We start from the raw sequence: 57256 nt of genomic DNA, 5'->3' as shown, positions 1-57256 counted from the left end.
GAATGGGGCCGGGTGGAAGAGATCACCGGCACCTACGTGGTGGTCCGCATCTGGGACGACCGCCGGCTGGTGGTCCCGCTGCAATACTTCATCGAGACGCCCTTCCAGAACTGGACGCGCTCGTCTTCCAGCCTGATCGGGTCAGTGTTCATATGGGTTGACTATTCCCTACCCCTGGCACCCATCCGCACCGAATTGGAACGCGCCTGTGCCGAGGTGCCCCATTTGTGGGATGGCCGTGTCTGCGTACTGCAGGTGACCGATGCGTCTCACGATTCCATCCAGCTGCGCGTACTGGTGAGTTCGGGTGATTCCTCCAAGAACTGGGACCTGCGCTGCTTCGTGCGCGAGCGGCTGATCACCTACATCAATCGCGAATTCCCCCTCTGCCTGCCCAAGCTGCGGACCGAACTGGGACGCCGCGACGTCCACCCCGCGCCACTATCCGACGAAAGGCAAGAGCCGGTCGTTCGTCAGCCAGAAGTCTGATTTTTCGGCCAATTGTCGCGATCAGGTGACCATCAAGCGGTTCACCTGGCGGTTATTCACAGGTGCCGGCCCGAACCGCGACGGCTTTTGGGCATGCATCTGGCAATACGAAGCAAGACCGCAACATTCGAGCGGGAAACTTGTGACGTTGTCCGTGAGTCAGTGCGAGAGCAATCTGGAAATCCGCGAAGCAGTTCTCGCCCAGATCCAGACATCTCAAGAAGAGGTGACCGGCAAAAAGGCTGTAGCAGCTCGGCTGTAGGCGTTTTTGAACCAGGAGCATCGAGCTTCAGGAAAGAAGCAATCAGGTAAACCTCAGTCTCGAACTTGCTGCATTGGGAGCGCACCATGGCAAATGCCGTCGTGGGGAAATTTGGGGCTCTGGAGCCCGTTGAAACTGCCACTCGCACCACCAGATCCAGCTCTCTCCGCAAGCGCACGGACGAGCCTCAGCTGACGCTGAGCTCCGTCGTCGAAAGTCGTAAACGCATTCTTTTCGTGACTCCGGAAATTTCCGACTTCGTCAAGGCCGGTGGCCTGGGCGAGGTATCAGGCGCCCTGCCGCGCGCCCTCGCCGCCTCCCACGACGTCCGGGTATTGATCCCCGGCTATCGTCAGGTGATGGCCGCGATCAAGGATCGCGTGCAGATGGTCGGCCGCATCGCCGCCCGCGCCGCCATGCCGGCCTGCGAGATCGGTCGCGTCAATCTGGAAGACGGCCTGGTCGTCTATGTGCTGATCTGCCCCGAACTCTATGAGCGCCCGGGCAACCCCTATGGCGACCTGAACGGTGCCGACTGGGCCGACAACCACATCCGCTTCGGTCGCCTGGCCAGCGCTGCCGCCGACTTCGCCCTGGGCGACGCCTCCATTCGCTGGGTGCCGGACCTGCTGCACCTCAACGACTGGCAGACCGGCCTCGCCGCTGGCTACCTGCGCTGGAAGGGTGCCAGCACCCCGTGCCTGACCACCATCCACAACCTGGCGTACCAGGGCCTGTTCCCGGCTTCGGTCATGGCCGACCTGGACATTCCCGCCCACGCCTTCCAGATGGAGGGCCTGGAGTTCTGGGGCAAGGTGTCCTTTCTCAAGGCCGGTCTGGTCTATGCCGACCACATCACCACGGTCAGCCACACCTACGCCCAGGAAATCACCACCGCGGAATTCGGTTGCGGCCTCGAAGGCCTGCTGCAGGTCAAGGCTCGCGATGGCAAGCTGACCGGCCTGCTCAACGGCATCGACGATGGCTGGAGCGCCTGCAGCGACCCGCACCTGTGCCAGCAATTCACCGAATCGGACTGGGACGGCAAGGCGGTCAACGCCGCGCGCATTCGCGAGGAATTCGGCCTGGAGCCCTCCAACGGCCCGTTGTTCGCCGTGGTCTCCCGACTGGTCCAGCAGAAAGGCATCGACCTGACCATCGAGGCGGCCGATCACATCGTCGCCCGCGGTGGCCAGCTGATGATCATCGGTTGCGGCGAGCCGCACATCGAGCGCCAGGTACGGGCCCTGGCCCTGCGCCATCCCGGTCGGGTCAGTGCCCACATCGGCTTCTGCGAGACCGAGGCACGGCGCATGTACGCCGGGAGCGACTTTTTGCTGATGCCCTCGCGCTTCGAGCCGTGCGGCCTGAGCCAGATGTACGCCCAGCGCTTCGCCTCCCTGCCGATCGCCACCCGCACCGGTGGCCTGGCCGACAGCATCGAGGACGGCACCACCGGCTTCCTGTTCGCCCCGCTGTCGCTGGAAAACTACATCAGCGCCATCGACCGCGCCTTGGGTGTGTTCGAACGTCAGGACCTCTTGCTGGCCATGCGTCACCGCGCCATGCAGGGCCCGTTCTTCTGGTCCGAATGCGCCAAGCCCTATGCCTCGCTGTACCTCGATCTGCTCCAGACCACCGCTCACCAGGAGCATCAGGTCGGCGCCTGAGGCGCAACCTGACTACCAAGCGCTTTTCCCTCGCCAAAAGGCCGACGAAAAGCGCTTTCCCCGCCCAACTTTGAGCAACTCTCACCGGTCATAACAGCAACTGCGGCCAACTGGGCCGCAGCGTCTTTTCTGCCGTCCGGTTTCGGGAGTTCTCTATCCATGACTGATATTTCGCGCGACGCAGCCGCGGTGACCGGGGGCTATGCCTGGCAGACCCGTGCCGGTGCCACCCTGGTGAGCAAGGAACGCACCCTCTTCCACTTCTGGGCGCCCAGCGCCGACGCCGTGTCGGTGGTCCTGGAGGGTGGCATGACCCTTCCCATGGAAGCCGAGCAAGACGGCTGGTTCGCGGTGGAGGCCCAATGCGGTGCCGGCACCCGCTATCGCTACCAGATCAAGGACCTGCTGGTCCCCGACCCGGCCTCCCGCGCCCAGGCCGGCGATGTGCACGAGCCCAGCATCGTCATCGACCCGACCACCTACCACTGGCAGACCGTCGAGTGGCAGGGCCGTCCCTGGCACGAGAGCGTCATCTATGAATTGCACGTCGGCACCCTGGGTGGCTTCGCGGGCGTCGAGAAGCTGGTGCCGCGCCTGGCGGCACTGGGCGTCACCGCCATCGAGCTGATGCCGCTGTCGGAATTTCCCGGCGACCGCAACTGGGGCTACGACGGCGTCCTGCCCTACGCGGTGGAAGCCTCCTATGGCACCCCGGACGATCTCAAGTCGCTGATCGACACCGCCCACGGCCATGGCGTGATGGTCTACCTGGACGTGGTCTACAACCACTTCGGACCGGACGGCAACTACCTGCACGCCTATGCCGAGCGCTTCTTCCGCGAAGACATCCATACGCCCTGGGGCGCGGCCATAGATTTCCGCCAGGACGCGGTACGCCGCTACTTCATCGACAACGCCCTGATGTGGCTGATGGAATATCGCTTCGACGGCCTCAGATTCGATGCCGTCCACGCCATCAACGACAAGGGCTTCCTCGAAGAGATGGCCGAGGAGATCCGCAGCACCGTCGAGCCGGGTCGCCACATCCACCTGATGCTGGAGAACGAAGACAACACGGCCACGCTGCTGGGTGGCAAGCACTACAACGCGCAGTGGGCGGACGATTGGCACAACGTCATCCACCCCATGCTGACCGACGAGAACGAAGGCTACTACCAGGACTTCACCGAGGACGCCACGGCCAAGCTGGTGCGCTGTCTGGGCGAGGGCTTCATCTACCAGGGCGAGCAGACCCGCCATGGCAAGGCCCGTGGTGAACCCAGCAAGGACCTGCCGGCCTCGGCGTTCGTCATCTTCCTGCAGAACCACGATCAGGTCGGCAACCGCGCCTTCGGTGAACGCCTGGCCCGTCTGGCGCCCGAGCCGGCGCTAAAGGCCGCCACTGCCCTGCTGCTGCTCAGCCCGATGATTCCGCTGCTGTTCATCGGCGAGGAATGGGGCAGCCGCCAACCCTTCCTGTTCTTCACCAGCCACAACGACGAGCTGGCCGAGCTGGTCCGCGACGGCCGTCGCAACGAATTCAAGGACTTCGATTTCTTCACCAGCGAAGAGCATCGCCAGCAGATCCCCGACCCGAACGCCGCCAAGACCTTCGAAGATTCCAAGCCCAATTTCGGCGAGGCCGATCAGCCCGATCACGCCGCCTGGCTGGGGCTGTATCGCGAGCTGCTGGAAATCCGCCGCCGCGAACTCTTCCCGCGTCTGGAAGGTGCTCGCCCCCTGGGCGCCGAAGCCCTGGCCGAGCGCGCCGTACGGGCGCGCTGGAGTCTCGCCGACGGCAGCCGCCTGACCATCGAACTCAACCTGAGCGACAAGGCCGTACCGGTGGACGAGGCTCCCCAGGGCGAGCTGTTGCACAGCAGTGACGCCAGCGCAACGCCGACCCGCGAGGACGGCACCCTGGCCGCTCACTCGGCACTGGTCTGGCTGGAGAAAAAGGCATGAGTGGAGATCGTCTGGAACAACTGGCGGAGGCCGCGGGCATCGCCATCGAATGGACCGCCTACGACGGCAAGCGCCAACGGGTGAGCCCCGAGGCGCTGCGCAATCTGCTCAAGGCCATCGAGTTGCCGGCGGACAGTGACGACGAGATCGACACCAGCTTGCGCAAGCTGGCCGAGGTGGGCGACAAGCACCATCTGCCGCCGCTCATCACGGCGGTGGTCGGCAAGCCGGTCGGGGCGCCGGACCAGTTCAAGCGTGGCGTCCGCTACGAGGTGCAGCTGGAAGATGGCGAGCGTCTGGACGGTCAGGTCGACGACCGCGGACAGCTGGCGCCGATCAGCGCCGCCGGTTATCACCAGGCCGAGGTCGATGGCAAAGCCCTGACCCTGGCCGTCGCGCCGGAACGCTGCTTCACCATCGCCGACGCCACCGGCAACGAGCAGGCCCGTCTCTGGGGGCTGGCCGTGCAGCTCTACAGCCTAAGGCGCGAAGGGGGCAGCGGCGCCGGCGATCTGCAGGGCCTGGTGCACTTCGCCAAGGCCGCAGGCAGCAAGGGCGCCGACGCCCTGGCCATCAGCCCGCTGCACGCCATGTTCAGCGCCGACGGCAGTCGCTACAGCCCCTACTCGCCGTCGAGCCGGGTGTTCTTCAACGTGCTCTATGCCGCGCCGGAGCTGGTCCTGGGTGCCGAGCCCGTACGCCAGGCCATGCAGCGCGCCGGCCTGCAGGCGGAAGCCGAGCGCCTGGAGCGGCTGGAACTGATCGACTGGCCGGCCCTAGCCAGGCTGCGGCTGCGCTTGCTGCGTACCCTGCACCTGGACTTCCGCACCGCTGGCGGTGAGCTGCGCGAGCGCTTCGAAGCCTTCCGCCGCGACGGTGGCGACGCCCTGGAAAACCATTGCCGCTTCGAAGCCCTGCATGCCTCCTTCACCCAGGGCGATGCCTCGCCCAGCTGGCAGCATTGGCCCCAGCAGTATCGCGATCCCAAGAATCCGGCCGTGGCCGAGTTCGCCGAACGCCATGCCCAGGACGTGGAGTTCTATGCCTTCACCCAGTGGCTGGCCAGCGAAGGACTGTCCGCGGCCCAGGCGCAGTGCCGCGAAGCAGGCATGAAGATCGGCCTGATCGCCGACATCGCCGTAGGCGCCGACGGTGGCGGCAGCCAGGCCTGGAGTCGCCAGGAAGAGCTGCTGGCCTCGGTCACCGTGGGTTGTCCGCCGGATCTGCTCAACCAGAAGGGCCAGGGCTGGGGCATTTCCGCCTTCTCCCCCACGGGCATGGTCAAGCATGGCTTTCGCGCCTTCATCGAGATGCTCAGGGCCAACTTCGCCCATGCCGGCGGCGTGCGCATCGACCATGTGATGGGGCTGCAGCGCCTCTGGCTGGTGCCCGAGGGTGCCTCGCCGGCCGACGGCGCCTATCTCTCCTATCCCATCGACGACCTGCTGCGGCTGGTGGCGCTGGAATCCTGGCGCTATCGCTGCGTGGTCATGGGTGAAGACCTGGGCACCGTACCCGAGGGCTTTCGCGAGCGGCTGGCCGAGCGCGCCATCATGGGCATGCAGGTGCTGTTGTTCGAGCGCGATGGCGAAGCCTTCAAGCCGGCCGCGCAGTGGTCGGACACGGCCATGGGCATGCCCACCACCCACGACCTGCCGACCCTCACCGGCTGGTGGCAGGGTCGCGACGCCGATTGGCAGGAAGAACTCGGACTGCTGCCCGACGGCACCGCGCGCCAGGACCGTCTCGACGAGCGTGCCAAGGATCGTCAGCAGCTGGCCAAGGTGCTGGAACTGGACGACACCCGGGAAAGCAATGTCGAGTCCGCCGTCGATGCCGCCATCGACTTCATTGGCCGCACCCCGGCGCCGCTGATCATCCTGCCGGTAGAAGATGCCCTGGGTCAGCTGGAACAGGCCAACCTGCCCGGCACCACCAACGAACACCCCAACTGGCTGCGCCGCTGGGACGACCCCGCCGAGCGCCTGCTGGATGCCGCTACCCCTGAACGACGCCTACGCGTGCTGAGCACTGCTCGTAACAATCCGGAGAACACTCGATGAGTCGCTTGCGCGCTACCGTACGCCTGCAGTTCCACAAGGACTTCACCTTCGACGACGCCCTGCCCCTGGTGGAGTACTACGCCAAGCTGGGCATCAGTCATTTCTATGCCTCACCCATCACCACCGCACGCGCCGGTTCCGTGCACGGCTATGATGTGGTCGATCCGACCCGGGTCAACCCGGAGCTGGGCGGCGAAGAGGCGCTGCGGCGCCTGGTCACCCGCCTGCGCGAACACGGCATGGGCCTGATCGCCGACTTCGTGCCCAACCACACCAACGTGGGCGGCTCGGAGAACGCCTGGTGGCTGGACATCCTCGAATGGGGTCGCCAGAGCCGCTACGCGGGCTTCTACGACATCAACTGGTACGGGCCCGACCCGGATCTGCAGGGCCAGGTGCTGCTGCCCTTCCTCGGTGACGCCTATGGCAACGTGCTGCAGGCCGGCGAACTCAAGCTGGTGTTCGACGGCGAGCAAGGTGCCTTCCGCGTCGAGTACTACGCCCACCACTTTCCGATCAATCCGGGTACCTACGGCCAGATCCTGCGCGAGAGCGACCTGCCCCAGCTGAGTCTGTTCGCCGATGCCTTCTCGGCACGGGCCAAGGACCTGGAAGAAGCCCGTGGCGCCCAGCGCCAACTGGCCGATGCCGCCAAGGACCCCGCCGTCGCCGCCGCCATCGACGAGGCGGTCGCCGCCTTCGACGGTAGCCAGCAGGCCAACCAGGAGCGGCTGCACGCCCTGCTGGAGAGTCAGCACTATCGCCTGGCCAGCTGGCGCACCGCCTCGGACGACATCAACTGGCGGCGCTTCTTCGACATCACCGAACTGGGCGGCCTGCGCATGGAGCGCCACGAGGTGTTCGAGGAAACCCATTCGCTGATCTTCCGCCTGATCAGCGAAGGTCTGCTCGACGGCCTGCGCCTGGATCACATCGACGGCCTGGCCAATCCGCGCGCCTATTGCCGCAAGCTGCGCCGTCGCGTCGACGACCTCTGCGCCAGCCGCAGCGGCGGCGCGCCGGAGGACGGCTTCCCCATCTACATCGAGAAGATCCTCGCCGAAGGCGAGCAGCTGCGGGAAGGCTGGGGCATCGACGGCACCACCGGCTACGAATTCATGAACGAGGTGTCGGCGGTGCAACATGCCGCCAGTGGCGAAGCCCCGCTGCGCCAGTTCTGGGCCGAGCGGACCGGTCGCACCGAGGACTTCCTCGAAGAGGTGCGGGAAGCGCGGCGCCTGGTGCTCACCACCGCGCTGAACAGCGAATTCGAATCGGCCGTGCATACCCTGCACCTGCTGGCGCAGCAGGACTGGCGCACCCGCGACACCAGCCAGGGCGCCATCCGCCGGGTGTTGCTGGAGCTGATCGTGCAGTTCAAGGTCTATCGCACCTACGCCGGCGCGGCGGGCTTCGTCGGCAACGACGCCCAGTGGTTCGATACCGCACTGGAAGCTGCCCGCCCCCACGTCAGCGAGGCGGAGCAACCGCTGCTGGAACAGCTGCGCGCCTGGCTGGGTGGCGACGCCCCGCGTCACAAGCCCGTGGGCAGCGTGGCCCGCCGCGAGCAGCGTCGTGCCATCACCAAGTTCCAGCAACTCACCTCGCCGATCGCCGCCAAGGCGGTGGAAGACACGGCCTGCTATCGCTCCGCGCCGCTGCTGTCGCGCAATGACGTGGGCTTCGATCCGCAGCATTTCGCCCAGCCGGTCAGTGCCTTCCACCAGGCCAGCGGTTGGCGCGCCGAGCACTTCCCGCGCAACATGCTGACCACCGCGACCCACGACCACAAGCGCGGCGAAGACACCCGCGCGCGCCTGGCCGTCGTGTCGGAACGCCCGGACGCCTATATCGCCCAGGCCACCCGCTGGATGGAACAGGCCGCACCGTTGCGCGGCCAGTGGAACGACGCCCCGGCGCCGACGCCGGGCGATGAACTGATGCTTTACCAGACCCTGCTTGCCAGCTGGCCGCTGCAGCTCCAGGCCGACGACCAGAAGGGTCTGGAGGCCTATCTGGAGCGGCTGCTGCAGTGGCAGGAAAAGGCCCTGCGCGAGGAGAAGCTGGAGTCCGATTGGTGGGCGCCGAATGGCGACTACGAGGCGGCCTGCAAGGCCTTCCTGGAAGGTCTGCTCACCAACGATAAGTACCGCGCCCTGCGCGGCGAGATCGTCACCGCGGTCCGCGAACTCGCTCCGGCCGGTGCGCTGAACGGCCTGGTGCAGATGCTACTGCGCAATACCGCGCCCGGCGTGCCCGACCTCTACCAGGGCGGTGAATTCTGGGACTTCAGCCTGGTGGAGCCCGACAACCGCCGTGCCGTGGACTATGCCCCGCGGCAGCAGGCGCTGACCAAGAACGCTTCCGTCGAGGCTGCCCTGGATGCCTGGCAGAACGGCGAGATCAAGCAACAGGTCTTGGCTGCCGTGCTCCAACTGCGCAAGCAGCAGCCGCAGCTGTTCACCGAAGGTCGCTACCTGCCCCTGACCGTAGTGGGCGCCCATGCCGATCAGGTGCTGGCGTTCGCCCGTACCTGGGAGCAACAGGCGGTGATCGTCATCGTGCCGGTGCATGCCTCCGACCTCATGCAGAACGATGGAAATCTCCGCTTTTCCGCAGAGGCCTGGCAGGACACCCGGATAAAACTTCCGGAAACCTTGTCCATGTACCGTTTTGGGGAAACTTTTGCCCCGGCATCTGTCCATGACCAGAAGAAAGAGCTTTCTGTCGGCGAGGTTCTGGCACGTTTTCCGCTTGGATTGCTCAGCACACAAGACATCACTCAAGGAGCCGCACCGCAATGACCCAAAAAGACGAACGCATCCAGCAGCTCGCCTATCAGATCTGGGAGTCCGAAGGACGGCCGGCCCACGAACATGATCGCCACTGGGAGATGGCGACTCGACTGTACGAAGCCGAACAGGAAGGCGTGGCCAAGAAGACCGCGGCCAAGAAGCCTCGCGCGACCAAGGCTGCGGCAGCGAGCGCGGACAAGCCCGTCGCCAGCAAGCCCCGCACCACCGGCAAGACCAAGAGTGGCAGCGAGAAGGCCGCTACCGAAGCCGCAGCGGCCGGTGAGTCGGTAACCGAGAAGGTGGAATCGGCGGCCAAGAAGGTTGCCTCCAAGGTCAAGCAGGCGGTCAAGCCCAGTGCAGGCAAGACCGGCGCGAGCAAGACCACCGCCAGCAAGGCCAAGGCCGATGCCAACGTCGACGCAACCGGCGTAGGCGTGGCGCCGGCCACGCCGAAGAAGCCGCGCGCGTCCCGCGCCAAGGCGGCCACGACCAAGCCCGCCGCCACCGAGTGATGTGATGTTTCGGCCTGGCCGTCCGGCCAGGCCTTCCCCCCGCCGCTTCGCTGCGGTGTCTGCGTTATCGCTGTTTTCCTGATTTTTTCCTGAAAAAACAACGCTTTGTCGGTTCGCCATCAGGGCTCGGAACTGCGCTGCGTCGGGCCTTTCATATGCAGGTAGCCGGATCTGTATCGATTCAGCCACCGGCAGGTATTGAGAGCCGAGTCAGAGCTACTTCCTTCCTAGCTATCCCGAGAGCGTCGAAATGACTTCAACCGAGTCCAACAAGCCGTTAACCGAAGCGACCACTTTCATCAGCAAGTCCAAGTCTCGTGTTCGTGAAGGGCTGCCCTACCCCCTGGGCGCCACCTGGGACGGCTCCGGCGTGAACTTCGCCATCTTTTCCGCCAACGCCACCAAGGTGGAACTCTGTCTCTTCGACGACGAAGGCAAGGAAGAAATCGAGCGTATCGAACTGCCGGAATTCACCAACGAGATCTGGCACGGCTATCTGCCTGACGCCCGTCCCGGCACCCTCTACGGCTATCGCGTGCATGGCCCGTACGAGCCGCAGAATGGCCATCGTTTCAACCACAACAAGCTGCTGATCGATCCCTATGCCAAGCAGATCGTGGGCGAGCTGGAGTGGAACGACGCCCTTTTCGGCTACACCATCGGCCACCCCGATGGCGACCTGTCCTTCGACGAGCGTGACAGCGCGCCCTTCATGCCGCGCTGCCGCGTCATCGACCCCGCCTTCACCTGGGGCAACACCACCCACCCGCGCGTGCCGCGTGATCGCACCGTGTTCTACGAGACCCACGTCCGTGGCTACACCATGCAGCACCCGGCCGTCCCGGAAAGCGCCCGCGGCACCTTTTCCGGTCTGCAGGAGAGCGAGGTCATCGACTACATCAAGTCGCTCGGCATCACCTCCGTCGAACTGATGCCGATCCACTACTTCCTCGATGACAACCACCTGCTGGAAAAGGGCCTGAGAAACTTCTGGGGTTACAACACCCTGGCCTTCTTCGCCCCGCACTCGCGCTACATGGCCAGCCAGTCCATCGGCGAATTCAAGGTGATGGTCGCGCGCATGCACAACGCCGGGCTCGAGGTCATCCTCGACGTGGTCTACAACCACACCGCCGAAGGCAACGAGATGGGCCCGACCCTCTCGCTCAAGGGCATCGACAACGCCAACTACTACCGCCTGATGCCCGATGATGCCCGCTACTACATCAACGACACCGGCACCGGCAACACCCTGAACATGAGCCACCCCTGCGTGCTGCAGATGGTGACCGACTCGCTGCGCTACTGGGCCACCGAGATGGGCGTGGACGGCTTCCGCTTCGACCTGGCCACCATCCTGGGTCGCGAGCCGGACGGCTTCGACGAGGGCGGCGGCTTCCTGCACGCCTGCCGTCAGGACCCGATCCTGGCCGAGACCAAGCTCATCGCCGAACCCTGGGACTGCGGCCCTGGCGGCTATCAGGTGGGCAACTTCCCGCCCGGCTGGATGGAGTGGAACGACACCTTCCGCGACACCGCCCGTGCCTTCTGGAAGGGTGACGAGGACAAGATCGGCGACTTCGCGAAGATCTTCCTGGGCTCCGGCGACAAGTTCAATCGTCGCGGTCGCAAGCCCTATTCGTCCGTGAACTTCGTGACCGCTCACGATGGCTTCACCCTGGCCGATACCGTGTCGTACAACGACAAGCACAACGAGGCCAACGGCGAAGACAACAACGACGGTCACTCCCACAACCTGTCGTGGAACTGTGGCGCCGAAGGCGAGACGGACGATCCGGAAATCATCGAGCTGCGCTATCGCCAGATGCGCAACCTGCTGGCCACCCTCTTCCTCTCCCAGGGCACGCCGATGCTGCTGGCCGGCGACGAATTCGCCCGGACCCAGGGCGGCAACAACAACGCCTACTGCCAGGACAGCGAGATCGGTTGGGTCAACTGGGAGATCAGCGAGAAGAGCGCCGAACTGCAGGAATACGTGCGCAACCTGATCGACCTGCGTCGTCGCTATCCGCTGCTGCGTCGTAGCCGCTTCTTCACCGGCGCCTACAACGAGGAACTGGGCGTCAAGGACGTCACCTGGCTGCAGCCCGGTGGCACCGAGATGGGCGACGAGCAATGGCAGGACGGCAGCAACAAGTGCATGGGCATCCTGCTCGATGGCCGGGCCCAGCCGACCGGCATTCGACGCAAGGGCGCGGATACCTCGCTGCTGATTCTGGTCAATGCTCATTATGACGTGGTGGATTTCACCCTGCCGGAAGTCCCCATGGGCGAGCATTGGTCCCTGCAGCTGGATACCAATCAGCCTGATCTGGATGCCGGCGACGTCTTCAATTTCGGAGACACCTATCAGGTCACCGGACGCTCGGTATTGCTGTTCGAGCTGACCCAGACTAAGCGGAGGAAGCGCCAGGCATGACGGACGCGCAACAGGGTTTTTCGTTCAAGGTCCTGACCATCAACACGCACAAGGGCTTCACGTCCTTCAACCGCAAGTTCATCTTGCCGGAATTGCGCGAGGCGGTGCGGACGGTGTCAGCGGACATTGTCTTCTTGCAGGAGGTGTTGGGTACCCACGAAAAGCACCCGTTGCGCTTCGAGAACTGGCCGGCGGCGCCGCAGTACGAGTTCCTGGCCGATTCCATGTGGACCGATTTCGCCTACGGGCGAAATGCGGTCTACCCGGATGGCCATCACGGTAATGCGGTGCTGTCGAAGTTTCCCATCGTCAGTTACGACAACTTCGACATTTCCATCGCCGGACCGGAAAAGCGCGGGATGCTGCATTGCGTCCTGCGTGTTCCGGATCAGGGTGTGGATCTGCACGTGATCTGCGTGCACCTGGGATTGCGGGAAAAGCACCGCCAGATGCAGATGAAGCTGATCTGCGAACACATCAATTCCCTGCCCAGCGACGCTCCCGTCGTGGTGGCGGGGGATTTCAACGACTGGCGCCAGAAGGCCAACGACATCCTTGGCCAGGGCGCGGGCCTCGAAGAGGTGTTCATGAAGACCGCGGGGCGCCTGCCCAAGACCTTCCCGGCGAAGCGTCCCCTGCTCTGCCTGGATCGCATCTATACCCGTAACGTCAGTGTCGGGCGCCCACAGGTGCTGGGCAATCAGCCGTGGTCGCACCTTTCCGACCACGCTCCCCTGGCTGCGGACTTCCACCTATGAACTTCGAATGGCGGGACGGAAACCGCATCGCCTTGCTGGAAAACGGCGAGGACTTCTTTCCGCGGGTGTTCGAGGCGATCCGCGAAGCCGAGCGCGAGGTCATCATCGAGACCTTCATCCTCTTTTACGACAAGGTCGGCAAGGCCTTGCAGGAGGAATTGGTCGCGGCGGCCAAGCGCGGCGTCCAGGTGGACATCACCGTGGATGCCTATGGTTCGCCGGACCTGCCGCAGGCCTTCATCGACGAGATGGTCCATGCCGGGGTGCGCTTTCGCTACTACGATCCGCGCCCCCTGGTTATGGGCATGAGGACCAACCTCTTTCGCCGCCTGCATCGCAAGATCGTGGTGGTGGACGCCCGCCTGGGTTTCATCGGCGGCATCAACTATTCCGCCGAGCACCTGGGCGACTTCGGGGCCGAGGCCAAGCAGGATTATGCCGTCGAGGTCGAAGGCCCCATCGTCGATGACATCCATCGCTTCGCCCGCGACGCCATCAACTCCCCGGAAGAGACCCACCGCTGGTGGGGCAAGCGCTCGCAGAAACCGGCCGACAATCGCAATCCCGGCAATGCCCAGGCGCTGCTGGTGTTCCGCGACAACGACGAGCACCGCGCCGATATCGAAAAGCACTACCTGGAGATGCTGCGCAACGCTAAGCGCGAGGTGGTGATCGCCAACGCCTATTTCTTCCCCGGCTATCGGCTGCTCAGGGAGATGCGCAATGCGGCGCAGCGCGGCGTCCGCGTGGTGCTGATCGTCCAGGGCGAACCGGACATGGCCATCGTCAAGGTCGGCGCCCAGATGCTCTACAACTACCTGGTCAAGGCCGGGGTGGAGATCTACGAATATTGCCTGAGACCCCTGCACGGCAAGGTGGCGACCATGGACGAGCATTGGTCCACCGTGGGTTCGAGCAACCTCGACCCCCTGAGTCTCTCGCTCAATCTCGAATGCAACCTGATCTTCCACGACCATGCCTTCAACCGTGAATTGCGCGGTCGCCTGGAAACCCTGATCCAGAACCACTGCGAGCACGTCGACAGCAGCAAGGTGCCCAAGCGCACCTACTGGCACCTGGCCAAGACGATGCTGGTCTTTCACTTCCTGCGCCACTTTCCCGCCTGGGTCGGCTGGCTGCCCGGTCATACCCCCAAGATCGAACTGGTGAGTCCGCCGGTGCAGCCCGAGCTCGAAACCCAGGACCGGGTCGATTCCTCGATCTCAAGGTATCCGCAACGATGAGCAGCCACAGCGACACCCTGGACCACGCCGACGACGAGGCGGACCAGCAGGCCGCCGACAAGCCACAGAACAAGCACTGGGTGCTGGCCAAGAAGATCCTGACCTGGGTGTTCCTGATCGCGGTGGTGGTGCTGCTGGTGATCTATGCCCGCAAGGTCGACTGGGGCGAAGTCTGGAAGGTCTTTACCGGCTACAAGTGGACCACCCTGGCCATGGCCGGCGGCCTGGTGGTGCTGTCCTATATCATGTATGGCTGCTACGACCTGATCGGGCGCGCCTATTGCGGCCACAAGCTGGTCAAGCGCCAGGTGTTTCTGGTGTCCTTCATCTGCTACGCCTTCACCCTGACCCTGAGCACCTGGGTCGGCGGCATCGGCATGAGGTATCGCCTCTATTCGCGGCTGGGCCTCTCCAGCGGCACCATCACCCGGATCTTTTCCCTGAGCATCGCCACCAACTGGCTGGGATATGTCCTGCTCGCCGGCGGCATCTTCGTCAGCGGCGTGGTGGACATGCCGCCCAACTGGTTCGTCGGCGACACCACCTTGCGCCTGATCGGCTTTGGTCTACTGGCCTTCATCGTTTTCTACTTGGGCGTCTGCGCCTTCGCCAAGCAGCGCGAATGGACGGTGCGCAAGCAGCGCCTTGCCCTGCCCTCGCTGCGCATGGCCTGCCTGCAGCTGCTGGTGTCCTCGATCAACTGGATGGCCATGGCCGCCATTGTCTATCTCTTCCTCGGCCGTCAGGTGGACTATCTGCATGTACTCGGCGTCCTGCTGCTGTCCAGCATCGCCATGGTCATCGTGCATATCCCGGCCGGGGTCGGGGTGCTGGAGACGGTGTTCATCGCCCTGCTGGCCAACGACGGCCTCTCCCAGGGCAAGATCATCGCCGCCCTGCTCGGCTACCGGACGCTGTACTTCATCGTCCCGCTGCTGATCGCCGCCGTGCTCTACTTCGCCCTGGAGAGCCGCGCCAAGAAGCTCAAGGTCAGCAACGACCGCCGCGAAGAGCGCAAGCAGCAGGAAAAGCACGCCACCTAGGACGTGCCCTATCTGTTATTGGGCTGGTGCATGGAAATCAGCCGGTAGAACAGCACACGCCCGCCCTCGGTGGCGGGCCCTTCCCCATCGCGCAAGCGGGCGCCCGCCTTGAAATACAGGTGATGACTGCTCCAGGCGCTGTCCAGTTGCAGACCCAGGTCTCCGTTGCGCGAACCAGCGCCATGGGCACGTACGGTGAGCACCCCGGTACGCGCCAGCTTGATGTCATAGCTGAAGCGACTGTTGAGCGGTAGATGCTCCAGCAGGATGACGTCCTTGGGACTGTCGGTGGGGCTTTCCCGCAACCGGGCGATGAGTTGGCCCTGCTCGACCTGTCCCTTGGCAGTGGCCGCGCTTTCCACGCGGTAGACCAGTTGCAACAGTGCCTGGGACGCTTCAGGCGCGGCGGTCTGGTCCTCGATCTGGCTGATGATGACCTCGGGGCGTGAGGGCACCTGCTGCACCGCCGCTTCGGCCTGCAGCAGGGCATCGGCCTCGCGATACTTCCAGGCATAGGCGCTGCCGTCCGGACGCGTTTCGCGCAACTCGGTGGCGGGATAGCTGTTGAAGGGTTGCGGGGTTCCGGTCACGGGGACCCAGAACAGCAGCGACCCTCCCTCACCACGCATGAGATAGGGGCTGCGAAAGGCGCTGCTGTTGAGTTCGGCGGTCTGTACCTGGGCCACGGGCATGGGTACGGGGACCGTCAGATTCCATTCGGCGAGATCGATCATGGTGCTCTCGGTTGCCAGATGCCTGACAAGCATCGCCCAGAACGGGGATGCCTGTCAGCGCAGCGCGTCCCTTGCGGGACGCTCCCGGATCAGCCCTGCGGCTTGAACACCAGCACACCGAGGGGTGGCAACTGCAGATTCAGCGAGGCCGGCTGACCATGGGCGCCGATCTCCTCGGCGTTCACCCCACCGCCGTTGCCCAGGTTGGAACCACCGTAGCGCTCGGCGTCGCTGTTGAAGATCTCCTGCCAATGGCCCAGCGAGGGCACGCCCACCCGGTAGTCATGCCGCGGTACCGGCGTGAAGTTGGCGATCACCAGCAAGGGCCGCTGCTGGGCATCCTTGCGCAACCAGGCGAAGACGCTGTTGCCATTGTCGTCGCCGACCACCCAGTCGAAACCCTCGGGCAGGTGGTCGCGCTCGTGCAGTGCCGGCTCATGGCGATAGAGCTGGTTGAGATCGGCCAGCAATTGCTGCACACCGCGGTGGGTGCCGTGCTCCAGGAGGAACCAGTCCAGCTCGCGGTCATGACTCCACTCGCGCCACTGGCCGAACTCGCAGCCCATGAACAGCAGCTTCTTGCCCGGGTGGGTCCACATGAAGCTCAGGTAGGTACGCAGGTTGGCGAACTTCTGCCAGACGTCCCCTGGCATCTTCTCGATCATCGAGCCCTTGCCGTGCACCACCTCGTCGTGGGAGATGGGCAGCATGAAGCGCTCGGACCAGGCGTACACCAGGCCAAAGGTCATCTGATGGTGATGGTACTGGCGATAGACCGGATCCTCTTCCACATAGTGGAGGGTGTCGTTCATCCAGCCCATGTTCCACTTGAAGTCGAAGCCCAGGCCGCCTTCGCTGACCGGTGCGCTCACGCCAGGCCAGGAGGTGGATTCCTCGGCGATCACCAGCGCACCCGGCGCCTCTTCGTGGACCACCTCGTTGAGGTGCCGGAGGAAGGCGATGGTTTCCAGGTTCTCGCGACCACCGTGGATGTTGGGGATCCACTCGCCGTGCTTGCGCGAATAGTCGCGGTAGAGCATGGAGGCCACGGCATCCACCCGCAGGCCGTCGATGTGGAAGTGCTTGAGCCAGTGCATGGCCGAGGCCAGCATGAAGCCGTGCACCTCATGGCGCCCCAGGTTGTAGATGTAGGTGTTCCAGTCCTGGTGGAAGCCTTCGAAGGGATGCTCGTATTCGTACAGGGCGGTGCCGTCGAAGCGAGCCAGGCCGTGTTCGTCGGTGGGGAAATGCGCCGGCACCCAGTCGAGGATGACACCGATGTCGGCCTGGTGGCAGGCGTCGACGAAGGCGGCGAAATCCGCCGGGGTACCGAAGCGCGAGGTGGGCGCGAACTGGCCGAGCGGCTGGTAGCCCCAGGAACCGCTGAAGGGATGTTCCATGATCGGCAACAGCTCGATATGGGTGAAGCCCATCTCGCGGACATAGGGAATCAGGCGCTCGGCCAGTTCCCGCCAGTTGTACTGGCGCCCCTCGTCACCGCCTTCGCGGCGCCAGGATCCGGCGTGCAGTTCATAGACCGAGATCGGCGCTTCCACACCCTGCAGTTCGCGGCGACGGGCCATCCAGTCCTGGTCGTGCCAGGTAAAGGGCTTGTTGTCGGCCACCACCGAGGCGGTGCGCGGCGGCAACTCCGCCGCCAGGGCGATGGGATCGGCCTTGAGCGGCAACACGCCGTGCTGGCCGAGGATCTCGTACTTGTAGGAAGTACCGACCGGCAGGCGCGGCACGAACAGCTCCCAGACGCCGCTGTTGGCGCGCAGGCGCATGGGCAGCCGGCGGCCGTCCCAGCTGTTGAAGTCGCCGACCACCGAGACGCGGCGGGCATTGGGGGCCCAGACCGCGAAGCGCACGCCCTCCACGCCGTCGACTTGGCAGCGCTGGGCGCCAAAGGTCTCGCCGAGGTTGCGGTGGCGGCCTTCGTTGAACAGATAGAGGTCGGTCTCCCCCAGCAGCAGACCGAAGGAATAGGGATCCTCGGTTTCCTGCACGCCACTGGGCCAGCGAATGACCAGCTTGTAGGGCGCGGCGTATTCCAGCCGCGCGACGAACAGCCCGGGCACCCGCCCCGGCTGCATCTGGGCCAGGGGCCGACCGCTGACGCGATCGACCAGCTCCACGCCCAGGGCGTTGGGCAGGAAGGCGCGGACGATCACGCCCTCGCCATCGGGATGGGGACCGAGCACGGCGAAGGGATTGCCGTGCTCGCCGCGGGCCAGCGACTCGGCTTCGGCAGCCGAGAGCCGGGCGTCGTCCAGGGGAGCGACGGAAGCGGTGTTGTGATCGGTCATGCGCGGGCTCCGGACAAGAGGGTCTCGACGATGGCAGCGACGCCACGTAGCGGGATGTTGATCCAGGTGGGTCGGTTGGCAGCCTCGTAGCCTATCTCATACACCGCCTTCTCCAGGCTGTAGAGATCCAGCGCCGCCTGCTCGCCGCGCTCGCCCCACTGGTGGCCGATACCGGCCGCCGCAGCGCGATAGCCTTCCAGAAAGGCCGCGTAGGAGGCATTGCGATAGGTCTCCGCCGCCTTGGCACGCAGCTGCAGATGCTCTTCCGAGGTATCGGCGCCGGCGTTGCTCGACTGGGTGACCATGGCCGCCGCGTAGTCGAAGGAGCGCAGCACCCCGGCAACATCCTTGTGCGGACCGTACTTGCCGCGCCGCTCTTCCAGCGACCGCGCCGGCTCGCCTTCGAAGTCGATGAGGATGGCGTCGTCCTGGGCCACCAGCACCTGACCCAGGTGCAGATCGCCGTGGACGCGGATGCGCAGACCGCCTTCGACATCCGCGGCCAGGGCCTCGATGCGCTTGGCCAGGGCTTCGCGCTTACCGACCAGACCCTGCAGCAGCTCCTTGCCGGTGGCATCGAGCTTGTCGCTCATGCCCTGCAGGGTGTCCAGAGCACCGTCCACCTGGAGGCGAACGCGGTGCGCCAGCTCCTTGGCCGCCTGGGCGTCCACGGTTTCGGGCGCGAAGGCCGCGTCTTCGGTGGGCTGCGCCAGCACCAGGTGCATCTCGCCCAGGCGCTTGCCCAGCACGCCGGCGAAGGCCGCCAGATCGCCCATGGCAGTGAACTCGTTCTCCACATCGGAGATGCCGCCGCTGAGCAGATCGCGGGTGACGCGGTCCAGACCGTCCAGGCTCCAGGTCCAGGCATCGCCCTGGTTGTGGATGTGCTGCTGCACCAGCATCAGCACGTGCGGCGTGCCATCCGGCGCGATGCGCTGGGCCACGGCATGGGTCGCGGCGATGTTGGCGAAGCCGGCCTGGGCCAGGTAGCGCCCCATCTCCACTTCCGGATGGATGCCCGGCGCCACCTTGCGGATCAGCTTGAGCATCAGGTGGTCGCCGACGATCAGCGAGCTGTTGGACTGCTCGACACCCAGGTGCTTGATCTCGATGTCCGGATCCAGCGCGAAGTCCTCGGGCTGGTCATAGACCTCGAAGCTCAGCTCGCCGGACGGCGAAGCGATCTTGGCGCCCTTGCGGAAGGCGTCAAACACGCCATGGACGAAGCTGGTCAGGGCGAAGGCATCGGTCACCAGGCCCACGCGCCGCACGTGGCGGATGCGCGACAGGGCCAGCTGGGTGGCCAGCGGACTGCAGTGCTGGTCCTCTTCGGCGAGGAAGCCCAGGGGCAGTGCATAGCGCTCTTCGCCCTTGGCATTGGTCACCACCACCTCGCTGAACATCACCGGCAGCTTGGGCGTGTTGATCTGGGCCGCATAGTCCAGGCGCACGCTGGTGATGGCTTCGTCCTTGGAACCGAACCAGCGACGCTTGGGCAGATAGACCGGCAGCACCTCTTCGAAGATGCGGCGCGGCTCGCCCTCCAGCAATTCCTGCAGGTGCCGCTTGATGACCACCGTCTGGTAGTCGGGCATCGGCGCCGGCGGCTCGGTGTGCCAGGCAGGCATCTGCTCGTTGCCGGCCAGGTAGAACCAGTAGAAGCCATAGGGCGGCAGGGTCAGCATGTAGGGCAGCTGGCCGATGGGCGGGAAGGCGCTGCCGCCGATCATTTCCACCGGCACCTGACCGGCGAAGCTGGACAGGTCCAGTTCCACCGCCTGGGCGGCGCGGGAGACGTTGGCCACGCAGAGAATGGTCTCGTGTTCGCCCTGGGCGTTGGTGAAGTCGCGCAGGTAGGCCAGGATGCGTCTGTTTGTGGGCGACAGCATCTTCAGGGTGCCGCGACCGAAGGCCTTCTGCTGCTTGCGCACGGCCAGCATGCGCCGGGTCCAGTTGAGCAGCGAATGGGGATCGCGCGACTGGGCCTCGACGTTGATCGCCTGGTAGCCATAGAGCGGATCCATGATCGATGGCAGCACCAGGCTGGCTGGGTCGGCGCGGGAGAAGCCGCCGTTGCGGTCGACCGACCACTGCATCGGGGTACGCACGCCGTCGCGGTCGCCCAGGTGGATGTTGTCACCCATGCCGATTTCGTCGCCGTAGTACATCGTCGGGGTGCCGGGCATCGACAGCAGCAGGCTGTTGAGCAGCTCGATACGCCGACGGTCGCGCTCCAGCAGGGGCGCCAGACGGCGCCGGATGCCGAGGTTGATGCGCGCGCGGCGATCCGAGGCGTAGTAGTTCCACAGATAGTCCCGCTCGCGGTCGGTCACCATCTCCAGGGTCAGTTCGTCGTGGTTGCGCAGGAAGATCGACCACTGGCAGTTGGCCGGGATCTCCGGGGTCTGGCGCAGGATGTCGGTGATGGGGAAGCGGTCTTCCTGGGCGATGGCCATGTACATCCGCGGCATCAGCGGGAAGTGGAAGGCCATGTGGCATTCGTCGCCATCGCCGAAGTACAGCTGGGTGTCTTCCGGCCACTGATTGGCCTCGGCCAGCAGCATGCGATCGGGATAGTTGGCGTCGATCTCGGCGCGGATTTCCTTGAGTACCGCGTGGGTCTCGGGCAGGTTCTCGTTGTTGGTGCCGTCGCGTTCCACCAGGTAAGGGATGGCGTCCAGACGCAGGCCGTCGACACCCATGTCCAGCCAGTACCTCATGATGGAGATCACCGCCTTCATCACCTGGGGATTGTCGAAGTTCAGGTCAGGCTGGTGCGAATAGAAGCGGTGCCAGAAGTACTGGCCGGCGACCGGGTCCCAGGTCCAGTTGGACTTCTCGGTGTCGAGGAAGATGATGCGGGTGCCGTCGTACTTCTGGTCGTCATCGGACCAGACGTAGAAGTTGCGTGCCGCCGAACCTTTCTTGGCGCGGCGGGCGCGCTGGAACCAGGGGTGCTGGTCGGAGGTGTGGTTGATGACCAGTTCTGTGATCACCCGCAGGCCACGGGCATGGGCCTCGGCGATGAACCTCTTGGCATCGGCCATGGTGCCGTAGTCGGGGTGGATGCCGCGGTATTCGGCGATGTCGTAGCCGTCGTCGCGCCGCGGCGAGGGATAGAACGGCAGCAGCCAGATGGTGTTGACGCCCAGGCTGGCGATGTAGTCGAGCTTCTCGATCAGGCCGGGGAAGTCACCGATGCCATCGTTGTTCGAGTCGAAGAAGGACTTCACATGCACCTGATAGATGACCGCGTCCTTGTACCAGAGCGGATCGTCGATGAAGGCAGCGGGTTTGCGGGAGCGAGCTTTATTGGGTTTTGCCATGTCGTCAGGTCCTTAACAGGGCGTCTGAATCGAATGCGTGTACCGGTCGTCCTTGCCGCCCGGCAGTGATGACGGCCGGGCCAGGCGGTGCGGATCTGTCCGCACCGCCTGGCCCGTGCCGCCCGAGGTAGCGCTAGTGGCCCGCCTGGATGCGCCAGATGCCGAAGGGCATCGACGGCTCCAGGCGCGTCCACTGGGTCTTGCCGTGCCAGGCCCAGCGGTGCCCGGTCATGAGGTCCTCGCCGTAGGTGGTGGCGTGGTCGTCGAGACCCAGCTCCCACAGCGGCAGTTCGAAGTGGCCTTCCTGGGCGTTGAAGGGATCCAGGTTGACGGCGATCAGGATGAAGTTGCCCAGGTCGTCGGTGCGCTTGCCGAAATAAAGGATCTGGTCGTTCCAGCAGTTGTAGATCTTCAGCCCCAGGTGGGTCTGCAACGCCGGGTTCTGCCGGCGGATGCGGTTGAGCTGGGCGATCTCGCCCATAATGTTGCCGGGGGCGTAGAAGTCGCGCGGGCGCAGCTCGTATTTCTCCGAATCCAGGTACTCCTCCTTGCCCGGCGTGAGCGGCGCGCCCTCGCAGAGTTCGAAGCCGGCGTACATGCCCCACAGGCCGGAGCCCATGGTGGCCAGGGCGGCGCGGATCAGGAAGCCGGGCCGGCCGCTGGTCTGCAGGAAGCCCGGGTTGATGTCCGGCGTGTTGACGAAGAAGTTCGGCCGGTAGCAGTCACGCAACGGGGCTTCGTTGAGCTGGGTGAAGTATTCAGTCAGCTCGGCCTTGGTGTTGCGCCAGGTGAAGTAGGTGTAGCTCTGGCTATAACCGACCTTGCCCAGGCGCGCCATCATGGCCGGCTTGGTAAAGGCCTCGGCGAGAAACATGACATCGGCGTCACGACCGCGGATATCGGCGATCAGCCATTCCCAGAAGGGCAGCGGCTTGGTGTGGGGGTTGTCGACGCGGAAGATCTTCACGCCCTGCTCCACCCAGTGCCAGACCACGTCGCGCAGCGCCAGCCAGAGATCCGGCACGGCATCCTTGGCATAGAAATCGACGTTGACGATGTCCTGGTACTTCTTCGGCGGGTTCTCCGCATAGCGCATGGAGCCGTCCGGCCGCCAGGAGAACCAGCCCGGATGCTCCTTGAGCCAGGGGTGATCCGGCGAACACTGGATGGCGAAGTCCAGGGCGATCTCCAGGCCATGGTCGGCAGCGGCCGCCACCAGGGCGCGGAAGTCGTCCAGGGTACCCAGCTCGGGATGCACGGCGTCATGGCCGCCATCCGGGCTGCCGATGGCATAGGGACTACCCGGCTGGTCCGCGCCCGCCCCCAGGGTGTTGTTCTTGCCCTTGCGGTGAGCCAGGCCGATCGGATGGATCGGCGGGAAATACAGCACATCGAAGCCCATGTCGCGCACGCGCGGCAATTCGCCGATCACGTTGCGGAAGGTGCCGTGACGCTGGGGGTCGTCGGTGATGGAGCGCGGAAAGAGTTCGTACCAGCTGGCGAATTCGGCGCGCAGGCGCTCGATGTCCAGCGGGTATTCGATGCTGTGGGTCAGGTGGACATAGGCATCCACCGACGCCATGGCCTGGCTGGCCTCGCCGGCCAGGAGCACGGCGACCTTGTCGCCCTCGCTGCCGGCCTGGTCCAGCCGCTGCAGCAGCGCCTCCAGGGGACCGCGCTGCTCGCCTTCGGCGCGGGACAGGGCCTGCTCGACATGGATGCGGCCTTCCTGCAATTCCAGGTTCAGCCCCACACCCGCGGCGTACTTCTTCTCGATTTCGTAGCGATAGGTGCCCCAGACATCCCACCAGGCCTGGACCACGAATTCGTAGCGACCCACCGCGGGCGGAGTGAAGCGGCCGCGCCAGAGATCGTTGGTTTCCAGGGTCAAGGGAGCCTGTTGCCAGTTCTCCTCGCCCTCCTGACGCCAGAGCACGCTGGCCGCCAGCTTGTCGTGGCCATCGGCGAAGATCTTGGCGGTCACCTCGACGACGCGCCCGGCGATGCCTTTGGCGGCGAACTGGCCATTGTCCACGGCCGGCGTGACCGACTCTATGGCGATGCGCGGGGTCTGGGCAGCGGTAGCGGGATCGAGGGAAAGCGTGGAAAAAGAACCGGGGAGATCGGTGTTCGACATCGAGCCTGACTCCATCTTGGGACGCGTGAAAGGTCGCAACGCGCAAGCGCTGCGACCTTGGTCATGAACCCGCTACTGCTTGGCTTGCCGCCAAAGAGGCCCGGCTGGCCGAACCCCTCAAGGGAATCGGTAACCCGTAGTGACACCCCTAGGGATGCCACTCCAGACAGCCGCGGCTCTACTGCAACCGGAAGCACTCACGCGGGTGTGTCTGAAAGAGTCTGAGCGCCGACGACGCGCAAAAGTTCAGCCAAATCGCAATGAACAACAGGCACGTAAAACCGGCCAAAACCCATAAATATCAGTTACTTAAAGTAAATAAATGAAGCTGTTTCTAACTTAGCGACCAGCGCTACGGTGCTTGTTGAAGAGCACCGAAGCACAAGCCGGAGTAAGGATCGCCCTCAAGCCTATATTCGATAAATCACTTGAGCTACGAGCTATAACCCCATGATTTCACTGATAAGGCGTATAGGGGAGATCGCGTTTGTGCGCGCTACGCCGGTAGGTATTGAGAATGATCTCCAGCGTGGCCGGGCTCACCGCCTTGCCTTCCAGGAAATCGTCGATCTCGGCGTAGGTGATGCCAAAGGCATCTTCATCGGCCTTGCCGGGCGACAGGGATTCCAGATCGGCGGTCGGCACCTTGTGCACCAGCTCGTTGGGGGCGCCCAGCCACTCGGCCACCGCCCGCACCCGCCGCTTGTTGAGACCATGCAGAGGCGTGAGATCGCAGGCGCCATCGCCGAATTTGGTATAGAAGCCCATCAGGGCTTCCGCCGCGTGGTCGGTGCCTATCACCAGACCCCGGCGCGCGCCGGCCACCGCGTACTGGGCGATCATGCGCTGGCGCGCCTTGATGTTGCCCAGCGTGAAATCCTCGTGCAGTTCGTCATCGAAGGCCACGCGGGCTTCGCGCACCGAGGCGAGCATGGCGTCGCTGGCCGGCTTGATGTTGACGGTGTGGGTCTCGTCGGGCTGGATGAATTGCAGGGCGCGCTGGGCATCCGCCTCGTCGCGCTGCACGCCATAGGGCAGGCGCATGGCGATGAACCTCAGGCGCGCATTGCCGCTCTCCTCGCGCGCCCGCTCCACCGCCAGCTGGGCCAGGCGACCGGCCGTGGAGGAATCCACGCCGCCACTGATGCCCAGCACATAGCTTTCCTGGCGGCTGTTCAGCAGATAGTCCTTGAGAAACTGGATGCGACGCTCAGCTTCCTCGGCCGGATCGAAATGCTCGGGTACCTGCAGGGCCTGGATGATGTCGCGCTGAAGGGCTTCGGTCATCGGGCGTTCTCCTCTGATTCGCGTTCGAGACGTTGATGATAGGGCACCACGGCGCCGAGGCTGTGCCGGGCCGCCGCCAGCTGCACGGCCTCACGGTCGCCGGAAAAATGCTGGGTTTCAGAATAGAGCACGATGTCGTCACCGACGCGGTAGCCCCAGGCAAAACAGACGGTTCCCTGGGGAATGCCGTCCGCCCCGCCCGGTCCGGCCAGCCCGGTATTGGCGATGGCCACCTGGGCCGGACTGTCGCGCAGGGCGCCAGCAGCCATCTCCCGCGCCACTTCCTCGCTGGTGAGGTTGTGCCGCTCGATGGTTTCCGGCCTGACGCCCAGCAGGCGCTGCTTGGCCTCGGGCGAATAGACGACGTAACCGGATTCGATGCAGCTGCCGCTGCCGGGTATCTCGGACAACAATCCCACCACCTTGCCGGCCGTGCAGGATTCGGCCGTGGTGAGTTGCAGTTCGCGTGTCTTGAGATAGTCCAGCATGGACTCGATTTTGTTCATGAGTGCGTGTCCCCAAAAGCAGTTCTCCTCCGTTGGAAGAACGGCGAAATGGGGAAGTTCTCGGGTCAGTTGCCGGGTATTTTCCAGGTCGGCGGGCGTGTCGATGTCGCGATGGATACCGGCGTCCGCGATCTCCCGCTCTAGTACCGAACCCTCGCGCAGGAGCCGTTTCGCTCCCTCGTCGCCCGTGAGTTCGCCCAGCGCAGCGGCAAAATTCCGACCAAAGAGCACGGGATGGCCGCGCCGGCCCTGGTAAGCAGGGACGACGATGCGCCCGGGATGATGCAGCTCCAGCAGCTGGCGGGCCGTGGCGGGCTGCACGAAGGGCATGTCGCCCAGGGCGACCAGCCAGCCGGACGCCTCGGGCGTCCTTCGCACGGCCGCGGCCAGGCTGTCGCCCATGCCGGTGGTGGGCAGGCTGAGTACCGCCAGGCCTTCCTGCCGCGCCAGCGCGGCGCGCCAGGGGGCGCTGTCCGAGACCACGGCCAGGCACGGCAGACCCAGGCCTCGCCACAGTCGAAAGGTCGCCTGCAACACCGTCAGCTCGGACGGACCGGGCAAGATGGCCTGCAGCTTGTCGCCTCCGCCGGCGGCGCGGAACCGGCTTCCGGCACCCGCCGCGAGGATCAGCACCTGAACGCCGGGCATCCCTAGGCGACCTGCTCCACCGCCACCAGGGCGCGCTTCTTCTGGGTCAGGGCGATGCCGTTCTTGACCGCCACCACCTCCGCCAGCAGCGACAGGGCGATCTCTGGTGGCGTATGGCTGCCGATGTGCAGGCCGATGGGACCGTGCAGGCGATTGATCGCCGCCACCGGCACCTCCAGCTGCAGCAGCCGCTCCCGCCGCCGGTCGTTGTTGCGCAGCGAACCCAGGGCGCCAACGTAGAAGGCGTCGGATTGCAGCGCCGTCAGCAGCGCCAGGTCATCCAGGCGCGGATCGTGGGTCAGGGCCACCACCGCGGTGCGCTCGTCCGGGCGGATCGCCAGCACGGCATCGTCCGGCATGCCCGGGATGAAACGCGCCTGGCGCGTCTCCCAGCCCTGGCGGAATTCCTCGCGGGGATCGCAAACCAGCACCTCGAAATCGAGCATGGCGGCCATGTCGGCGACATAGAGCGACAGCTGACCGGCGCCGATCAGCAGCAGCCGCCAACGCGGTCCGTGTACCAGGCGCAGGCAGTGCTCGTCCAGGGCGACCGGCTCGTCGCGGGTGGTGCTGGAGATCCGCACCTTGCCGGTGGCCAGGTCCAGCTCGCGCAGGGCCAGTTCGTGGTCGTCACAGCGTTGCAGCAGTTGCTCGACCCAGCGCCAGTCACCGACCTGCTCCTGGACCAGGCGCAGGGTGCCCCCGCAGGGCAGTCCGAAGCGGGCGGCTTCGTCACCCGAGACGCCATAGGTGATGACCTCCGGACGCTCGCCAGCGAACTGGCCGGCGTGCAGCCGGGCGATCAGGTCGTCCTCGATACAGCCACCCGACACGGAGCCGCATACCTGGCCGTCGTCACGCAGGGCCAGCATGGCGCCCGGCGGCCGCGGCGAGCTGCCCCAGGTCTGGACCACGGTGAACAGGCTGACGCCATGCCCTGCCCGTCGCCAGGCCAGGGTCATGCGCAAAACTTCTTGATCGACACTGTCCACGCCCTGCTCCTCTCTACCTTGCACCTGCGACGGCAAAATCGTCGTTCCGGGGGTAGAACCCAACAGCGGAGCGGGGTTCCCCAGGGCGGAACCCGGTGGATCGCCGGCCTATCCATAGGGGATACCCCAAGAGGAGAACGTCCATGCCCCGCTCGATCTGGAAAGGCGCCGTCAGCTTCGGCCTGGTGCACATCCCCGTGTCGGTCGTCTCGGCGACCCGGCAATCGGGCATCGACTTCGACTGGCTGGATGAACGCAGCCTCGACCCGGTGGGTTACAAGCGCATCAACAAGACCACCGGCAAGGAGGTGCCCAGCGAACACATCGTCAAGGGCATCGAGCACGGCAAGGGCAAGTACGTGGTGCTCAGCGAAGACGAGATCCACAACGCCCTGCCCGAGGCCACCCGCACCATCGACATCCTCACCTTCGTCGAGGCGCGGGAGATCTCCATCCTGCACTTCGAGAAGCCCTACTACCTGGCGCCGGACAAGAACGGCGAAAAGGTCTATGCCCTGCTTCGCGACACCCTAAGCGCCGCCGGCAAGGTGGGCGTGGCCAACCTGGTGATGCACTCCAAGCAGCACCTGGCGGTGATCATGCCGCTGGGCGATGCCCTGGTGCTCAACACCCTGCGCTGGGCCGACGAGGTGCGGTCCGCGGAAGACGTCGGGCTCGAGGGGCTGGACGCCAAGGTCAGCAAGAAGGAAGTGGACATGGCCCAGCGCCTGGTGGACGACATGACCGAGCAATGGGACCCGGAGCAGTACCACGACACCTTCAAGGACAACGTCATGGCGCTGGTAGAGCGCAAGCTCAAGGACGGCAAGCTCGAAGCCGTCGCCGAGGAGCCCGAAGCCGAGGACAGCGGCGCCGACGTCATCGACCTCACCGAATTGCTGCGCCGCAGCCTGGGTGGCAAGAAGGACAAGGCCAAGGAGACGCCCAAGTCCAAGAGCTCCGGCCGTTCGACCACCCGGCGTAGCCCTGCCGCCAGCCGCACCCGCAAGGCCAAGTGAGGAGCGCCGCCATGGCCAGCTCGACCAGTGAATACAACCGCAAGCGCAACTTCGACATCACCGCCGAACCGCGTGACGAGGGCAGCTCCCGCCGGCGCAAGGCCAAGGGGGCCCTGAGCTTCGTCATCCAGAAGCACGACGCGCGCCGCCTGCACTACGACTTCCGCCTGGAGCTGGATGGCACCCTCAAGAGCTGGGCGGTGCCCAAGGGTCCCAGCCTCGATCCCGGCGAAAAGCGCCTGGCGGTGCAGGTGGAGGACCACCCCCTCGCCTACGGCAGCTTCGAAGGCAGCATTCCCGAAGGCCAGTACGGCGCCGGCGATGTCATCGTCTGGGATCGTGGCGAGTGGGAGGCGGATGGCGATGCCGCCGAAGGCTATGCCGCGGGCAAGCTCAAGTTCGAACTCAGGGGTGAAAAGCTGCGCGGTCACTGGACCCTGGTGCGCACCCGGCTGCAGGGCCACAGCGACAAGCCGCAGTGGCTCTTGATCAAGGAGCGCGACGACCAGGCCCGCGACACCGCCGACTACGAGGTGACCGTCGCCGAGCCCGACAGCGTGCTGAGCGACAAGACCCTGCCCCGGCTGGCGCAGTCCAAGGCCAAGGGCAAAACCTCCGCCAAAGCCAAGGCGACCCAAAGGCCGACCCGCCAGCCCACCGCCAAGGCGCGCAAGGCTAAGCTGCCCGAGTTCCTGGAAGCCCAGCTGGCCACCCTGGTCGACAGTGCGCCGGCCGGCGACTGGCTGTACGAGGTGAAATACGACGGCTATCGGCTGCTCGCCCATATCGAGGGCGGCGAGGTGCGCCTCTTCACCCGCAGCGGCAACGACTGGACCGAGCGCCTGCCGGAGCAGGCCAGGGCCCTGGCCGCGCTGGGCCTGGAAAACGCCTGGCTGGACGGCGAGATCGTGGTCAACGACGCCCAGGGCGTCTCCAGCTTCCAGGCGCTGCAGAATGCCTTCGAGACCGGCAAGGCGACCCGCATCACCTATTACCTGTTCGACCTGCCCTATCTCAATGGCGCAGACCTGCGCGAGGTGCCGGTCGAGCAACGCCGCGAGTTGCTCGGCAAGCTGCTGGAAGAGAGCAACGACAGCGAGCTGCTGCGCTTCTCCGCCGCCTTCGAGGTGCCGGCCGATCGCATCCTGGCCAGTGCCTGCGAACTCGGGCTCGAAGGGGTCATCGGCAAGCGCCTGGGTAGCCCCTATCGTTCGCGGCGCAACAAGGACTGGATCAAGCTCAAGTGCGCCCACCGCCAGGAATTCATCATCGTCGGCTATACCCCGCCCAAGGGCGGCCGCCAGCACCTGGGCGCGTTGCTGGTGGCGCTGCACGATGACCAGGGCCAGCTGCACTATGCCGGCAAGGTCGGTACCGGCTTCACCGCGGTCGTGCTCAAGCAGCTGCACGCCCACTTCCAGCCGCTGATCGTCGATCAGCCGCCGGTGGTGGATCCGCCCAAGGGCGCCGCCTATCGCGAAGTGACCTGGCTGCGGCCCGAGCAGCTGTGCGAGATCGCCTATGCCGAGCTGACCCAGGACCGCATCGTCCGCCAGGGCGTCTTCCACGGCCTGCGCGACGACAAGCCGGCCGAGGGCATCGGCCTGGAAGAGGCGACACCAGCCCGCGAGGCCGAGGCGCCGCGCCCGTCCGCCGCACGCCGTCCGTCTGCGGGCAAGCAGCAGGACGCCAGCGTCGCCGGGGTACGCATCAGCCATCCCGAACGGGTCATCGACGAAGCCAGCGGCGCGCGCAAGCTCGACATCGCGGGCTATTACGCCGCCGTCGCCGACTGGATCCTGCCGCACCTGGCCGACCGACCCGTGGCCCTGGTCCGGACGCCCGAGGGTATCGCCGGCGAGCAGATCTTCCAGAAGCACAAGCAGACCCTGGCGATCCCCCATATCCGCGAACTCGATCCGGCGCTGGACCCGGGGCATGCGCCGCTGATGGTCATCGACAGTCGCGAGGCCCTCATCGGCGCGGCCCAGATGGGCACGGTGGAACTCCATACCTGGAACGCCACCGCCGACCGCATCGACCGGCCCGACCGCTTCATTCTCGATCTCGACCCTGATCCCGCCCTGCCCTGGTCGCGCATGCTGGAGGCGACGGGGCTGGTGCTGACCCTGCTCGACGAGCTGGAGCTGCAGGCCTTCGTCAAGACCAGCGGCGGTCGCGGCCTGCACCTGGTGGTGCCGCTGGATCGGCGCCAGGACTGGGACACCGTCAAGGCCTTCGCCCAGGCGGCGGCCCAGCACCTGGCCAACACCCTGCCCAAGCTCTTCGCCGCCAAGATGGGCGCCCAGAATCGCCAGGGGAAGATCTTCGTCGACTACCTGCGCAATCGCCATGGCGCCACCACGGTCAGCGCCTTTTCCCTGCGCGCCCGTCCCCACCTCGGCGTTTCGGTACCCATCGCCCGGGATGAGCTGGCGACCCTGGAGGCCAGCGACCAATGGCGCTTCGACTCCCTGCTGGAACGCCTCGAAGGGCTCAAGGACGACCCCTGGGCCGGGTATGCCGAGATACGCCAGAGCCTTACCGCAGCGCGGCGCAAGCGGCTCGGCGTAGCGTAGCGATGCGCCTGCCGTCGGCAAGCGTACCGGCTAAGCGAAACCCCTTATCGCTGCCCGTGGTCTGCACTAACGAGCGCTGTCGTGGACAGCGCCGTCGCCAGCCACGGGATGGAGCCGATGTCGATCGATCTGGATAGCCTCCAGGACACCCTGGACGAGTGGGCCTATGACGAGGTCACTCCCGCACTGCTGCAACACCGACTCCAGATTCTCAACCAGCGCGGTCTCGACCGCCTGCCGTTGCCCGGCCAGGGTCAGACCCTGGACCGTTGGCGCGCCTTGGCCCAGGTCGCCCATCATGACCTGGGCCTGGTGAAGCTGTACGAAGGCCACACCGATGCCTTGGCCATCCTGAGCGAACTGGAGGGCTACGCGCCGCCCGAAAGCCTCTGGGGCGTCTGGGCCGCCGAGCCGCCCGATGCCCGCCTGCTGGTGCGCTACAGCGCCGACGGCGTGGTCACCCTGCACGGCCGGAAGTCCTGGTGCTCCGGCGCCTCCCTGGTCAGTCACGCCCTGGTCACCGCCTGGATGGACGATCATCCGATGCTGGTGGCGGTGGAAATGAAGCAACCCGGCGTCGAAGTCACCCAGGACGGCTGGCGGGCCATCGGCATGCAGCACACGGGTAGCGTCGACGTGCTGTTCGACGGGGCCGCCGGCGTGCTGGTCGGGGCGCCCGGTCGCTACCTGCAGCGTCCCGGCTTCTGGCATGGCGGCGGCGGTATCGCCGCCTGCTGGTATGGCTCCGCCACCGCCCTGGCCGATACCCTGCGCGCTCACTGCAAGCGTCATCGCGAACCCCATGCCCTCGCTCACCTGGGCCATGTGGACGCCGCCCTGCTCGGCGCCGCCACTGCACTGCGCCAGGCCGCCGAGTGGCTGGACCTCAACCCCGAGGCGGACGCCCGTTATCCCGTCTGCCAGTTGCGGGCCCTGGTCGAGCAGTGCGCCGAAATCGTCATCCGCCATACCGGCCGCGCCTTTGGCGCCGCGCCGCTGTGTCGCGACGCCTATTGCGCCCGCCACATGGCGGACCTTCCCGTCTACCTGCGCCAGAGCCACGCCGAACGCGACCTGGCGGTGCTGGGTGACCTCAATCTGCTGGAGGGTGCCCCTTGGCAACTGTAGGCGATCGTCAGATTCAGGGAGCTGGCACCGCGCCCGAGGCGTGGCTGCAGTGGTCCGGCTTCGCCGAGATGCCGGCAATCGAGGCCTCGCAACTGGTCCCGCCCGGCCATCGCGCCGTGGTCGTCGCCCCGCACCCGGACGACGAGATCCTCGGCTGCGGCGGCCTGCTCTGCCAGTTGGGTGAGCTGGGGCGTCGTCTGGCACTGGTGGCGGTCACCGACGGCGATGGCAGCCATCCGCAATCCACCCTCTGGCCGGCCACCCGCCTGCGCAATACCCGTCCACTGGAGACCCGCGAAGCCCTGCGCCGCCTGCATCTGGAGCGCGCCACCGTGACCCGCCTGGCGATACCGGATGGCCAGGTGAGCGAGCAGGAAGCCGCCCTGCAGCAGCGGCTGGTGGAAATCCTTACGCCGGAAGACGTGGTCTTCGCCACCTGGCGATTGGATGGCCATCCCGATCATGAGGCGACCGGCCGCGCCGCCGTGGAAGCCTGCCGCCTGCGCGGCGCCCGCTGCATCGAGGTGCCGGTCTGGACCTGGCACTGGGCCGCCCCGGGCGATCCACGCGTGCCCTGGGAACGGGCGCGGCGCCTGGATCTGGAGGAAGACGTCCTGGCGCTGAAGAAGCGCGCGGTGAACGCCTTCGGCAGCCAGCTGACCGAGGACACGAGCACGGGACAGGGACCCATCCTGCCGCCTGCGGTAGTGGCCCGTCTCACCCGTGCCTGGGAGGTCTATCTGACGTGACCGTCTCCATGAGCTATTTCGATTCGCTGTACGCCAGCAGCGACGATCCCTGGGACTACCGCCATCGCTGGTACGAAGCGCGCAAGCGCGATCTGACCCTGGCCATGTTGCCGCACCGTCGTTACAGCCAAGGCTACGAGCCTGGCTGCTCCACCGGTGAGTTGTCCCGGCGGCTGGCCGAGCGCTGCGAGCGGCTGCTGGTCAGCGACGGCAATGCCTCCGCGGTCGCCACCGCTCGCGAGCGCCTTGCCGATCAGGCTCATGTCGAGGTGCATCACCTGCTGCTGCCGGACGCCTGGCCGGCCGGCGCCTTCGATCTTATCGTCATCAGCGAGATCGGCTACTACCTCGGCGAGCCCGGCCTGGCTGCCCTCTTGGATCGCGCCCACAGCGCGCTGCTGCCCGGAGGGGTACTGCTCGGCTGTCACTGGCGCCATCCCATCGAAGGCTGTGCCCTGACCGGCGACCAGGTTTATGAGCGCATGGCCGCCCTGCCCGGCCTGCATCGCCTGAGCCACCTCGAAGAATCCGATTTCCTCCTCACCCTCTGGTCTTCCGACCCCACCTCCGTCGCCCGCCGGGAGCAGCTTCTATGATAGGTGCCGTGATACCCGCCCATAACGAAGAGCAACACGTCGAACGCTGCCTGCAATCGGTCCTGCGCGCCGCGCGGCATCCGGCCTTGCTAGGTGAAGCCGTCGAGGTCGTCATCGTGCTGGACAGCTGCACCGACGGCACCGCCGACATCGTTCGCCGGCTGCCGGTCACTGCCCTGGAAGTCTGGGCCTGCAACGTCGGCCTGACCCGGGCGACCGGCGCCGCCCACCTGATCCAGCTCGGCGCCCGCTGGCTGGCCTGCACCGATGCCGACTCAGAGGTGGCGCCGGACTGGTTCGCCGCCCAGCTCGCTTATGGCGCCGATGCCGTCTGTGGCGTGGTGGAGGTGGACGACTGGACCCCGCATTCCCCCGGCCTCAGGGCTCGCTACGAGGCGGCCTATCACGACCGCGAAGGCCATCAGCATATCCATGGTGCCAACTTCGGCATCTCCACGGCAGCCTATCTCCAGGCCGGCGGCTTTCCGTCCATGACGGTGGACGAGGACGTGACCCTGGTTACCGCGCTCCAGACCCAGGGTGCGCGTATCGCCTGGAGCAACAGCGTGCGGGTGCGCACCAGCTCGCGCCTGGACTGCCGGGCCCGCGGCGGTTTCGGCGACTACCTGAGCCTGCTCGGCGCCACTGCCTGACTAAACGCCCAGGGCGAAGGCCCCGGGCGTCGCGCCGAATTGCCGGCGAAAGGCGGCGATGAAGGCCGATGGGGAGTTGTAGCCGCAATCCAGCGCCACCTCCGTCACCGCAGCGCCCTGTTCCAGGCGTTCCAGGGCGCTGATCAGGCGCAACCGCTGGCGCCAGGTTCTGAAGGTCAACTCGGTATCGCGCAAGAACGCCCGGCTCAGTGTCTTTTCCGAGGCGCCCAGCACCCCTGACCACTGCGCCAGGGTGCGATCGTCCGACGGATTGGCCGCCAGGGCCTCGCACAGCAGACGCAGCCGGCCATCCTGGGGCGCCGGCAGCGACAGTCCGACCTCGGGTGCCGCCTGCAACTGATCCAGCATCACCGACACCAGCCTTCCCTCGGGTCCCGCCTCGTCATATTCCCGGGCGAAGCCGCTGAAGGTCTTGATCAGTTCGCGGATCAGCGGACTCACCGCCACCACCCGACACCGCTCGCCCACATAGGGCGCCGCCTCGGCCCCGACATAGAGGCTGCGCATCTCCGCCCTGGGCGAGGAGCGCACCTGATGCTCGACATCGGCAGCGATCCACACCGCCCGCTGCGGCGGTGCCACATAGCTGCCCTCGGCGGTGGTCACCGTGAGCACCCCCTTGATGGCATAGGACAGCTGGCCCCAGGGATGCCGGTGCCAGGGTGTCCAGGCCGGTTGGGCCAGGGATTCCACGCGGGCATAGAGGCGCCGCGGCAGGTGCGCGAGTTCGGGCACGGGGCGTTCGACCGCAGACTGTCCGTTTGACGACATCATTGGGGCTTTTCGCGTTAGTCGGCTAGGTCAGGAGACGATAGCCTTGGGGCTATCCGCAGACAACCCGAGAGAGACCATGGCTCGTCCCCGCCTGATGCCCGACAATTTCACGCTGCTGCTGGTCGCCACGGTGATCCTGGCCAGCGTGCTGCCCTGCCAGGGCCTCGCCGCCCAGATCGCCAACGTGGTCACCAACATCGCCATCGGCCTGCTGTTCTTCCTGCACGGCGCCAAGCTGTCGCGCCAGGCACTGGTGGCCGGCATCACCCATTGGCGCCTGCACCTCCTGGTGTTCGCCTTCACCTTCGTCAGCTTTCCGCTGCTGGGCTGGGCGCTGCAGCCGCTGCTGGCCCCGCTGGTGACGCCGGAGCTCTATCTCGGCGTGCTGTTCATGTGCGCCCTGCCGGCCACGGTGCAGTCGTCCATCGCCTTCGTCTCCATGGCTCGCGGCAATGTCTCGGCCGCGGTCTGCAGTGCGTCCCTGTCCAGCCTGCTCGGGATCTTCCTCACCCCACTGCTGGTCCGGCTGCTGCTTGACGCCCACGGCGGCTCGGACGGCCAGAGCACCCTGAATGCCATCATCAAGATCTGCGTCCAGCTGCTGCTGCCCTTCGTCGCCGGCCAGCTGCTGCGTCCGGTGATCGGCCACTGGGTGGATCGCCACAAGGGCAAGCTCAAGTTCGTCGACCAGGGGTCCATCCTGCTGGTGGTCTACACCGCCTTCAGCGCCGCGGTCATCGAAGGCCTGTGGCGCGAGACGCCGATCCTGTCGCTGGTGGGCCTGGTGTTCATCTGCGCCACCCTGCTGACCCTGGTCCTGCTCGCCACGCGCTACAGCGCCCGGCTGCTGGGCATGAGCAAGGAAGACGAGATCACCGTGGTCTTCTGCGGCTCCAAGAAGAGCCTGGCCACGGGGGTGCCCATGGCCAAGGTGCTGTTCGCCGGCAGTACCATGGGTCCGGTGCTGCTGCCGATCATGCTGTTCCACCAGATCCAGCTGATGGTCTGCGCGGTGCTGGCGCAGCGCTACGCCAGGCGCGAGACGGTGGAGGCCGCGCCCGTGGCGGCAGCCCCGGTGGCGAAGTGATCCCCGCGGTGGCGAGGCGTCCGGCTAGCGCGCCTCGTCCTCGCGAACCGGCTTGCGCATGGTGACCCACTCTTCCGCGGCGGTGGGATGGATGCCCAGCGTATCGTCGAAGCAGGCCTTGGTCGCGCCCGCCTTGAGGGCGATGGCCAGGCACTGGACCTGCTCGCCGGCATCGGGGCCCACCATGTGGCAGCCCAGCACCTGGTCGCTGTCGGCATCCACCACCAGCTTCATCAGGGTGCGCTCCTGGACATCGGTCAGGCTGAGCTTGGTCGGCCGGAAGCTGCTCTGGAAGATCTTCAGCCGATGGCCACGCTCACGCGCCTCTTCTTCGCTCAGGCCGATGCTCGCCAGATTGGGCAGGCTGAAGACCGCGCTGGCGATCAGGTCGTAGTTCAGCGGGCGATAGCTGTCGGGATCGAACAGATGGCGCGCCAGGGTCATGCCCTCGGCCAGGGCCACCGGGGTCAGCTGCACCCGGCCGATGACGTCGCCGATGGCGTAGATCGAAGGCTCCGCGGTCTGGAAGGTCTCGCCGACCTTGATGAAGCCCTGGTCGTCCAGGGCGACACCGGTGTTTTCCAGGCCCAGGTCGTCCAGCATCGGCCGGCGGCCGGTGGCATAGAAGACGCAATCGGCGTCCAGCATCCGACCGTCCTTGAGTGTCACCTGCAGGCTGCCATCGGCGGCCTTGTCGATCCGCGCCACATCGGCATTGAATTGCAGGTCATGGCCGCGCTTCTGCATCTCGTCGCGCAGATGCTCGCGCACGCCCCGGTCGAAGCCGCGCAGGAACAGCTCCCGGCGATACAGCAGGGTCGTCCTTGCGCCGAGCCCCTGGAAGATCGAGGCGAATTCCACGGCGATGTAGCCGCCCCCCACCACCACCACCTGCTTGGGCAGCTCCGGCAGGTAGAAGGCCTCGTTGGAGGTGATGGCATGCTCGCGGCCGGGGAAGTCCGGCACGTCCGGCCAGCCCCCGGTGGCGATGAGGATGCGCTCGCAGCGATAGCGCTGGCCTTCCACCTCGACGGTGTGGGGATCGAGGATGCGGGCATGGGCTTCCAGCAAGGTCACCCCGCTGTTGACCAGCAAGGCCCGATAGATGCCGTTCAGCCGGCGGATCTCGTGGTCCTTGCTGGCGACCAGGGTGTTCCAGTCGAAGGCCGGAACCTCGGCATCCCAGCCATAGCCACGGGCCTGGCGGAATTCATCGCGAAAGGAGGCGCCGTAGATGAAGTATTTCTTGGGCATGCAGCCCACGTTCACACAGGTCCCGCCGAGGTAACGGCTTTCCGCCACTGCCACCCGGGCACCGAAGTCGGCCGCGAAGCGCGCGGCCCGTACCCCGCCCGAACCGGCGCCGATCACGAAGAGGTCGAAATCATAGGTCGTCATGGAGCTCTCTCTTTTTGCTGCTGGCGACCAGCATAACGCAAGGCCACCCTGCGCAGCGGCCCGGCTGGCCAACCTCCAGAAACGACAAGGCCACCCGCAGGTGGCCTGGTCGACTGCACGTCAGGCTTACAGCGCCTTGTACAGATTCTCGAAGCAGAAGTTGGTGGCTTCGACGAAGCCTTCCGCGCTGCCGCAGTCGAAACGCTGACCCTTGAATTTGTAGGCCAGAACGCAACCGTCCTGGGCCTGCTTCATCAGGGCGTCGGTGATCTGGATCTCGCCACCCTTGCCCGGCTCGGTCTGCTCGATCAGGTCGAAGATGTCCGGGGTCAGGATGTAGCGGCCGATGATCGCCAGGTTGGAGGGAGCGTCTTCCGGCTTCGGCTTCTCGACCATGTTGTTCACGCGGTAGATGTCGTCACGGATCATCTCGCCGGCGATCACGCCGTACTTGTTGGTCTCGTTGGCCGGGACTTCCTGGATGGCCACGATGGAGCAGCGGAACTGGTTGTACAGCTTGACCATCTGCTTGAGGACGCTGTCGCCTTCCAGGTTCAGGCAGAGGTCGTCCGCCAGGACCACGGCGAAGGGCTCGTCACCGATCAGCGGGCGGCCGGTCAGGATGGCGTGGCCCAGGCCCTTCATCTCCACCTGACGGGTGTAGGAGAAGGTGCAGTTGTCGATCAGCTTGCGAATGCCGACCAGGTACTTTTCCTTGTCGGTGTTCTTGATCTGGCTTTCCAGCTCATAGCTGATGTCGAAGTGGTCTTCCAGCGAGCGCTTGCCACGACCGGTAACGATCCCGATCTGATGCAGGCCCGCCTCCAGAGCTTCCTCCACGGCGTACTGCACCAGCGGCTTGTTCACAATGGGCAGCATTTCCTTGGGCATGGCTTTGGTCGCAGGGAGAAAACGAGTGCCATAGCCGGCTGCCGGAAACAGACATTTGGTGATCATGGGAGTCCTTTGATCTGTACGTGAAGGCAAAACGAACGGCGGTCTATCCAGCCGCTTGTCGCATACAATGCCCGAAGCGCGCGACGCTGGAAATAGCCAGGCATGGGCGCTCTGTGGACGTGCGGATACGACTCCAGGATTGCCTTCCGGTTCTGCGCAAAGCCGCAAAGAACTGCTATCGTCCAAAGTTTGGAACCAGCGTCACGACTCCGCGGATAGATCTCGACATGAAGAAATGGATGCTCCCGTTGCTGTGTGTTTCCCTCGCCGGCTGCTCCCTGGGCGGTCATCACGAGGCGGCGGACACGCGGCCGCTCAGCGCGGAACAGACCACCCTGCTGCGCCAGAACGATCTCTTGCAGGCCAAGCTGCTGGTCCTGGGTGGCAGCGAAGAACAGCTCAAGCTCGCGGATGCCCTGCTGCTGCGCAATGGCGGAACCAGCGCCGATGGCGAAGTGGAGTTCTATCGCGCGGTGATCGCCATCAAGCAGGGCCCGCAGACCGATGACGTCCTGGAATTGCTGAACGCCTCCGCCGATCATCGCTATCCGCTGGCCTATGCCCTGCTCTATCGGATGTATACCGATCCCTTCCTGGTGCCCGAGGCCGATCCGATCCAGGCGCAGACCTACAAGAGCGCCTACGGAGAGCTCGCGGTGGCCAAGAGTGGCTATCCGTCCTTCGACAAGGCCGTGGAAGTCACCCGCCAGCTGGCGCCCTGAACCCGCCTCTCTAGTCGGCCGCTTTGCGGCCGTTCACAGTCTGGCGCTGGCGAATGAGCAGCCGTTGACCTTTCCTGGATGTGAATGATGTCAACTGGCCGCATGACGGTAGCATCGAGCCTCTACCGTCCGCCGCCCAGAGCCATCTCCATGTCCTCGCTTGGCAAGCTGTCACCCGATATCGTTGCCGTCCGGACCGTGACGCAGCGGCTCGTCCTGCTGCTGATCGGGTTCTTCGCGCTGGCCATCCTGCTGACGCGGCTGCCGACCTTCATCAACGCTGCCAGCGGCGAGACCTGGCAGATTCGCGGCGGCCAGATTCCGCTGATGCAGTATCCCTCCATGCCGGAGCGCAGCGTGGTCGCCAATCGCCAGCTGATCGCCATGCTCAAACCGGGCGATCGCATTCTGGTCCTGGACAGCGCCCCCTTTCGCCCCTGGAAGAAGGTCATGCTGATCGGCGAAGACAGCCGCATCGGCTGGATCCGTGTCACCCCGGCCCTGGGCGCGATCCGCCTGGAGTGACGCCAGGGCCGGAGCCGGTCGACAGCAGGCGCATGACCCGGGTGTCATGCCAGCGATACCAGTGCGCCTGACCCAGCCGCTGCGCCTGCCGATGTTCCGGATGGGCGCCCCAGGCTGCGACCGCGGCCTCATCGGCCCAGTAGGACAGGGTGATGCCCAGGCCATCGGTGCCCCGTACCGATTCCATGCCCAGAAAGCCTGGCTGCCCCTGCGCCAGCTCCACCATGCGCGCCGCCATGGCCTCATAGTCGGGATCGTCGTCGGCGCGTTGCGAGACGAAGGCGATCACCACACAGTCCTCGGGCAATTCCGGCCGCTTCATGTCCCCAGGTTCCGCGCCGCGACCACCGCGTCCAGCCAGGCGCGCACCGCCGTGGGGACCCGACCGGCCAGCGCCTCGCGCTCGGGCTGATAGAGGGTGCCGAAATAACAGGGATGGGTCGTCAGCTCGAAGGCCACTGGCAGCTCTTCCTCATCCCAGGCGAGGACGCGCCAGCCGGCGTCGAGCAAAGCCGGCAGATAGGCGGGATTCACCCCGAATCGACAGCGATAGGTGGCCTCGACCCGTTCGGCGCCGGCCGCCTCCGCCAGGCGCGACCCTGGCAGCAATCGGAGTTGATTCTGCACCTCGATGCGGGCGCAGCTCAGGGGCGTGAGCACCGCGCGGCTGGCCGACGGATCGTCTTCACCGTGGGCGGCGTCCGTCCAGCCCAGCACGGACTGGACGTACTCCAGCAACGCGTACTGCAGCCCGCCACAGGTCCCGAGAAAGGGAATCCGCTGTTCGCGCGCCGTGCGCAGAGTCGCCAGCATCCCTTCACGATGGCGATAGGGACTCCCGGGTACGCACCAGAGGCCGTCGCAGTCGGCAAGGACGCCATCGGCCTCGACCGTCGGCAGCCAGCGTGTCCGCAGCGTGACACCCAGCGCCGTGGCGGTCAGCGCCAGGGCCTGGGGGATGGCCTGGTGGGCCACGATGGAAGGGTCCTGGTCTCCCAGGAGCACGATTTCGTACGACGTCATGACGGACACCTGCAGGCGTGGAAGGTCCGACCGACTCTAGGCCCTTGGGGCCGCGGTTTTAATAGGCGTCGCGGACAGCAGCCCTTGCGTCCCTGCCCTGTCGGTCACGGCCGCCTTTCGCCAGGCGCAAGGAAACGCCCGGTACAGCAGCTGTACCGGGCGCCGGATACCAGACGATCAGGGTGCCGGGTTGGGCTGGTCGACGTGGATGGCTTCGATGGCGGCCAGGGTTTCCTGGTCCAGCACCAGCTCGCTGCTCGCCAGATTGCTTTCCAGCTGGGCGAGCGAGGTGGCGCCGATGATGTTGCTGGTGACGAAGGGCCGACTGGTGACGAAGGCCAGGGACATCTGCGCCGGATCCAGACCGCGCTCCCGGGCCAGTTCGACGTAGGCCTGGGCAGCCCGTTGCGTCTGCGGATTGCTGTAGCGCTGGAAGCGTTCGAACAGGGTCAGTCGCGCCCCTTCCGGACGGGCGCCGTTCAGGTACTTGCCCGTGAGCACACCGAAGGCCAGCGGCGAATAGGCCAGCAGCCCCACCTGCTCGCGGATGGCCTGCTCGGCCAGGCCCACTTCGAAGCTGCGGTTGAGCAGATTATAGGGATTCTGGATCGACACCACCCGCGGCGAGCCACGGGTCTCGCTCAGGTGCAGGAAGCGCTGCACGCCCCAGGGCGTTTCGTTGGACAGGCCGACATGGCGGACCTTGCCTGCCTTCACCAGGCCGTCGAGGGCTTCCAGGGTCTCCTCGATGGGCGTGAAGTCGGCATCGTTGTGCACATAGCCCAGCTGACCGAAGTAATTGGTCCGCCGATCCGGCCAGTGCAGCTGGTAGAGATCCAGGTAGTCGGTGTTGAGTCGCTTGAGACTGGCCTCCACCGCGGCGGTGAGATTGGCCTTGGTAAAGGCCAGGCCGCCGTTGCGGATGTAGTCCATGTCGCGGCCAGGACCGGCCGCCTTGCTGGCCAGCACCCAGTCGGCACGGTCGCCGTGCTGGCGGAAATAGTTGCCGATGATGGTCTCGGTACGGGTGTAGGTCTCGGCGCGCGGCGGCACCGGGTACATCTCGGCGGTATCCAGCAGGTTGACGCCGGCCGCCTTGGCGACCCGGATCTGCTCGAAGGCTTCTGCCTCGGTGTTCTGCTCGCCCCAGGTCATGGTACCCAGGGAAATGGCGCTCACCTTCAGCTCGGTTCGGCCCAAGGATCGATAGTGCATGGCAAGCCTCTTTCGCGGTTGAAACCGCAACGTTAGCAGGACTCCCAAGCGCAGCCCAACTCGTCTGACGATTTGAACTATCGTCCGCTTGCCGATGCCCTCCCCTTGAGGCGACAGCCCAGGCTGCTCGCTGCTAGGGAAGACGCCCATCTACCCAAGCGGGTGCCCGTAGAGGACCGACGCGACACTCCGGAGTGCACATCATGAAAGCTGTGGTTTACCAGGGCCCACGCGACGTCGCGGTCAAGAACGTAGCCGATGCCCGCATCGAAAAACCCACCGACGTCCTCGTCAGGATCACCACCACCAACATCTGCGGTTCCGACCTGCACATGTACGAAGGCCGCACCAGCTTCGAAAGTGGCCGGGTCTTCGGCCACGAGAATCTCGGCGAGGTGGTCGAGATCGGTCTCGGCGTCGATCGCATCAAGGTTGGCGACCGGGTCTGCCTGCCCTTCAACATCGGCTGCGGATTCTGCGAGAACTGCGAGCGCGGACTGACCGGTTTCTGTCTTACCGCCAACCCGGGCGTCGCCGGTGCGGCCTACGGCTTCGCCGACATGGGCCCCTACCAGGGTGGCCAGGCGGAGTTGCTGCGGGTGCCCTACGCCGACTTCAACTGCCTGGTACTGCCCGAAGATGCCGCGGAACGCGAAGACGACTACGTGATGCTGTCCGACATCTTTCCCACCGGCTGGCATGCCACCGAGCTGGCCGGTCTGCGCCCGGGCGAATCCATCGCCATCTATGGCGCGGGCCCGGTCGGCCTCATGGCTGCCCATTCCGCCATGATCCGTGGCGCCTCCGAGGTCTATGTGGTTGATGACCAGCCGGATCGCCTGGCACTGGCGGAAAAGCTCGGCGCCAAGGCCATCCACGCCAAGGAAGGCGATGCGGTGGAGCAACTGCTCAACCTCACCCATGGGCGCGGGACCGATCGCGGTTGCGAGTGCGTCGGCTACCAGTGCTGCGATCACCACGGGCACGAAGTCAATCACCTCACCATGAACAACCTGGTGGCTTCGACCCGCGCCACCGGTGGTATCGGGGTGGTCGGGGTGTTCGTGCCCCAGGACCCGGGCGGCCGGAACGACCTGGCCAAGCAAGGCAAGATGGCCTTCGACTTCGGCAACTTCTGGTTCAAGGGCCAGCAGATCCGCACCGGCCAGGCCAACGTCAAGAATTACAACCGTGAGCTGGCGCGGTTGATCCATGCAGGCAAGGCGCGACCCTCGCAGATCATTTCCCACCGCCTGAACCTGACCGAAGCACCGGACGCCTATCGGCATTTCGATGCGCGGGACGATGGCTGGACCAAGGTAGTGCTCAAGCCGGCCGCTTGAGTCTCTTTAGCCTGGAAGGGAACGCTCCCGGACGAGCGACTCCCTTCCATGTACCGACGCTCGCTGGTGATAGGCGCCCTGTTTGGGCTAGGATGGCGCCGCCCCGAATTCCGGGGCCTGGGTTCCCTCACCCCAGGCACTTTCAAAAAGGCCCTCTCATGCTCGAACGTATCGCTTTCGCGCGCCGCACGGCGGTCGCCGCGCTCGTCGCCTTCCATATCCTCATCATCATCGCCAGCAACTACCTGGTGCAGTTACCGCTGCAACTGTTCGGCTGGCACACCACCTGGGGCGCCTTCAGCTTTCCCTTCATCTTTCTCGCCACCGACCTCACCGTGCGGCTGATGGGCAAGGCGCCCGCCCGCCAGGTGATCGCCCGGGTAATGATTCCTGCCCTGGTGGTTTCCTATGGGGTCTCGGTGCTGTTCCAGGACGGCAGTTTCCAGGGCTGGGCGGCGCTGGCCGCGGTCAACATCTTCGTGCTGCGCATCTCCCTGGCCAGCTTCTGTGCCTATGTGCTCGGCCAACTGCTCGATATCCAGGTGTTCGACCGCCTGCGGCGCTCGCGCCACTGGTGGCTGGCGCCCACGGTCTCGACCCTGTTCGGCAACGCCCTCGACACCCTGGCCTTCTTTTCCATCGCCTTCTGGCGCAGCGACAACCCCTTCATGGCCAGTCACTGGCCGGAGATCGCCCTGGTCGACTACGGCGTCAAGCTGACGGTCAGCCTGCTGCTCTTCGTTCCGCTCTATGGCGTGCTGCTGCGTTCGCTGGTGCCCCAGGCCTGGGCGCGGCGTCCGGACCTCGCCTGAGGGCAGGATTGCCGCCAGGCGCGGCTTGGCCCTAGAGTGATGCCCCCTTCAATTGCCTCGGGTTCCGCCATGCTCGCCACCGCCCTCGCCCGCTTTCCGCGCCTGACGCTGCAACCCTCGGTGACCCCGCTGGAGATCCTGCCGCGGCTGTCGGCGGAGCTGGGCCGCGCGGTCTACTGCAAGCGCGACGACACCACTAGCCTGGCCCTGGGCGGCAACAAGGTGCGCAAGCTGGAATACCTGGTCGCCGCGGCGCTGGCCGCCGGCGCCGACACCCTGGTGACCGCCGGCGCCATCCAGTCCAACCATGTGCGCCAGACCGCCGCCGTCGCCGCGCAACAGGGCCTGGCCTGCGTCGCCCTGCTGGAAAATCCCATCGCCACCACAGACCCCGGCTACCTGCACGGCGGCAACCGCCTCCTGCTCGAACTCTTCGGCGCCGATATCAGAGCCGTCGCGGCGCTCGATGATCCGTTGCGGCAGCTGGAAGCCGAAGCCGAGCGCCTGCGCCAGCAAGGGCGCAAGCCCTGGGTGATCCCCATTGGCGGCTCCAGCGCCCTGGGCGCCCTCGGCTACGTCCGTGCGGCCTTGGAACTCGACGCTCAGCTGCACGAACTACAGTTGCAACCCGCAGCCGTCATCCTCGCCTCCGGCAGTGCCGGCACCCAGGCCGGGCTGGACCTGGCCCTTCATCATCTGCGGCCAGAGCTGCCGGTAGTCGGCGTCACCGTTTCCCGCACCCAGGCCGAGCAGCTGCCCAGGGTCGCCCTGCTGCGGCAGCAGTTGGCCGAGTTGCTGGGCGTCGCTCTACCTGAGAATCCTCCGCTCCTGCGTGACGGCTACTTCGGCCCGCGCTATGGCGAGCCCAATCCCGCCACCCTGGCCGCCATCCGCCGCCTGGGCCGGCTCGAAGGCCTGGTGCTGGACCCGGTCTACACCGGCAAGGCCATGGCGGGCCTGCTGGATATGGTCGCCAGCGGGGACCTCCCACCCGGCCCCCTGGTATTCCTGCACACCGGCGGCGCCCCGGGCACCTTCGCCTATGGCGACTGGTTGGCGTGATCGGCTAGCCAAGCCACAGGACGATGGCATAACGTCAGCAGTTTTCGGACTTGGGATGTCAGAACAGACACCCTCATAGTGGCGCACCCTCATAACCACAAGGATCTCTTCCATGCGCAAACCCCTCCCCCAGCGTCTGCTCCGTAGCGCCGCCCTGTTGCTCGCCCTGGGCCTGGCCCACCAGGCCACCGCCCAGGCCGAAGACCTCCTGCAGACCGTCAAGCAGCGCGGCGAACTGATCGTCGGCCTGGAGGGCACCTATCCGCCCTTCAGCTTCCAGAACGAACAGGGCCAGCTGACCGGCTTCGAAGTGGACTTCGCCAAGGCCCTGGCCAAGGAACTGGGCGTCGACGCCAAGATCCAGCCCGGCAAATGGGATGGCCTGCTGGCCGCCCTGGAATCCCGGCGTCTGGACGTGGTGATCAACCAGGTCACCATCAGCGAGGAGCGCAAGAAGAAATACGATTTCTCCACCCCCTACACCGTCTCCGGCATCCAGGCCCTGGTGCGCAAGGACGACGTCGACAGCATCAAGACCGCCGCCGACCTCGCCGGCAAGAAGGTCGGCGTCGGCCTGGGCACCAACTACGAGCAATGGCTGCGCCAGAACGTACCCAAGGCGGACGTGCGCACCTACGAAGACGATCCGACCAAGTACCAGGATCTGCGCGTCGGCCGCATCGACGCCATCCTCGTCGACCGCCTGGCCGCCCTGGAACTGCTGTCCAAGACCAAGGACAAGCTGGCCCTGGCCGGTGAGCCCTTCAGTCGCCAGGAGTCGGGCATCGCCGAACGCAAGGGTGATCCGCAATTCCATGCCGCGGTCGACCAGGCCATCGCCAAGCTGCGCGCCGACGGCACCCTGGCCAAGATCTCCGAGAAGTGGTTCAAGGCCGACGTCACCCAATGAGCGACACGCTACAGCTCCTGCTCGATTCGCTGCCCTTCCTGCTGAAGGGCGCGATCTGGACCGTGGTCCTGAGCCTCGGCGGCATGTTCTTCGGCCTGCTGCTGGGCTTCGGCCTGGCCCTGCTGCGCCGCTCGCCGAGCCTGCCGCTGCGTAGCCTGGCGCGGCTGTACATCTCGTTCTTCCGGGGTACGCCGCTGCTGGTGCAGCTGTTCGTCATCTACTACGGCCTGCCCGAACTGGGCCTGCAGCTCGATCCGCTGCCGGCCGCCCTGATCGGCTTTTCGCTGAACATGGCCGCCTACACCGCGGAGATCATCCGCTCGGCCATCGGCGCCATCGACCGCGGTCAGTGGGAAGCCGCCGCCAGCATCGGCATGACGCCGCTGCAGACCCTGAGGCGCGCCATCCTGCCCCAGGCGCTGCGCATCGCCCTGCCGCCACTGGGCAACAGCTTCATCTCGCTGGTCAAGGACACCTCGCTGGCGGCCACCATCCAGGTGCCGGAGCTGTTCCGCCAGGCCCAGCTGATCACCGCCCGCACCTTCGAGATCTTCAGCCTCTACCTGGCCGCGGCACTGCTCTACTGGGTCCTGGCCAGCCTGCTGTCCACCCTGCAGAACCGCCTCGAACGGCACTACGGGCGCCACATCAACGAACGAGGTCAGTCATGATCGAGGTGCAGGGGCTGTCCAAGTCCTTCCGGCAGCAGACAGTGCTGCAGTCCATCGACCTCGAGGTGGCTCAGGGCGAGGTGGTCGCCATCATCGGCCCCAGCGGTTCGGGCAAGACCACCCTGCTGCGCTGCCTCAATCTGCTGGAGACCCCGGAGGCCGGCAGCATCCGCCTGGGCGACCTGCGCATCGACGCCAGCCGACCGCTCAAGGGCCAGCAGAACGCCATCCGCCAGTTACGCCAGCGTATGGGCTTCGTCTTCCAGAACTTCAATCTGTTTCCCCATCGCACCGCGCTGGAGAACGTGATCGAGGGCCCCATCATCGTCCAGGGCGAGGCGCGCGATTCGGCCATCGCCCAGGGCCGTGAATGGCTAGCCAAGGTCGGCTTGGCCGACAAGGCCGATAGCTATCCCGGGCAGCTGTCGGGGGGCCAGCAGCAGCGGGTCGCCATCGCCCGAGCACTGGCCATGCGTCCCCAGGCCATCCTCTTCGACGAACCCACCTCGGCGCTGGATCCCGAGCGGGTCGGCGAGGTGCTGGAGACCATTCGCGGGCTGGCCCAGGAGGGTCGTACCCTGGTCATCGTCACCCACGAGATGGCCTTCGCCCGCGACGTCGCCCACCGCGTGCTGTTCATGGACGGCGGCCGCATCGTCGAGCAGGGTCCGGCGGCCGAGTTGTTCAATCGGCCGCGTGAAGAACGCACCCGGCGTTTTCTCGCCAAGTTCGTCCGTGACAGCGCTGCCGACTACTCCTGAGCCAGACCGGCGCAGCCCTGCAGGCTGGCCTGGCTGACATTGCTATTGGCCGGCACGCCATGGGTCAGCCAGACGTTGCCACCAATGGTCGAGCCCTGGCCGATGGTGATGCGCCCGAGGATGGTCGCCCCGGCATAGATCACCACATCGTCCTCGACGATGGGATGGCGCGGGTGGCCCTTCTTGAGGTTGCCCTCGGCATCGGCCGGGAAGCGCTTGGCGCCCAGGGTCACTGCCTGATAGATGCGTACCCGGTCGCCGATGATGCAGGTCTCGCCGATCACCACACCGGTGCCATGGTCGATGAAGAAGCCCTCGCCGATCTGGGCACCCGGGTGGATGTCGATCCCGGTCGCCGAGTGCGCCCGCTCGCTGACCATCCGCGCCAGCAACGGCAGGCCGCTGCGATAGAAGTGATGGGCAATGCGGTGATGGATCATGGCGTAGATGCCCGGGTAGCAGAGCAGCACCTCGTCCACGCTGCGCGCGGCGGGATCGCCCTGGTAGGCGGCGATCACGTCGGTGTCCAGCAGGCGCCGCAGATCCGGCAGGGCCAGGGCGAAGGCCTGCACCAGCCGACGGGCCTCGTCGGCGCGATTGACGCCGTTCTCCCCACGCTGCTTGGCGAAATAGTCCAGTTCCAGCTTCGCCTGGATCACCAGGGCATTGAGCGCCCGCTCCAGTTCGAAACCGACATAGAAGTCCTCGCTTTCCTGGCGCAGCTGATCCGGCCCCAGGCGCAGCGGAAAGAGCGCGCCGCTGAGGGATTCGATCACGCTGGCCATGACGCTGCGCGAGGGCAACTCGCGGCCGCTGAACTCGCGGAAACGCCCATGGGTCTCGCGCCATTGGCTGCGCGCCTCATGCAGTTCCCCGACGATGCGCCCGAGTTGCCAGTCGTTGCCGCCCGTGGATTGCCCGTTAAGTTCGCTCATAAGTCATCTATCCAGTTACCAGGCTGACGAGGATAAAGTATCCGCCGATCCCTGACAGCCCACGTCGCGCCGGGCGCGGTAAGCTGTCGTCCTTTGCCCATCAAGGAGCGCCACCCATGATCGCCTCCCCGCTGGTCACCGCTGCCTGGCTGCAGGAGCAACTCGGCCGTCCGGATCTGCTGATCCTCGATGCCAGTCTCTACCTGCCCAACGAACCCCAGATCGCCGACGAGACCTATCGGCAGCAGCACATCCCCGGCGCCCTGCGCTTCGATATCGAACACTTCTCCGATCCGGACACCGCGCTGCCGCACATGGTCCCCAGCGCGGGACGCTTCGCCCGCCTGGCTGGCGAATTGGGCGTCACCCCGGAGACCACCCTGGTCGTCTACGACCAGAAGGGCCTGTTCTCCGCCGCCCGGGCCTGGTGGCTGTTCCGCCTGTTCGGCCATGACCAGGTGATGGTGCTCGATGGCGGCCTGCCGCTCTGGCGTGAACAGGGCCTGCCGCTGCAGACCGGTGAAAACCTGCCCAACCCGCAGCCGCCCTACCCCGTCATCTTCAACAATCGCCTGCTCTGCGGCCTGGGCGATGTGCAGACCGCGCTCAGCGTGGGCCAGACCCAGGTGCTCGACGCGCGTGGCGCCAAGCGCTTCACCGGCGAGGTAGCGGAGCCGCGCCCGGGCGTCGCCTCAGGGCATATGCCCGGCAGCCAGAATCTGCCCTACGACAGCCTGCTGACAAAAGATGGCACCCTGCTGCCACCCCAGGAGTTGCGCCAGCGCTTCCAGGCCCTGGGCATCGACGGCCTGCATCCGGTGATCACCAGTTGCGGCAGTGGCGTCACCGCCGCGGTCCTGCTGCTCGGCTTGAGCGTCGCCGGCCTGCCGGATGGTCGACTCTACGACGGCTCCTGGAGCGAATGGGGTCAGCATCCGGCCACGACCAAGGCGCTGGGCCCGGCCTGAGCCGAGCTAAGCCGCTGATTTTATTAAATACCTGTAGTATCCGATAGAGACGCCCAATCGCCGACATCGCCTTTAACAATGAGGTGAATCGTCAAAATGCGATTAGTATGCGTCCTATCGATTTCAACCCTGACTTAAACCCATCAAGGAGTCATCAATGTCCCTGATCAACACCGAAGTGAAGCCTTTCACCGCGACCGCCTACCACAACGGCAAATTCGTCCAGGTGACCGAGGCCGATCTGAAGGGCAAGTGGTCCGCCATCGTGTTCTACCCGGCCGACTTCACCTTCGTGTGCCCCACCGAGCTGGAAGACCTTGCTGACCTGTACCCCGAGTTCCAGAAGCTGGGCGTGGAGATCTACGGCGTGTCCTGCGACACCCACTTCGCGCACAAGGCCTGGCACGACACCTCGGAAGCCATCAAGAAGGTCAACTACCCGCTGGTAGGCGATCCCACCGCTCGCCTGGCACGCAACTTCGAAGTGCTGATCGAAGAAGAAGGCCTGGCCCTGCGCGGCACCTTCCTGATCAACCCGGAAGGCCAGATCAAGCTGTGCGAAATTCACGACAACGGCATCGGCCGTGACGCCAGCGAACTGCTGCGCAAGGTCCGCGCTGCCCAGTACGTCGCCAACCACCCGGGCGAAGTCTGCCCCGCCAAGTGGAAAGAAGGCGAAGCGACCCTGACCCCCTCGCTGGACCTGGTCGGCAAGATCTAACACCCGCCTGATCTAGCCCGAGCGCCCGGGCGCCTTGCCCGCGCGCTCTTTTTTTGCCCATTTTTTACGGAAGCCACGTCGCCATGTTGGACGCCAATCTGAAAGCCCAGCTCAAGACCTACCTCGAACGCGTCACGCGCCCCATCGAGATCGTCGCGTCCCTCGACGATGGCGCGAAGTCCCGTGAAATGCATAGCCTGCTGCAGGATATCGCCAGCCTGTCCGATCAGGTCAGCCTCAGCACCGACGGCACCGATGCGCGTCGCCCCTCCTTCGCCCTACTGACCCCCGGTCAGAACATCGACCTGCGCTTCGCCGGTCTGCCCATGGGCCACGAATTCACCTCCCTGGTACTGGCCCTGCTGCAGGTGGGCGGTCATCCGTCCAAGGCCAGCCAGGACGTCATCGAGCAGGTCAAGGCGCTCGACGGCGACTACCAGTTCGAAACCTATTTCTCCCTCTCCTGCCAGAACTGCCCGGACGTGGTGCAGGCCCTGAACCTCATGGCCGTGCTCAATCCCCGGGTCAAGCACGTCGCCGTCGACGGCGCCCTGTTCCAGGACGAGGTCGAGCGCCGCCAGATCATGGCCGTGCCTAGCGTCTACCTGAACGGCGAACCCTTCGGCCAAGGCCGCATGGGTCTGGAAGAGATCGTCGCCAAGCTCGACACCGGCGCCGCCGCTCGCTCCGCAGACAAGCTCAATGCCAAGGACGCCTTCGACGTCCTGGTCATCGGGGGTGGCCCGGCTGGCGCTGCCGCTGCCGTCTATGCCGCACGCAAGGGCATCCGTACCGGCGTCGCCGCCGAGCGTTTCGGCGGCCAGGTACTGGACACCCTGGCCATCGAGAACTTCATCTCCATCAAGGAGACCGAAGGGCCGAAGCTGGCCATGGCGCTGGAAGAGCACGTCAAGCAGTACGAAGTCGACATCATGAACCTGCAGCGCGCCGAGCAGCTGATTCCGGCCCACGAAGCCGGCGGCCTGCACGAAGTCCGCTTCACCGATGGCGGCTCGCTCAAGGCCAAGACGCTGATCCTGGCCACCGGCGCTCGCTGGCGCGAGATGAACGTCCCCGGTGAGCGGGAATACCGCAACCGCGGCGTGGCCTACTGCCCGCACTGCGATGGCCCCCTGTTCAAGGGCAAGCGCGTCGCCGTGATTGGTGGCGGCAACTCGGGTGTCGAGGCGGCCATCGACCTCGCCGGCATCGTCGCCCAGGTCACCCTGATCGAGTACGACGGCCAGCTGCGTGCCGACGCCGTGCTGCAGCGCAAGCTGTTCAGCCTGCCCAACGTGACCGTCATCACCAGCGCCCTCACCAGCGAAGTCAAGGGCGACGGCCAGAAGGTCAACGGCCTGGTCTACAAGGATCGCAACTCCAGCGAGTTCCACCACCTCGACCTGGAAGGCGTCTTCGTGCAGATCGGCCTGGTGCCCAATACCGACTGGCTCAAGGGTACCGTCGAGCTGTCGCCGCGCGGCGAGATCGAAGTTGACGCCCGCTGCCAGACCTCCCTGCCCGGCGTCTTCGCCGCGGGCGACGTCACCACCGTGCCCTACAAGCAGATCGTCATCGCCCTGGGCGAAGGCGCCAAGGCCTCCCTGGCCGCCTTCGATCACCTGATCCGCACCAGCGCCTGATCGATCTCACGCCCCCTTTCCCGCCCGGCACCTGCCGGGCTTTTTTCTTCCGCCGTTTTCTGCGTCCACCTTGGCATGTTTCTCGCTGCGACCTAACCAGGCGTCATAAAGATGGGCACGAACGGTCTAGGAGTTCCTCCCGGACTTTCGTTAGGATCTTAGGACCGGGTTCCTGAACCTGGCAGCTCCAGCGGTAGAGGACCAGGCGGCATATGCACAGACAGATTTCTTCCAGCATCCACGATTCCTATCCCCCCAAGCTCGCGCCCGCCACGCCGCTCACCCCTCCCGAGCTGGTGGCCTCCCTGGAAGCCACCCTGGCTCAACGCCAACCCGGTCCGGTCTGGCTGTTCGCCTACGGCTCGCTGATCTGGCGCCCCGAGTGCCCCGCCGTCGCCGTGCGCCGGGCGCGGGTGCACGGCTATCACCGCGGTCTCTATATCTGGTCCCAGCTGCATCGCGGTACCCCTGAGCAACCCGGCCTGGTACTGGGCCTGGATCGCGGCGGCTCCTGCTCGGGCTTCGCCTACCGGTTGCCGGATGACCAGCTGGACGACCACCTGCTGGCCCTCTGGAAGCGCGAGATGCCGGATGGGTCCTACCGCCCCCGCTGGCTGCAATGCCACCTGGAAGACGGCAGCAAGGTGCAGGCGCTCGGCTTCGTGCTGAAGCGCAATCTGCCCTGCTACGCCGGCAGCCTGCCCGATGACATCCTCAATCGCGTCCTGACCGAGGCCTGCGGCCATTTCGGCACCACCCTGGAATACGTCGAGCGCACCATCACGGCGCTCAGGGCCCACGCCATGCCCGATCGCAACCTGGAAGCCCTGCTGCAGCGCTATCGCAGCGCACCCCTGCTGGAGGCCATGCAGGGATGAAGCAACGTCAGATCAACCCCCACAAGCTGCTGCTCAGCAAATGGACGGCCGTCCAGCCACGCGAACGGCAAAAGCACTTCATCGTCACCCGGGTCCATACCCCGGAAGTCGAGACCGACCCCATCTCGCAGATAGATCTGCAAGCCGTTCTCACTCGTCGTACCTGGACGCTGGACTGGCACGAGTTGCAGGATGCAGAATGCTGGCTGCAAGGCTGGCAATGAAACTCCGAAAGCAGGGCCGGGATTTTGCGACTAGCATCGCGATATGACGGCACTTTTCTGCAAAGGTGAAACCCTGTAGCAGCCAATGCTGTCACAGTGCCACCTTTGAACAGGAAGCTTTTCCGGATGACCCTCTATGTCGAACTCGCCAGCGCCTTCAACACCCTCAAAGGCGGATTCGAGCCGTTGCGCTGCGTGATCTCCACGCGTGATCAGCGCGCCTACGATGTCGAGGTCTTTTCCCGCAGCGGTCAGTCGGTACTGAACCGCCCTATCGCCCGCACCGAGTTGCTCGACGCGGCCATGCTCGAAGCCTTCATCCTCGACAGCCGCTCACGTATCGAGCGCGATGCGGATGAAACGCCCTACTGGACGATTCCCTCCTAAACGAAAAAGGCCACTCGAACAGGAGTGGCCTTTTCATTTGGATGGTGCCCGAGGCCGGAATCGAACCGGCACGACGGTTAAGTCGAGGGATTTTAAGTCCCTTGTGTCTACCAGTTTCACCACTCGGGCAGAACCGAACCCTCAGACAAGCGGATTCGTAAAACCTGATCCAGTATTCATACATCCCTGGATGATGAAAAGCCCCGTAGACCTGGGATCTACGGGGCTCTCAATAGTGGAGGCCGAGGTCGGAATCGAACCGGCGTACACGGATTTGCAATCCGCTGCATGACCACTCTGCCACCCGGCCTCAAACCTGAATGTCTTGCGACACTCATGTAAAACATGGAGCGGGAAACGAGACTCGAACTCGCGACCCCGACCTTGGCAAGGTCGTGCTCTACCAACTGAGCTATTCCCGCTTGGTGACGGGCGCCATTCTATCTGAGCCACCCTTCATGTCAAGCCATTGATTCAAAAAACTTATTTCTTTTTCTCGGCCCTCATCAGATGCGGCCACGCAGCCATCAGATAGGTGCACATGGACCACAGGGTCAGGGCTGCTGCGACGATGAGCAACGCATAACCACTGATGACCCAGAAGGTCATCTGCGGCGGGTTGGCCAACAGGATGACCAGCGCCAGCATCTGCGCCGCCGTCTTCCACTTGCCCAGATTGGACACCGCGACCTGGGCCCGGGCGCCCAACTCGGCCATCCACTCCCGCAGCGCCGATACCACGATCTCACGACCGACGATGATGACGGCAGGCAGTGTCAGCCAGGCATTGGCATGCTCCTGCACCAGCAACACCAGGGCCACCGCGACGATGAGCTTGTCCGCTACCGGATCCAGGAAGGCACCGAAGGGCGTGCTCTGCCCCAGGCGCCGAGCCAGATAACCATCCAGCCAGTCGGTTGCACAGGCGATGGCGAAGATGGTGCTGGCGGTCCAGTAACTCCAGTGGACTGGCAGATAGAACAGGATGACAAAGAGCGGAATGAGGAAGACGCGCAGTACGGTAAGCAGATTTGGAATATTCATTGGCGCGGCTGTTGGTGAACGTGAGGCGATTCTACTCGCTGTGCAAGGCCGCATAAATCTGCTCGGCCAGCTTTTTGCTAATGCTTGGCGCTTTGGCGATCTCTTCGATGCTCGCACGCTGCAGCTCACGGAGTCCCCCAAAGTGCTTGAGAAGCTCCTGCCGCCGCTTGGGCCCGATTCCGGCAACCTCCTCCAGCGATGACGTCCGCCGCGCCTTGCCGCGGCGTGCGCGGTGTCCGGTGATGGCGAATCGGTGCGCCTCGTCGCGAATCTGCTGAATGAGATGCAGCGCGGGCGAATGAGCCGGCAGGGTGAATTCGTTGGACGGATCGTCCAGATAGAGGACTTCGAGACCCGGCTTGCGGGTGACGCCCTTGGCGACGCCCAGCAGGACCAGATCCGGCACCGCCAACTCCCTGAGCACCTCACGGGCCATGGCCAGCTGGCCCTTGCCTCCATCCACCAGCAGGATGTCAGGCAGCTTGCCCTCGCCCGCCTTGAGCCGGCTGAAGCGGCGGGTCAACGCCTGATGCATGGCGGCATAGTCATCGCCGGCGGTTACACCCTCGATGTTGTAACGACGATAATCCGACTTGAGCGGTCCTTCCGGCCCGAAGACCACGCAGGACGCCACGGTCGCCTCGCCACTGGAATGACTGATATCGAAACACTCCAGCCGCTGAGGCGGTTCCGGCAGATCCAGCGCCTGCACCAGGGCATCGAAACGTACCCCCATGTGCTGCCGATTGGCCAATCGCGTATTCAGCGCCTGCTCCGCATTGGTTACCGCCAACTGCTGCCAGCGGGCTCGGGTCCCCCGGACGCGATGAGCGATGACCAGTTGCCGCTTGTGAACCTCGGCAAAGGCATCGATCAGGGTAGCGAAGTCCTCGTGGACGGAATTCACGATGATCTCGTCCGGCAGATCCCGCTCCAGGTAGGCGAGGTAGTACTGCTCCAGGAAGGCGGCCAGCACTTCGCTGGAATCCTCCTCGATCCCTACCTCCGGGAAGAAATTCTTGCTTCCCAGCACTCGCCCGCCGCGTACGCTGACCAGGTGCACACAGGCACCGCCCGGATTGACGAGCGCGGCGATGACATCGACATCACCGGTGCCTCCCTCGATGCTCTGCTGATCCTGAACGCGTCGCACCAGGGCCACCTGATCACGCAACTCCGCTGCCCGCTCGAACTGCAGATTGACCGAGGCGCTTTCCATCTTGGCTTGCAGCTCTTCAGCCAGGGCATTGCTGCGCCCCTCGAGAAACATGGCCGAATGACGAACGTCTTCGCCATATTCCTGCTCGCTGACGAGCGCCACACAGGGACCCTTGCATCTCTTGATCTGATACTGCAGGCACGGCCGCGTACGATTGCGAAAGTAGTTGTCATCGCATTGCCGTACCTGAAAGGCTTTCTGCAGCAGATTGAGACTTTCGCGGATGGCACCGGCGCTGGGATAAGGACCGAAGTAGCGCCCCTTCCCTCTCTTCTCTCCACGGTGAATGGTCAGTCGCGGATACTGATCCTCAGTTGAGAGATAGACATAGGGGTAGGACTTATCATCCCTCAACAGGATGTTGTAGGGCGGGCGCCACTGCTTGATGAGATTCTGTTCCAGCAGGAGCGCTTCGGTCTCGTTGCCGGTGATGGTGGTCTCGATCTGAGCGATCTTGGACACCATGGAAGCCGTCTTGGGTGCCAAGCCGGTCTTTCTGAAATAGCTGGAAAGTCGGTTCTTGAGATTCTTGGCCTTACCAACATAGAGGAGCTTGCCGCCCTCATCGAACATCCGATAGACACCCGGACGTCCGCTGCAACCGGATAGAAAGGCTGCAGCATCGAAAGATTGACTCATATCAACTCGTTGCATCTACCATGCCGTGGCGAACAGCCAACATGGCCAGTTCGACATCGCTGGTAATCGATAATTTCTCGAAGATCCGATAGCGATAGGTGTTAACGGTCTTGGGCGACAGACAGAGCTTGTCGGAAATGACCTGGACTTTCTGGCAGCCCGCGATCATCAGCGCGATCTGAATCTCTCGCTCGGACAGCTGATCGAAGGGCGACGCTTCGGCCTTGGACTGAAAGGGTTTCAAGGCCAGCTGCTGGGCGATCTGCGCACTGATGTAACGTCGACCGGCGAAGGCCTGCTTGATGGCGGTGATCATCTCTTCGATGTCGGCACCCTTGGTCAGATACCCTGCAGCACCCGCCTGGAGCAGGCGCGTCGGAAAAGGATCTTCCTCGCAGGCCGTGACGACCACCACCTTCAGATCGGGCCGGCTGCGCAGGAGCTTGCGGGTAGCTTCCAGCCCACCGATACCGGGCATCCGGACGTCCATCAGGACTACATCCGGCTCGAGCTCACGGGCCAGCATCAGTGCATTTTCACCACTGTCTGCCTGGCCGACGACCTGGATTCCTGCCACATCCGCCAGCATCCGTACGATGCCGGTACGAACAAGATCATGATCGTCGACAACTAGCACCTTGATCAAAATCGAATCCCCTTCGCTTGCGCTTTCATCGCTTGCGTCACCTAAACAACTATCCGCTGGCCCTACCCGTCAAAGAATAGGATCCTAGGCTACGCTATAAATTTGATTGGTCATGCAAAGAAAAAAGGGGTACGACGCTTCGCACCCCTTGCCTGCCGGCCTTAGGCCATTGGGCATTGTATACCGAAAAGAGCTGGAGAAATGAAGCAGATCGGAATCATTCCCGGTCAGGTTACCAATGGTTCGCCGAGGTGTTGGCTCAATCCGCAAGATCCAGGCCTGACCGTCGAAGGCCTCCCCCTCCCCTACGCGCCACCCTGATAGCCCGCAAACCCTGAACCCAAAAAGCCCGGCACATGCCGGGCTTTTTCTTGCTCGCGTAACGCTGCGGTAGGTTGGGTTGAGCGCAGCGAAGCCCAGCATCCAGTTGATCGCGGCCATGGGCCGCTCCTACGGCATGCCTTCTAGCAGGAGCGGCCGCATCGGCGGACCGCCATGGCGCAGCCGGGCTGTTGTGGCTCTTGTGCTCTTTGCGGAGTGTCAGCAGCACACATCTGGCAGGCCCTGCGCCAACCTCTCCGCCACTCCGCTCCTGGTCCCCTCTCCCCCGGGAGAGGGCTAGGGTGAGGGCCACCTCAGCTACGCAGCCTCAGGCCTTCGCTGGCCAATTCTCTGCCCCCAGCGCCTAGGCGCTCTGAGGCCCGGCCAAACTTTTCCCGCCCCAAAGACAACACCCCCGCCAGAATGAACTGAGCGGGGGTGCTGGG

General features: G+C 65.1%; 48 protein-coding genes, 3 tRNA genes and 1 pseudogene (1 of these 52 cut by a window edge). 31 read left to right on the top strand and 21 right to left on the bottom strand.

What is annotated here, in order from left to right; all coding sequences use genetic code 11:
• The 10 genes from OXS31_RS09840 to OXS31_RS09795 form a co-directional block, all read left to right on the top strand.
• Window positions 1–489, top strand: the 3' portion of a protein-coding gene (locus OXS31_RS09840) for a mechanosensitive ion channel domain-containing protein (protein WP_144958542.1). It extends 633 nt beyond the left edge of the window; only the last 489 of its 1122 coding nucleotides appear in the window; the start codon falls outside the window, past its left edge; the stop codon is at window positions 487–489.
• Between the two features lie 348 nt (window positions 490–837).
• Window positions 838–2421: a glycogen synthase GlgA gene (gene glgA / locus OXS31_RS09835; RefSeq protein ID WP_267398807.1), complete on the top strand. Its 1584-nt coding sequence runs from the start codon at window positions 838–840 to the stop codon at window positions 2419–2421.
• Between the two features lie 159 nt (window positions 2422–2580).
• Window positions 2581–4386: a malto-oligosyltrehalose trehalohydrolase gene (gene treZ, locus OXS31_RS09830; RefSeq protein ID WP_267398806.1), complete on the top strand. Its 1806-nt coding sequence runs from the start codon at window positions 2581–2583 to the stop codon at window positions 4384–4386.
• Entirely contained in the window at window positions 4383–6449 is a 2067-nt protein-coding gene (gene malQ / locus OXS31_RS09825) for a 4-alpha-glucanotransferase (protein ID WP_267398805.1), read from the top strand. Before treZ ends, malQ begins: the two co-directional genes overlap by 4 nt.
• Window positions 6446–9253 carry a malto-oligosyltrehalose synthase gene (treY, locus tag OXS31_RS09820; protein ID WP_267398804.1) on the top strand — a complete coding sequence of 936 codons (2808 nt, stop codon included), beginning with the start codon at window positions 6446–6448 and terminating at the stop codon, window positions 9251–9253. Before malQ ends, treY begins: the two co-directional genes overlap by 4 nt.
• On the top strand, window positions 9250–9756 hold the full coding sequence (locus OXS31_RS09815) for a DUF2934 domain-containing protein (protein WP_044341786.1): 507 nt from the start codon (window positions 9250–9252) through the stop codon (window positions 9754–9756). Before treY ends, OXS31_RS09815 begins: the two co-directional genes overlap by 4 nt.
• A 250-nt stretch (window positions 9757–10006) precedes the next feature.
• Window positions 10007–12196: a glycogen debranching protein GlgX gene (gene glgX, locus OXS31_RS09810; protein ID WP_223855432.1), complete on the top strand. Its 2190-nt coding sequence runs from the start codon at window positions 10007–10009 to the stop codon at window positions 12194–12196.
• Complete coding sequence (locus OXS31_RS09805) at window positions 12193–12954, top strand: endonuclease/exonuclease/phosphatase family protein (RefSeq protein ID WP_007161821.1); 762 nt, start codon at window positions 12193–12195, stop codon at window positions 12952–12954. The genes glgX and OXS31_RS09805 overlap by 4 nt, the downstream gene beginning before the upstream one ends.
• Window positions 12951–14198: a cardiolipin synthase ClsB gene (gene clsB, locus OXS31_RS09800; RefSeq protein ID WP_267398803.1), complete on the top strand. Its 1248-nt coding sequence runs from the start codon at window positions 12951–12953 to the stop codon at window positions 14196–14198. The genes OXS31_RS09805 and clsB overlap by 4 nt, the downstream gene beginning before the upstream one ends.
• Entirely contained in the window at window positions 14195–15241 is a 1047-nt protein-coding gene (locus OXS31_RS09795) for a YbhN family protein (protein ID WP_037007058.1), read from the top strand. Before clsB ends, OXS31_RS09795 begins: the two co-directional genes overlap by 4 nt.
• A gap of 8 nt (window positions 15242–15249) precedes the next feature.
• Here OXS31_RS09795 and OXS31_RS09790 read toward each other — a convergent pair whose 3' ends face one another.
• The 8 genes and pseudogenes from OXS31_RS09790 to OXS31_RS09755 all read right to left on the bottom strand — a co-directional run bounded on the left by OXS31_RS09790 (window position 15250) and on the right by OXS31_RS09755 (window position 27180).
• Complete coding sequence (locus OXS31_RS09790; RefSeq protein WP_027599231.1) at window positions 15250–15975, bottom strand: polysaccharide lyase family 7 protein; 726 nt, start codon at window positions 15973–15975, stop codon at window positions 15250–15252.
• Between the two features lie 89 nt (window positions 15976–16064).
• On the bottom strand, window positions 16065–18284 hold the full coding sequence (glgB, locus tag OXS31_RS09785) for a 1,4-alpha-glucan branching protein GlgB (protein ID WP_267398800.1): 2220 nt from the start codon (window positions 18282–18284) through the stop codon (window positions 16065–16067).
• The gene (gene treS / locus OXS31_RS09780) at window positions 18281–21610 is read right to left on the bottom strand and encodes a maltose alpha-D-glucosyltransferase (protein ID WP_267398799.1); all 3330 of its coding nucleotides are present in this window, start codon (window positions 21608–21610) and stop codon (window positions 18281–18283) included. The genes glgB and treS overlap by 4 nt, the downstream gene beginning before the upstream one ends.
• A 133-nt stretch (window positions 21611–21743) precedes the next feature.
• A complete protein-coding gene (locus OXS31_RS09775) occupies window positions 21744–23747 on the bottom strand; it encodes an alpha-1,4-glucan--maltose-1-phosphate maltosyltransferase (protein ID WP_077172894.1) in 2004 nt (667 codons plus the stop codon).
• A gap of 456 nt (window positions 23748–24203) precedes the next feature.
• Entirely contained in the window at window positions 24204–25034 is an 831-nt protein-coding gene (gene nadE / locus OXS31_RS09770; RefSeq protein ID WP_027599227.1) for an ammonia-dependent NAD(+) synthetase, read from the bottom strand.
• Entirely contained in the window at window positions 25031–25540 is a 510-nt protein-coding gene (locus OXS31_RS09765) for a CinA family protein (protein WP_027599226.1), read from the bottom strand. Before OXS31_RS09765 ends, nadE begins: the two co-directional genes overlap by 4 nt.
• 165 nt (window positions 25541–25705) lie before the next feature.
• Window positions 25706–26188, bottom strand: a pseudogene (locus tag OXS31_RS09760) (nucleotidyltransferase family protein); the annotation flags it as partial.
• Between the two features lie 2 nt (window positions 26189–26190).
• On the bottom strand, window positions 26191–27180 hold the full coding sequence (locus tag OXS31_RS09755) for an XdhC family protein (protein ID WP_027602416.1): 990 nt from the start codon (window positions 27178–27180) through the stop codon (window positions 26191–26193).
• A 143-nt stretch (window positions 27181–27323) separates the two neighbouring features.
• On the opposite strand from OXS31_RS09755, the gene OXS31_RS09750 reads away from it, so the two are divergent.
• The 6 genes from OXS31_RS09750 (at window position 27324) to OXS31_RS09725 (ending at window position 33904) form a co-directional block, all read left to right on the top strand.
• Window positions 27324–28199 carry a Ku protein gene (locus tag OXS31_RS09750; protein ID WP_115945774.1) on the top strand — a complete coding sequence of 292 codons (876 nt, stop codon included), beginning with the start codon at window positions 27324–27326 and terminating at the stop codon, window positions 28197–28199.
• A gap of 11 nt (window positions 28200–28210) precedes the next feature.
• Window positions 28211–30778, top strand: a complete 2568-nt coding sequence (gene ligD, locus OXS31_RS09745; protein WP_267398796.1) for a DNA ligase D — start codon at window positions 28211–28213, stop codon at window positions 30776–30778.
• Window positions 30779–30859: 81 nt separating this feature from the next.
• Window positions 30860–31906, top strand: coding sequence for an acyl-CoA dehydrogenase family protein (locus OXS31_RS09740; protein ID WP_007161833.1), 1047 nt, complete (start codon window positions 30860–30862; stop codon window positions 31904–31906).
• On the top strand, window positions 31894–32655 hold the full coding sequence (locus tag OXS31_RS09735; protein WP_267398794.1) for a PIG-L family deacetylase: 762 nt from the start codon (window positions 31894–31896) through the stop codon (window positions 32653–32655). The genes OXS31_RS09740 and OXS31_RS09735 overlap by 13 nt, the downstream gene beginning before the upstream one ends.
• A gap of 8 nt (window positions 32656–32663) precedes the next feature.
• The gene (locus OXS31_RS09730; protein WP_267398793.1) at window positions 32664–33251 is read left to right on the top strand and encodes a class I SAM-dependent methyltransferase; all 588 of its coding nucleotides are present in this window, start codon (window positions 32664–32666) and stop codon (window positions 33249–33251) included.
• On the top strand, window positions 33248–33904 hold the full coding sequence (locus OXS31_RS09725; protein ID WP_145247453.1) for a glycosyltransferase: 657 nt from the start codon (window positions 33248–33250) through the stop codon (window positions 33902–33904). The genes OXS31_RS09730 and OXS31_RS09725 overlap by 4 nt, the downstream gene beginning before the upstream one ends.
• Here the strand turns inward: OXS31_RS09725 and OXS31_RS09720 are convergent, their stop codons facing one another.
• Window positions 33905–34696 carry a helix-turn-helix transcriptional regulator gene (locus OXS31_RS09720; protein ID WP_027599218.1) on the bottom strand — a complete coding sequence of 264 codons (792 nt, stop codon included), beginning with the start codon at window positions 34694–34696 and terminating at the stop codon, window positions 33905–33907. It abuts the gene before it with no gap.
• A gap of 79 nt (window positions 34697–34775) precedes the next feature.
• Here OXS31_RS09720 and OXS31_RS09715 point away from each other — a divergent pair, with 79 nt between their 5' ends.
• Window positions 34776–35786: a bile acid:sodium symporter family protein gene (locus OXS31_RS09715; RefSeq protein ID WP_267398791.1), complete on the top strand. Its 1011-nt coding sequence runs from the start codon at window positions 34776–34778 to the stop codon at window positions 35784–35786.
• A 24-nt stretch (window positions 35787–35810) separates the two neighbouring features.
• On the opposite strand, the gene gorA is transcribed toward OXS31_RS09715, so the two are convergent.
• Both gorA and galU read right to left on the bottom strand, forming a co-directional pair.
• Window positions 35811–37184 carry a glutathione-disulfide reductase gene (gorA, locus tag OXS31_RS09710; protein WP_267398790.1) on the bottom strand — a complete coding sequence of 458 codons (1374 nt, stop codon included), beginning with the start codon at window positions 37182–37184 and terminating at the stop codon, window positions 35811–35813.
• A 126-nt stretch (window positions 37185–37310) separates the two neighbouring features.
• Window positions 37311–38141 carry a UTP--glucose-1-phosphate uridylyltransferase GalU gene (galU, locus tag OXS31_RS09705; RefSeq protein WP_007161840.1) on the bottom strand — a complete coding sequence of 277 codons (831 nt, stop codon included), beginning with the start codon at window positions 38139–38141 and terminating at the stop codon, window positions 37311–37313.
• Between the two features lie 239 nt (window positions 38142–38380).
• On the opposite strand from galU, the gene OXS31_RS09700 reads away from it, so the two are divergent.
• Window positions 38381–38863 carry a hypothetical protein gene (locus tag OXS31_RS09700; protein ID WP_231501019.1) on the top strand — a complete coding sequence of 161 codons (483 nt, stop codon included), beginning with the start codon at window positions 38381–38383 and terminating at the stop codon, window positions 38861–38863.
• Between the two features lie 150 nt (window positions 38864–39013).
• Entirely contained in the window at window positions 39014–39388 is a 375-nt protein-coding gene (locus OXS31_RS09695; protein WP_077172898.1) for a hypothetical protein, read from the top strand.
• On the opposite strand, the gene OXS31_RS09690 is transcribed toward OXS31_RS09695, so the two are convergent.
• The 3 genes from OXS31_RS09690 to OXS31_RS09680 form a co-directional block, all read right to left on the bottom strand.
• Window positions 39354–39710: an antibiotic biosynthesis monooxygenase gene (locus tag OXS31_RS09690; protein ID WP_267398786.1), complete on the bottom strand. Its 357-nt coding sequence runs from the start codon at window positions 39708–39710 to the stop codon at window positions 39354–39356. The genes OXS31_RS09695 and OXS31_RS09690 overlap by 35 nt on opposite strands.
• Window positions 39707–40411, bottom strand: a complete 705-nt coding sequence (locus OXS31_RS09685; protein WP_267398785.1) for a hypothetical protein — start codon at window positions 40409–40411, stop codon at window positions 39707–39709. Before OXS31_RS09685 ends, OXS31_RS09690 begins: the two co-directional genes overlap by 4 nt.
• Window positions 40412–40588: 177 nt before the next feature.
• Window positions 40589–41626 carry an NADP(H)-dependent aldo-keto reductase gene (locus tag OXS31_RS09680; protein WP_267398784.1) on the bottom strand — a complete coding sequence of 346 codons (1038 nt, stop codon included), beginning with the start codon at window positions 41624–41626 and terminating at the stop codon, window positions 40589–40591.
• Window positions 41627–41829: 203 nt separating this feature from the next.
• Here OXS31_RS09680 and OXS31_RS09675 point away from each other — a divergent pair, with 203 nt between their 5' ends.
• From OXS31_RS09675 to tcyN, 6 genes are all read left to right on the top strand, one after another.
• The gene (locus tag OXS31_RS09675; protein WP_267398782.1) at window positions 41830–42969 is read left to right on the top strand and encodes a glutathione-independent formaldehyde dehydrogenase; all 1140 of its coding nucleotides are present in this window, start codon (window positions 41830–41832) and stop codon (window positions 42967–42969) included.
• Window positions 42970–43127: 158 nt separating this feature from the next.
• Entirely contained in the window at window positions 43128–43781 is a 654-nt protein-coding gene (locus tag OXS31_RS09670) for a 7-cyano-7-deazaguanine/7-aminomethyl-7-deazaguanine transporter (RefSeq protein ID WP_074583607.1), read from the top strand.
• 69 nt (window positions 43782–43850) lie between these two features.
• A complete protein-coding gene (locus OXS31_RS09665) occupies window positions 43851–44843 on the top strand; it encodes a D-cysteine desulfhydrase (RefSeq protein ID WP_267398777.1) in 993 nt (330 codons plus the stop codon).
• Between the two features lie 112 nt (window positions 44844–44955).
• Window positions 44956–45753 carry a cystine ABC transporter substrate-binding protein gene (tcyJ, locus tag OXS31_RS09660; protein WP_042134370.1) on the top strand — a complete coding sequence of 266 codons (798 nt, stop codon included), beginning with the start codon at window positions 44956–44958 and terminating at the stop codon, window positions 45751–45753.
• Window positions 45750–46424, top strand: a complete 675-nt coding sequence (tcyL, locus tag OXS31_RS09655) for a cystine ABC transporter permease (RefSeq protein ID WP_027599207.1) — start codon at window positions 45750–45752, stop codon at window positions 46422–46424. Before tcyJ ends, tcyL begins: the two co-directional genes overlap by 4 nt.
• Entirely contained in the window at window positions 46421–47185 is a 765-nt protein-coding gene (tcyN, locus tag OXS31_RS09650) for an L-cystine ABC transporter ATP-binding protein TcyN (protein WP_267398771.1), read from the top strand. Before tcyL ends, tcyN begins: the two co-directional genes overlap by 4 nt.
• Here the strand turns inward: tcyN and epsC are convergent.
• Window positions 47176–48120, bottom strand: a complete 945-nt coding sequence (gene epsC / locus OXS31_RS09645) for a serine O-acetyltransferase EpsC (protein WP_007161852.1) — start codon at window positions 48118–48120, stop codon at window positions 47176–47178. The two genes, tcyN and epsC, sit on opposite strands and share 10 nt — an antisense overlap.
• Window positions 48121–48236: 116 nt before the next feature.
• Between epsC and sseA the strand changes: the two genes are divergently transcribed.
• The 6 genes from sseA (at window position 48237) to OXS31_RS09615 (ending at window position 52941) form a co-directional block, all read left to right on the top strand.
• Window positions 48237–49088 (top strand): 3-mercaptopyruvate sulfurtransferase, encoded by an 852-nt coding sequence (gene sseA, locus OXS31_RS09640; RefSeq protein WP_267398768.1) that lies wholly within the window; start codon window positions 48237–48239, stop codon window positions 49086–49088.
• Window positions 49089–49245: 157 nt separating this feature from the next.
• Window positions 49246–49809 carry an alkyl hydroperoxide reductase subunit C gene (gene ahpC, locus OXS31_RS09635; RefSeq protein ID WP_007161854.1) on the top strand — a complete coding sequence of 188 codons (564 nt, stop codon included), beginning with the start codon at window positions 49246–49248 and terminating at the stop codon, window positions 49807–49809.
• 83 nt (window positions 49810–49892) lie between these two features.
• Entirely contained in the window at window positions 49893–51452 is a 1560-nt protein-coding gene (ahpF, locus tag OXS31_RS09630; protein ID WP_027599204.1) for an alkyl hydroperoxide reductase subunit F, read from the top strand.
• A 212-nt stretch (window positions 51453–51664) separates the two neighbouring features.
• Window positions 51665–52330: a gamma-glutamylcyclotransferase gene (locus OXS31_RS09625; protein ID WP_267398765.1), complete on the top strand. Its 666-nt coding sequence runs from the start codon at window positions 51665–51667 to the stop codon at window positions 52328–52330.
• Window positions 52327–52554 (top strand): TIGR02450 family Trp-rich protein, encoded by a 228-nt coding sequence (locus tag OXS31_RS09620; protein WP_007161857.1) that lies wholly within the window; start codon window positions 52327–52329, stop codon window positions 52552–52554. Before OXS31_RS09625 ends, OXS31_RS09620 begins: the two co-directional genes overlap by 4 nt.
• A gap of 126 nt (window positions 52555–52680) precedes the next feature.
• Window positions 52681–52941, top strand: a complete 261-nt coding sequence (locus tag OXS31_RS09615) for a hypothetical protein (RefSeq protein WP_007161858.1) — start codon at window positions 52681–52683, stop codon at window positions 52939–52941.
• Window positions 52942–52983: 42 nt separating this feature from the next.
• Here the strand turns inward: OXS31_RS09615 and OXS31_RS09610 are convergent.
• The 6 genes from OXS31_RS09610 to uvrY all read right to left on the bottom strand — a co-directional run bounded on the left by OXS31_RS09610 (window position 52984) and on the right by uvrY (window position 56489).
• Window positions 52984–53070, bottom strand: a tRNA-Leu gene (locus OXS31_RS09610).
• 107 nt (window positions 53071–53177) lie between these two features.
• Window positions 53178–53251: transfer RNA gene (locus OXS31_RS09605), tRNA-Cys, on the bottom strand.
• 36 nt (window positions 53252–53287) lie between these two features.
• A tRNA-Gly gene (locus OXS31_RS09600) sits at window positions 53288–53363 on the bottom strand.
• 61 nt (window positions 53364–53424) lie between these two features.
• Complete coding sequence (gene pgsA / locus OXS31_RS09595; RefSeq protein ID WP_267398762.1) at window positions 53425–53985, bottom strand: CDP-diacylglycerol--glycerol-3-phosphate 3-phosphatidyltransferase; 561 nt, start codon at window positions 53983–53985, stop codon at window positions 53425–53427.
• Window positions 53986–54016: 31 nt separating this feature from the next.
• The gene (uvrC, locus tag OXS31_RS09590; RefSeq protein ID WP_027599190.1) at window positions 54017–55843 is read right to left on the bottom strand and encodes an excinuclease ABC subunit UvrC; all 1827 of its coding nucleotides are present in this window, start codon (window positions 55841–55843) and stop codon (window positions 54017–54019) included.
• Between the two features lies 1 nt (window position 55844).
• Window positions 55845–56489: a UvrY/SirA/GacA family response regulator transcription factor gene (uvrY, locus tag OXS31_RS09585; RefSeq protein ID WP_027599189.1), complete on the bottom strand. Its 645-nt coding sequence runs from the start codon at window positions 56487–56489 to the stop codon at window positions 55845–55847.
• Window positions 56490–57256: the final 767 nt, after the last annotated feature.

Origin of the sequence: Pseudomonas sp. GM_Psu_1 (assembly GCF_026544185.1) — a bacterium.
In the GTDB taxonomy this organism is placed as follows: domain Bacteria; phylum Pseudomonadota; class Gammaproteobacteria; order Pseudomonadales; family Pseudomonadaceae; genus Chryseomonas; species Chryseomonas oryzihabitans.
This window is presented reverse-complemented; position numbering and strand designations above follow the sequence as displayed.

What these genes read in the sequence shown, in the direction of transcription:
- glgA (WP_267398807.1), top strand. Translation starts at nt 838, where the DNA reads ATGGCAAATGCCGTCGTGGGGAAATTTGGGGCTCTGGAGCCCGTTGAA.
- ahpF (WP_027599204.1), top strand. Translation starts at nt 49,893, where the DNA reads ATGTTGGACGCCAATCTGAAAGCCCAGCTCAAGACCTACCTCGAACGC.
- OXS31_RS09685 (WP_267398785.1), bottom strand. Translation starts at nt 40,411, where the DNA reads ATGACGTCGTACGAAATCGTGCTCCTGGGAGACCAGGACCCTTCCATC.
- tcyN (WP_267398771.1), top strand. Translation starts at nt 46,421, where the DNA reads ATGATCGAGGTGCAGGGGCTGTCCAAGTCCTTCCGGCAGCAGACAGTG.
- tcyJ (WP_042134370.1), top strand. Translation starts at nt 44,956, where the DNA reads ATGCGCAAACCCCTCCCCCAGCGTCTGCTCCGTAGCGCCGCCCTGTTG.
- treZ (WP_267398806.1), top strand. Translation starts at nt 2,581, where the DNA reads ATGACTGATATTTCGCGCGACGCAGCCGCGGTGACCGGGGGCTATGCC.
- OXS31_RS09805 (WP_007161821.1), top strand. Translation starts at nt 12,193, where the DNA reads ATGACGGACGCGCAACAGGGTTTTTCGTTCAAGGTCCTGACCATCAAC.
- OXS31_RS09715 (WP_267398791.1), top strand. Translation starts at nt 34,776, where the DNA reads ATGGCTCGTCCCCGCCTGATGCCCGACAATTTCACGCTGCTGCTGGTC.
- uvrC (WP_027599190.1), bottom strand. Translation starts at nt 55,843, where the DNA reads ATGAGTCAATCTTTCGATGCTGCAGCCTTTCTATCCGGTTGCAGCGGA.
- treS (WP_267398799.1), bottom strand. Translation starts at nt 21,610, where the DNA reads ATGGCAAAACCCAATAAAGCTCGCTCCCGCAAACCCGCTGCCTTCATC.
- OXS31_RS09625 (WP_267398765.1), top strand. Translation starts at nt 51,665, where the DNA reads ATGCACAGACAGATTTCTTCCAGCATCCACGATTCCTATCCCCCCAAG.
- nadE (WP_027599227.1), bottom strand. Translation starts at nt 25,034, where the DNA reads ATGACCGAAGCCCTTCAGCGCGACATCATCCAGGCCCTGCAGGTACCC.
- tcyL (WP_027599207.1), top strand. Translation starts at nt 45,750, where the DNA reads ATGAGCGACACGCTACAGCTCCTGCTCGATTCGCTGCCCTTCCTGCTG.
- OXS31_RS09670 (WP_074583607.1), top strand. Translation starts at nt 43,128, where the DNA reads ATGCTCGAACGTATCGCTTTCGCGCGCCGCACGGCGGTCGCCGCGCTC.
- malQ (WP_267398805.1), top strand. Translation starts at nt 4,383, where the DNA reads ATGAGTGGAGATCGTCTGGAACAACTGGCGGAGGCCGCGGGCATCGCC.
- OXS31_RS09795 (WP_037007058.1), top strand. Translation starts at nt 14,195, where the DNA reads ATGAGCAGCCACAGCGACACCCTGGACCACGCCGACGACGAGGCGGAC.
- OXS31_RS09620 (WP_007161857.1), top strand. Translation starts at nt 52,327, where the DNA reads ATGAAGCAACGTCAGATCAACCCCCACAAGCTGCTGCTCAGCAAATGG.
- OXS31_RS09690 (WP_267398786.1), bottom strand. Translation starts at nt 39,710, where the DNA reads ATGAAGCGGCCGGAATTGCCCGAGGACTGTGTGGTGATCGCCTTCGTC.
- pgsA (WP_267398762.1), bottom strand. Translation starts at nt 53,985, where the DNA reads ATGAATATTCCAAATCTGCTTACCGTACTGCGCGTCTTCCTCATTCCG.
- OXS31_RS09675 (WP_267398782.1), top strand. Translation starts at nt 41,830, where the DNA reads ATGAAAGCTGTGGTTTACCAGGGCCCACGCGACGTCGCGGTCAAGAAC.
- gorA (WP_267398790.1), bottom strand. Translation starts at nt 37,184, where the DNA reads ATGACGACCTATGATTTCGACCTCTTCGTGATCGGCGCCGGTTCGGGC.
- OXS31_RS09700 (WP_231501019.1), top strand. Translation starts at nt 38,381, where the DNA reads ATGCTCCCGTTGCTGTGTGTTTCCCTCGCCGGCTGCTCCCTGGGCGGT.
- treY (WP_267398804.1), top strand. Translation starts at nt 6,446, where the DNA reads ATGAGTCGCTTGCGCGCTACCGTACGCCTGCAGTTCCACAAGGACTTC.
- OXS31_RS09695 (WP_077172898.1), top strand. Translation starts at nt 39,014, where the DNA reads ATGTCCTCGCTTGGCAAGCTGTCACCCGATATCGTTGCCGTCCGGACC.
- sseA (WP_267398768.1), top strand. Translation starts at nt 48,237, where the DNA reads ATGATCGCCTCCCCGCTGGTCACCGCTGCCTGGCTGCAGGAGCAACTC.
- OXS31_RS09750 (WP_115945774.1), top strand. Translation starts at nt 27,324, where the DNA reads ATGCCCCGCTCGATCTGGAAAGGCGCCGTCAGCTTCGGCCTGGTGCAC.
- OXS31_RS09725 (WP_145247453.1), top strand. Translation starts at nt 33,248, where the DNA reads ATGATAGGTGCCGTGATACCCGCCCATAACGAAGAGCAACACGTCGAA.
- OXS31_RS09790 (WP_027599231.1), bottom strand. Translation starts at nt 15,975, where the DNA reads ATGATCGATCTCGCCGAATGGAATCTGACGGTCCCCGTACCCATGCCC.
- glgB (WP_267398800.1), bottom strand. Translation starts at nt 18,284, where the DNA reads ATGACCGATCACAACACCGCTTCCGTCGCTCCCCTGGACGACGCCCGG.
- OXS31_RS09665 (WP_267398777.1), top strand. Translation starts at nt 43,851, where the DNA reads ATGCTCGCCACCGCCCTCGCCCGCTTTCCGCGCCTGACGCTGCAACCC.
- galU (WP_007161840.1), bottom strand. Translation starts at nt 38,141, where the DNA reads ATGATCACCAAATGTCTGTTTCCGGCAGCCGGCTATGGCACTCGTTTT.
- OXS31_RS09765 (WP_027599226.1), bottom strand. Translation starts at nt 25,540, where the DNA reads ATGAACAAAATCGAGTCCATGCTGGACTATCTCAAGACACGCGAACTG.
- OXS31_RS09775 (WP_077172894.1), bottom strand. Translation starts at nt 23,747, where the DNA reads ATGTCGAACACCGATCTCCCCGGTTCTTTTTCCACGCTTTCCCTCGAT.
- OXS31_RS09730 (WP_267398793.1), top strand. Translation starts at nt 32,664, where the DNA reads ATGAGCTATTTCGATTCGCTGTACGCCAGCAGCGACGATCCCTGGGAC.
- ligD (WP_267398796.1), top strand. Translation starts at nt 28,211, where the DNA reads ATGGCCAGCTCGACCAGTGAATACAACCGCAAGCGCAACTTCGACATC.
- OXS31_RS09815 (WP_044341786.1), top strand. Translation starts at nt 9,250, where the DNA reads ATGACCCAAAAAGACGAACGCATCCAGCAGCTCGCCTATCAGATCTGG.
- glgX (WP_223855432.1), top strand. Translation starts at nt 10,007, where the DNA reads ATGACTTCAACCGAGTCCAACAAGCCGTTAACCGAAGCGACCACTTTC.
- OXS31_RS09680 (WP_267398784.1), bottom strand. Translation starts at nt 41,626, where the DNA reads ATGCACTATCGATCCTTGGGCCGAACCGAGCTGAAGGTGAGCGCCATT.
- OXS31_RS09615 (WP_007161858.1), top strand. Translation starts at nt 52,681, where the DNA reads ATGACCCTCTATGTCGAACTCGCCAGCGCCTTCAACACCCTCAAAGGC.
- ahpC (WP_007161854.1), top strand. Translation starts at nt 49,246, where the DNA reads ATGTCCCTGATCAACACCGAAGTGAAGCCTTTCACCGCGACCGCCTAC.
- clsB (WP_267398803.1), top strand. Translation starts at nt 12,951, where the DNA reads ATGAACTTCGAATGGCGGGACGGAAACCGCATCGCCTTGCTGGAAAAC.
- OXS31_RS09720 (WP_027599218.1), bottom strand. Translation starts at nt 34,696, where the DNA reads ATGTCGTCAAACGGACAGTCTGCGGTCGAACGCCCCGTGCCCGAACTC.
- epsC (WP_007161852.1), bottom strand. Translation starts at nt 48,120, where the DNA reads ATGAGCGAACTTAACGGGCAATCCACGGGCGGCAACGACTGGCAACTC.